56 protein-coding genes and 1 tRNA gene (2 of these 57 running past the window's edge) are annotated in these 57671 nt (G+C 70.4%); 28 read left to right on the top strand and 29 right to left on the bottom strand.

The features are described from left to right. A protein-coding gene (locus tag CLV30_RS15055) for an N-acetylmuramic acid 6-phosphate etherase (RefSeq protein ID WP_106538024.1) crosses the window boundary here: on the bottom strand, positions 1-495 show its 5' portion. 408 nt of this gene lie to the left of the window's left edge; only the first 495 of its 903 coding nucleotides appear in the window; the start codon lies at positions 493-495; its stop codon lies beyond the left edge, outside the window. Next, positions 492-1211 carry a GntR family transcriptional regulator gene (locus CLV30_RS15050; RefSeq protein WP_106538023.1) on the bottom strand — a complete coding sequence of 240 codons (720 nt, stop codon included), beginning with the start codon at positions 1209-1211 and terminating at the stop codon, positions 492-494. The genes CLV30_RS15055 and CLV30_RS15050 overlap by 4 nt, the downstream gene beginning before the upstream one ends. A 202-nt stretch (positions 1212-1413) precedes the next feature. Here CLV30_RS15050 and CLV30_RS15045 point away from each other — a divergent pair, with 202 nt between their 5' ends. The 6 genes from CLV30_RS15045 to CLV30_RS15020 all read left to right on the top strand — a co-directional run bounded on the left by CLV30_RS15045 (position 1414) and on the right by CLV30_RS15020 (position 8400). Then, positions 1414-3030, top strand: coding sequence for a family 10 glycosylhydrolase (locus tag CLV30_RS15045; RefSeq protein ID WP_205740913.1), 1617 nt, complete (start codon positions 1414-1416; stop codon positions 3028-3030). An 84-nt stretch (positions 3031-3114) separates the two neighbouring features. Further along, entirely contained in the window at positions 3115-4464 is a 1350-nt protein-coding gene (locus tag CLV30_RS15040) for a DUF2252 domain-containing protein (RefSeq protein ID WP_106538022.1), read from the top strand. Positions 4465-4538: 74 nt separating this feature from the next. After that, on the top strand, positions 4539-5087 hold the full coding sequence (locus tag CLV30_RS15035; RefSeq protein WP_106538021.1) for a class I SAM-dependent methyltransferase: 549 nt from the start codon (positions 4539-4541) through the stop codon (positions 5085-5087). 79 nt (positions 5088-5166) lie between these two features. After that, positions 5167-5571: a hypothetical protein gene (locus CLV30_RS26510; RefSeq protein WP_165358660.1), complete on the top strand. Its 405-nt coding sequence runs from the start codon at positions 5167-5169 to the stop codon at positions 5569-5571. A gap of 89 nt (positions 5572-5660) precedes the next feature. Next, the gene (secD, locus tag CLV30_RS15025; RefSeq protein ID WP_165358661.1) at positions 5661-8276 is read left to right on the top strand and encodes a protein translocase subunit SecD; all 2616 of its coding nucleotides are present in this window, start codon (positions 5661-5663) and stop codon (positions 8274-8276) included. Positions 8277-8326: 50 nt separating this feature from the next. Then, a tRNA-Thr gene (locus tag CLV30_RS15020) sits at positions 8327-8400 on the top strand. Here the strand turns inward: CLV30_RS15020 and CLV30_RS15015 are convergent. Together CLV30_RS15015 and CLV30_RS15010 are read right to left on the bottom strand one after the other, a co-directional pair. Then, positions 8401-9663, bottom strand: a complete 1263-nt coding sequence (locus CLV30_RS15015; RefSeq protein ID WP_106538018.1) for a tyrosine-type recombinase/integrase — start codon at positions 9661-9663, stop codon at positions 8401-8403. Then, complete coding sequence (locus CLV30_RS15010; protein WP_106538017.1) at positions 9650-10261, bottom strand: helix-turn-helix domain-containing protein; 612 nt, start codon at positions 10259-10261, stop codon at positions 9650-9652. The genes CLV30_RS15015 and CLV30_RS15010 overlap by 14 nt, the downstream gene beginning before the upstream one ends. Positions 10262-10386: 125 nt before the next feature. Here CLV30_RS15010 and CLV30_RS15005 point away from each other — a divergent pair, with 125 nt between their 5' ends. From CLV30_RS15005 to CLV30_RS14960, 11 genes are all read left to right on the top strand, one after another. Beyond that, positions 10387-10596, top strand: coding sequence for a helix-turn-helix transcriptional regulator (locus CLV30_RS15005; protein ID WP_106538016.1), 210 nt, complete (start codon positions 10387-10389; stop codon positions 10594-10596). A 107-nt stretch (positions 10597-10703) separates the two neighbouring features. Then, positions 10704-11105, top strand: coding sequence for a hypothetical protein (locus CLV30_RS15000; RefSeq protein ID WP_129711046.1), 402 nt, complete (start codon positions 10704-10706; stop codon positions 11103-11105). Between the two features lie 29 nt (positions 11106-11134). Further along, positions 11135-11302, top strand: coding sequence for a hypothetical protein (locus CLV30_RS26505; protein ID WP_165358662.1), 168 nt, complete (start codon positions 11135-11137; stop codon positions 11300-11302). Further along, the gene (locus CLV30_RS14990; protein WP_205740914.1) at positions 11299-12459 is read left to right on the top strand and encodes a tyrosine-type recombinase/integrase; all 1161 of its coding nucleotides are present in this window, start codon (positions 11299-11301) and stop codon (positions 12457-12459) included. The genes CLV30_RS26505 and CLV30_RS14990 overlap by 4 nt, the downstream gene beginning before the upstream one ends. A 4-nt stretch (positions 12460-12463) precedes the next feature. Next, complete coding sequence (locus CLV30_RS26500; protein ID WP_106538013.1) at positions 12464-13243, top strand: helix-turn-helix domain-containing protein; 780 nt, start codon at positions 12464-12466, stop codon at positions 13241-13243. Beyond that, complete coding sequence (locus tag CLV30_RS14980) at positions 13240-13464, top strand: hypothetical protein (RefSeq protein ID WP_106538012.1); 225 nt, start codon at positions 13240-13242, stop codon at positions 13462-13464. Before CLV30_RS26500 ends, CLV30_RS14980 begins: the two co-directional genes overlap by 4 nt. Then, positions 13365-13673 carry a zinc finger domain-containing protein gene (locus tag CLV30_RS27885; protein ID WP_425323597.1) on the top strand — a complete coding sequence of 103 codons (309 nt, stop codon included), beginning with the start codon at positions 13365-13367 and terminating at the stop codon, positions 13671-13673. The genes CLV30_RS14980 and CLV30_RS27885 overlap by 100 nt, the downstream gene beginning before the upstream one ends. After that, the gene (locus tag CLV30_RS14975; RefSeq protein ID WP_106538011.1) at positions 13657-14031 is read left to right on the top strand and encodes an excisionase family DNA-binding protein; all 375 of its coding nucleotides are present in this window, start codon (positions 13657-13659) and stop codon (positions 14029-14031) included. The genes CLV30_RS27885 and CLV30_RS14975 overlap by 17 nt, the downstream gene beginning before the upstream one ends. Further along, positions 14028-15119 carry a hypothetical protein gene (locus tag CLV30_RS14970; protein ID WP_106538010.1) on the top strand — a complete coding sequence of 364 codons (1092 nt, stop codon included), beginning with the start codon at positions 14028-14030 and terminating at the stop codon, positions 15117-15119. The genes CLV30_RS14975 and CLV30_RS14970 overlap by 4 nt, the downstream gene beginning before the upstream one ends. Before the next feature lie 17 nt (positions 15120-15136). Further along, positions 15137-15679 (top strand): hypothetical protein, encoded by a 543-nt coding sequence (locus CLV30_RS14965; RefSeq protein ID WP_106538009.1) that lies wholly within the window; start codon positions 15137-15139, stop codon positions 15677-15679. 1337 nt (positions 15680-17016) lie between these two features. Then, positions 17017-17325, top strand: coding sequence for a terminase small subunit (locus CLV30_RS14960; RefSeq protein ID WP_106538008.1), 309 nt, complete (start codon positions 17017-17019; stop codon positions 17323-17325). A gap of 274 nt (positions 17326-17599) precedes the next feature. On the opposite strand, the gene CLV30_RS26985 is transcribed toward CLV30_RS14960, so the two are convergent. The 3 genes from CLV30_RS26985 to CLV30_RS14935 all read right to left on the bottom strand — a co-directional run bounded on the left by CLV30_RS26985 (position 17600) and on the right by CLV30_RS14935 (position 22884). Then, positions 17600-20533: a glycosyl hydrolase family 18 protein gene (locus CLV30_RS26985; RefSeq protein ID WP_211300064.1), complete on the bottom strand. Its 2934-nt coding sequence runs from the start codon at positions 20531-20533 to the stop codon at positions 17600-17602. 262 nt (positions 20534-20795) lie between these two features. Next, positions 20796-22091: an MFS transporter gene (locus CLV30_RS14940; protein ID WP_205740916.1), complete on the bottom strand. Its 1296-nt coding sequence runs from the start codon at positions 22089-22091 to the stop codon at positions 20796-20798. A 355-nt stretch (positions 22092-22446) separates the two neighbouring features. Next, positions 22447-22884, bottom strand: a complete 438-nt coding sequence (locus CLV30_RS14935) for a CBS domain-containing protein (protein WP_106538007.1) — start codon at positions 22882-22884, stop codon at positions 22447-22449. Between the two features lie 335 nt (positions 22885-23219). Between CLV30_RS14935 and CLV30_RS14930 the strand changes: the two genes are divergently transcribed. After that, complete coding sequence (locus tag CLV30_RS14930; RefSeq protein WP_106538006.1) at positions 23220-24341, top strand: ABC transporter ATP-binding protein; 1122 nt, start codon at positions 23220-23222, stop codon at positions 24339-24341. A gap of 140 nt (positions 24342-24481) precedes the next feature. Then, positions 24482-25750 carry a DUF4032 domain-containing protein gene (locus CLV30_RS14925; RefSeq protein ID WP_106538065.1) on the top strand — a complete coding sequence of 423 codons (1269 nt, stop codon included), beginning with the start codon at positions 24482-24484 and terminating at the stop codon, positions 25748-25750. Positions 25751-25822: 72 nt separating this feature from the next. Here the strand turns inward: CLV30_RS14925 and CLV30_RS14920 are convergent, their stop codons facing one another. Beyond that, positions 25823-26983, bottom strand: a complete 1161-nt coding sequence (locus tag CLV30_RS14920) for a glycoside hydrolase family 183 protein (protein WP_205740917.1) — start codon at positions 26981-26983, stop codon at positions 25823-25825. A 242-nt stretch (positions 26984-27225) separates the two neighbouring features. Here CLV30_RS14920 and CLV30_RS14915 point away from each other — a divergent pair, with 242 nt between their 5' ends. The 3 genes from CLV30_RS14915 (at position 27226) to CLV30_RS26495 (ending at position 30782) form a co-directional block, all read left to right on the top strand. After that, positions 27226-28662 carry a glycoside hydrolase family protein gene (locus tag CLV30_RS14915; RefSeq protein WP_165358663.1) on the top strand — a complete coding sequence of 479 codons (1437 nt, stop codon included), beginning with the start codon at positions 27226-27228 and terminating at the stop codon, positions 28660-28662. Between the two features lie 211 nt (positions 28663-28873). Further along, positions 28874-30496, top strand: coding sequence for an MFS transporter (locus CLV30_RS14910; RefSeq protein ID WP_240723321.1), 1623 nt, complete (start codon positions 28874-28876; stop codon positions 30494-30496). A 115-nt stretch (positions 30497-30611) separates the two neighbouring features. Further along, positions 30612-30782 (top strand): hypothetical protein, encoded by a 171-nt coding sequence (locus tag CLV30_RS26495; RefSeq protein WP_165358664.1) that lies wholly within the window; start codon positions 30612-30614, stop codon positions 30780-30782. Between the two features lie 52 nt (positions 30783-30834). Here the strand turns inward: CLV30_RS26495 and CLV30_RS14905 are convergent, their stop codons facing one another. The 3 genes from CLV30_RS14905 to cysS all read right to left on the bottom strand — a co-directional run bounded on the left by CLV30_RS14905 (position 30835) and on the right by cysS (position 34567). Further along, positions 30835-31986, bottom strand: a complete 1152-nt coding sequence (locus tag CLV30_RS14905; RefSeq protein WP_106538004.1) for an acyl-CoA dehydrogenase family protein — start codon at positions 31984-31986, stop codon at positions 30835-30837. 128 nt (positions 31987-32114) lie between these two features. Further along, positions 32115-33125 carry a 23S rRNA (guanosine(2251)-2'-O)-methyltransferase RlmB gene (rlmB, locus tag CLV30_RS14900; RefSeq protein ID WP_106538003.1) on the bottom strand — a complete coding sequence of 337 codons (1011 nt, stop codon included), beginning with the start codon at positions 33123-33125 and terminating at the stop codon, positions 32115-32117. Continuing rightward, the gene (gene cysS / locus CLV30_RS14895; protein ID WP_106538002.1) at positions 33125-34567 is read right to left on the bottom strand and encodes a cysteine--tRNA ligase; all 1443 of its coding nucleotides are present in this window, start codon (positions 34565-34567) and stop codon (positions 33125-33127) included. The genes rlmB and cysS overlap by 1 nt, the downstream gene beginning before the upstream one ends. A 134-nt stretch (positions 34568-34701) precedes the next feature. Here cysS and CLV30_RS14890 point away from each other — a divergent pair, with 134 nt between their 5' ends. After that, on the top strand, positions 34702-35451 hold the full coding sequence (locus tag CLV30_RS14890) for a phosphatase PAP2 family protein (RefSeq protein WP_165358665.1): 750 nt from the start codon (positions 34702-34704) through the stop codon (positions 35449-35451). A gap of 83 nt (positions 35452-35534) precedes the next feature. Here CLV30_RS14890 and CLV30_RS14885 read toward each other — a convergent pair whose 3' ends face one another. From CLV30_RS14885 to CLV30_RS14870, 4 genes are all read right to left on the bottom strand, one after another. Continuing rightward, the gene (locus CLV30_RS14885; RefSeq protein WP_106538000.1) at positions 35535-36833 is read right to left on the bottom strand and encodes an enolase C-terminal domain-like protein; all 1299 of its coding nucleotides are present in this window, start codon (positions 36831-36833) and stop codon (positions 35535-35537) included. Positions 36834-36943: 110 nt separating this feature from the next. Further along, the gene (gene ispF, locus CLV30_RS14880) at positions 36944-37411 is read right to left on the bottom strand and encodes a 2-C-methyl-D-erythritol 2,4-cyclodiphosphate synthase (protein WP_106537999.1); all 468 of its coding nucleotides are present in this window, start codon (positions 37409-37411) and stop codon (positions 36944-36946) included. Beyond that, positions 37408-38142 carry a 2-C-methyl-D-erythritol 4-phosphate cytidylyltransferase gene (gene ispD, locus CLV30_RS14875; RefSeq protein ID WP_205740918.1) on the bottom strand — a complete coding sequence of 245 codons (735 nt, stop codon included), beginning with the start codon at positions 38140-38142 and terminating at the stop codon, positions 37408-37410. The genes ispF and ispD overlap by 4 nt, the downstream gene beginning before the upstream one ends. 86 nt (positions 38143-38228) lie before the next feature. Beyond that, positions 38229-38711: a CarD family transcriptional regulator gene (locus CLV30_RS14870; RefSeq protein WP_106537997.1), complete on the bottom strand. Its 483-nt coding sequence runs from the start codon at positions 38709-38711 to the stop codon at positions 38229-38231. A gap of 326 nt (positions 38712-39037) precedes the next feature. On the opposite strand from CLV30_RS14870, the gene CLV30_RS14865 reads away from it, so the two are divergent. Continuing rightward, complete coding sequence (locus CLV30_RS14865; protein ID WP_106537996.1) at positions 39038-39619, top strand: hypothetical protein; 582 nt, start codon at positions 39038-39040, stop codon at positions 39617-39619. A gap of 172 nt (positions 39620-39791) precedes the next feature. Here the strand turns inward: CLV30_RS14865 and CLV30_RS14860 are convergent, their stop codons facing one another. Beyond that, on the bottom strand, positions 39792-40475 hold the full coding sequence (locus tag CLV30_RS14860; protein ID WP_106537995.1) for a response regulator transcription factor: 684 nt from the start codon (positions 40473-40475) through the stop codon (positions 39792-39794). Next, positions 40472-41653 (bottom strand): sensor histidine kinase, encoded by a 1182-nt coding sequence (locus CLV30_RS14855; protein ID WP_106537994.1) that lies wholly within the window; start codon positions 41651-41653, stop codon positions 40472-40474. Before CLV30_RS14855 ends, CLV30_RS14860 begins: the two co-directional genes overlap by 4 nt. Positions 41654-41839: 186 nt before the next feature. Between CLV30_RS14855 and phoU the strand changes: the two genes are divergently transcribed. Next, entirely contained in the window at positions 41840-42505 is a 666-nt protein-coding gene (phoU, locus tag CLV30_RS14850; RefSeq protein ID WP_106537993.1) for a phosphate signaling complex protein PhoU, read from the top strand. 108 nt (positions 42506-42613) lie between these two features. Here the strand turns inward: phoU and CLV30_RS14845 are convergent, their stop codons facing one another. The 3 genes from CLV30_RS14845 to mshA all read right to left on the bottom strand — a co-directional run bounded on the left by CLV30_RS14845 (position 42614) and on the right by mshA (position 45256). Beyond that, a complete protein-coding gene (locus CLV30_RS14845; RefSeq protein WP_106537992.1) occupies positions 42614-43360 on the bottom strand; it encodes a phosphoglyceromutase in 747 nt (248 codons plus the stop codon). A gap of 79 nt (positions 43361-43439) precedes the next feature. Beyond that, entirely contained in the window at positions 43440-43952 is a 513-nt protein-coding gene (locus CLV30_RS14840) for a type III secretion system chaperone family protein (RefSeq protein ID WP_106537991.1), read from the bottom strand. Continuing rightward, on the bottom strand, positions 43949-45256 hold the full coding sequence (mshA, locus tag CLV30_RS14835) for a D-inositol-3-phosphate glycosyltransferase (RefSeq protein WP_106537990.1): 1308 nt from the start codon (positions 45254-45256) through the stop codon (positions 43949-43951). The genes CLV30_RS14840 and mshA overlap by 4 nt, the downstream gene beginning before the upstream one ends. A gap of 664 nt (positions 45257-45920) precedes the next feature. Here mshA and CLV30_RS14830 point away from each other — a divergent pair. After that, the gene (locus CLV30_RS14830; protein WP_205740919.1) at positions 45921-47054 is read left to right on the top strand and encodes a L,D-transpeptidase family protein; all 1134 of its coding nucleotides are present in this window, start codon (positions 45921-45923) and stop codon (positions 47052-47054) included. A 20-nt stretch (positions 47055-47074) separates the two neighbouring features. Here the strand turns inward: CLV30_RS14830 and CLV30_RS14825 are convergent, their stop codons facing one another. The 9 genes from CLV30_RS14825 to CLV30_RS14785 all read right to left on the bottom strand — a co-directional run bounded on the left by CLV30_RS14825 (position 47075) and on the right by CLV30_RS14785 (position 54685). Further along, entirely contained in the window at positions 47075-47554 is a 480-nt protein-coding gene (locus tag CLV30_RS14825) for an SRPBCC family protein (RefSeq protein ID WP_106537988.1), read from the bottom strand. 197 nt (positions 47555-47751) lie between these two features. Then, entirely contained in the window at positions 47752-48252 is a 501-nt protein-coding gene (locus CLV30_RS14820; RefSeq protein WP_106537987.1) for a hypothetical protein, read from the bottom strand. Positions 48253-48298: 46 nt separating this feature from the next. Next, positions 48299-49009 carry a hypothetical protein gene (locus CLV30_RS14815; RefSeq protein ID WP_205740920.1) on the bottom strand — a complete coding sequence of 237 codons (711 nt, stop codon included), beginning with the start codon at positions 49007-49009 and terminating at the stop codon, positions 48299-48301. 166 nt (positions 49010-49175) lie between these two features. Beyond that, a complete protein-coding gene (locus CLV30_RS14810; RefSeq protein WP_106538062.1) occupies positions 49176-49877 on the bottom strand; it encodes a class F sortase in 702 nt (233 codons plus the stop codon). A gap of 77 nt (positions 49878-49954) precedes the next feature. Next, entirely contained in the window at positions 49955-50767 is an 813-nt protein-coding gene (locus CLV30_RS14805) for a CHRD domain-containing protein (protein WP_106537986.1), read from the bottom strand. 95 nt (positions 50768-50862) lie between these two features. Continuing rightward, positions 50863-51627 (bottom strand): anti-sigma factor, encoded by a 765-nt coding sequence (locus CLV30_RS14800; RefSeq protein ID WP_106537985.1) that lies wholly within the window; start codon positions 51625-51627, stop codon positions 50863-50865. After that, complete coding sequence (gene sigK, locus CLV30_RS14795) at positions 51624-52214, bottom strand: ECF RNA polymerase sigma factor SigK (RefSeq protein ID WP_106537984.1); 591 nt, start codon at positions 52212-52214, stop codon at positions 51624-51626. The genes CLV30_RS14800 and sigK overlap by 4 nt, the downstream gene beginning before the upstream one ends. A gap of 159 nt (positions 52215-52373) precedes the next feature. Beyond that, a complete protein-coding gene (locus tag CLV30_RS14790) occupies positions 52374-53063 on the bottom strand; it encodes a fasciclin domain-containing protein (RefSeq protein ID WP_106538061.1) in 690 nt (229 codons plus the stop codon). A 59-nt stretch (positions 53064-53122) separates the two neighbouring features. Beyond that, on the bottom strand, positions 53123-54685 hold the full coding sequence (locus tag CLV30_RS14785; RefSeq protein WP_106537983.1) for a molybdopterin-dependent oxidoreductase: 1563 nt from the start codon (positions 54683-54685) through the stop codon (positions 53123-53125). A 133-nt stretch (positions 54686-54818) separates the two neighbouring features. Between CLV30_RS14785 and CLV30_RS14780 the strand changes: the two genes are divergently transcribed. Both CLV30_RS14780 and CLV30_RS14775 read left to right on the top strand, forming a co-directional pair. Continuing rightward, entirely contained in the window at positions 54819-55637 is an 819-nt protein-coding gene (locus tag CLV30_RS14780; RefSeq protein WP_106538060.1) for an SAM-dependent methyltransferase, read from the top strand. A gap of 348 nt (positions 55638-55985) precedes the next feature. Then, positions 55986-57671 carry the 5' end (the start) of an ABC transporter ATP-binding protein gene (locus tag CLV30_RS14775; RefSeq protein ID WP_106537982.1) on the top strand. It continues 2052 nt past the right edge of the window, so the window shows 1686 of its 3738 coding nt (coding positions 1-1686); its start codon is at positions 55986-55988; its stop codon lies off the right edge, out of view.

Raw genomic sequence — 57671 nt, 5'->3', positions numbered from 1 at the left:
CCCCACCGTGAGCGCGCCGGCCTCGCTCGCCACCTTCACCGCGCCGAGGACGTATGGTGTGCGGCCCGACGCGCTGACCGCCACGACGACGTCGTCCGGGCCCGGCTCGCGCGCCAGCAGATCGTCGCGACCGCCCTGGTGCGAGTCCTCGTCGCTCTCGGCCGCCGAGCGCACGGCGCCGGATCCGCCGGCCATGACGGCCATGACCCGGCTGTCGTCGACACCGAACGTGGGCCCGCACTCGGCGACGTCCAGGACGGCGAGCCGTCCCGGTGTTCCGGCGCCGACCTCGATCAGGCGCCCGCCTCGGCGCATCCGCGCCACAGCGGCCTCGATGGCCGGGACGATCCGGTCGCCCGCGGCGGCGACGGCGTCCACCGCGACCTGGTTCTGCCGGGCCATCAGCGCGACCTGCTCGCGCACCGGCAGCAGGTCGAGCCGTTGCGCTCCGGGCAGCCGCCCCTCGGTGGGCAGCGCGTCGAGCTCGGCGTTCACTGGACCGCCTTGGCCGGGCGCGTGGGCTGCAGGTCGACGCGGAACTGGTAACGATCGCCCCGGTAGACCGACCGGACGAACTCGACCACGCGGCCGTCGCCGTCGCGGGAGATCCGCTCGAACAGGAACGCCGGAGAGTGCAGCGGCACCTCCAGCGCGTCGGACTCGACCTCGTCGGTGACCGTCGCCTCGATAGTCTGCACCCCGGATGCGATCGCCACGCCGTAGACGTCCTGGAGCAGCTCGTAGAACGAGCCGTCGGCGAGCATCTCGCCGTCGAGCCCGGGTGCGATGCTGCGGGGCACGTGCAGCGTCTCGACCGCCATCGGGGCGTCGTCGGCGAGCCGCAGCCGGACGACGCGCAGCACCTCCTCGCCGGGCGAGATCTCGAGCCTGCGCCCGAGCGGCGCACCGGCGAGCACGTCGTCGATGTCCAGGGTCCGGCTGGACGGGACCGCGCCGCGGTGGCGCATGTCCTCGGAGAACGACGAGACCGCCAGGCCCTGCGCGATCTTCGGCCCGGCGACGAACGTGCCGGCGCCCTGGCGTCGCACCAGGCGGCCTTCCCGCACCAGCTCCTCGACGGCGCGTCGCAGCGTCATGCGGGACACGCCGAACCGGGGCGCCAGGGCGCGCTCGGGGGGCAACGCGTCACCGACGCCGAGCTCGGCCACGAGGTCGAGGATCTCGTCACGGATCGAGTGGTATTTCGCCACGCCCGCTCCCCCTAGTGCTCGACAGCCAGTGGTCTAGCCTGGTCTAGGCCATGCTCCGGTTGCCCATCTTCCCGCATCGGCCGGTGTCGTAGGACAGTAGGCGCTCCGGGCAGGATTGAAAAGCGCGATGGTCTAGACGAAAGCGACGAACTTCTCCACACTTACGTGCACATTGGTCTAGTCCAGCGAGGAGGAACCCACTGTGACACGATCACGTCGCACACCCCGCACGTCCGTCGTTCTCGGCACCGCGCTCGCCGGCCTGATCGCCGCGACCGCCGGCGCCGCCCCCTCCACCGCAACCACACCGGACACCGACGCCGCCGCCTCGGACACCCCCGAGCAGTGGCGCAGCTACTGGGCGGACGCCTTCAACGAAGGCATCTACACGCCCGAACAGGTCGACGAGCTGGTCGACGCCGCGCTCGACATCAACGCCAACGCCCTGATCGTCCAGGTGGGGCGCCGCTACGACTGCTTCTGCAACGACGCGCTCTACCCGCGCACCGACGCCGCGATCGACCCGGCCCCCTACGACCCGCTCGCCGAGGTGATCGACGAGGCGCACGCCGCGGGACTCGAGGTCCACGCGTGGGTCAACGTCGGCACCATGTGGAATTCAGCGACACCACCCACGTCACCTGATCATGTCTTCAACGCGCACGGCCCTTCCGCCACCGGCGCGGACCGCTGGCTGAACAAGCGCCACGACGGCACCGAACTGGTCGGCAACAACGCGTTCATCGACCCCGCCAACCCGGCGGCCGTCGAGTACATCGTGGACGGAATCCAGAGCATCGTCCGCGAGTACGACGTCGACGGCATCAACCTCGACTACATCCGCTATCCCGACTACAACTCGTCCTCGGAGTACAGCGACTGGGGGTACAGCGAGACCTCGATCGCCCGGTTCCAGCAGGCGACGGGGCGCACCGACGTGCCCGAGCCGTCGGACCAGCAGTTCTCGGACTGGCGCCGTGACCAGATCACGAACCTGGTTCGCAAGATCTACCTCGGCATGTTCGAGGTGGACCCGACGGCGCGGCTGAGCAACGACGCCATCACCTACGGCTTCGGCCCGCAGAGCGTCGGCGGCTGGGAGGAGACCCGCACCTACGCCCAGGTCCTGCAGGACTGGAAGGGCTGGCTCGAGGAGGGCATCCTCGACACCGCCGTCGCGATGAACTACAAGCGCGAATGGCTGCCCGACCAGGCGCGGATGTTCGACGAGTGGAACGAGGTCCTCGCCGACTGGCAGGGCGACCGCCAGGCGGTGTCCGGGCCGGCGTTGTACCTCAACGAGATCGAACACAGCGTGCAGCAGGCCCGCGACCTGCTGGTCCCCACCGACGCCGGCAACACCGTCGCGGGCTGGAGCGGGTACTCCTACGCCAACCCGAGCCGGACGGCCACCGGCGGCGACGCCGAGCTGAAGGATGCCGAACGCGAAGCGCTCGCCGCCGCCATGACCGAGGGGCCGAACGCGCCGTTCGCCGAGGAAGCGACGGTTCCGGACATGCCGTGGAAGGAGAACCCGACCACGGGCAACGTCGACGGCACCCTGACGCTGCGGGACGGGTCGGCGCTGACCGGCGCAGACGTCACGCTGCGCCCGGTCGGACGGTCCGGTGACGCGCAGACCAGGACCGTCGACGGTTCCGGCTGGTTCGGCTTCGTCGGCGTCGAGCCGGGCGTCTACCTCGTCGAGGTCGAGCTGCCCGACGGTGTCGCGGGCCGGCCGGTCACCGCCGTCCGTGTCCGGGCCGGCGAGCTCGCCGACGCGTCCATCGGGCGCTACGTCCAGCTGTCCGGGCACTGATCGTTCGCGCGCCGGTCGCCGGTGGGCACCCGCTTCCGGGCGGCCGAGCCACACCGGCGACCGGCCGTGTACCACGATGGGGCCATGTCCGTAGCTGAGAGCCTGCACACCACCGACGACGACGCGCGCCGGCGGATGATCGTCGCGACACTCGCCGACGCGTTCGCCGAGCTGATGACCGCCGCCCCCGAGGCGTTCCGGATCAAGTTCCGCAAGATGGCCGCCGACCCGTTCGCCTTCTACCGGGGCAGTGCGGCGCTGTTCTACGCCGACGTCAGCCGCCTGCACGACCCCTGGGTCGACGAGCGGACCAGCCGCGTGTGGATCCAGGGCGACCTGCACGCCGAGAACTTCGGCACCTACATGGACGGCGAAGGCATGCTGATCTTCGACGTCAACGACTTCGACGAGTCCTACGTGGGCCACTACACGTGGGACGTGCAGCGCCTGGCCGCGAGCATCGCGCTGATGTGCTGGCGCAAGGCGATCGCCGACAGCGAGATCGACCGCCTGGTCGCCCGCTACGCCCGGGCATACCTCGACCAGGTGCACCGGTTCACTCGCACCGGCGCGGACCACGAGTTCGCGCTGCGCCTGGACAACACCGACGGCCCCATCCACGAGGTGCTGCTCGACTCCCGGCTGTCCAGCCGGGTGGCGCTGCTGGACGGCGTGACCGAGACCGAGGGCTACGAGCGAATCTTCCGGGCCGGGCACGGCGTACGCCGGCTGGACGAGAACGAGCGCGCCCGCGTCTACGCCGCCTTCGAGAAGTACCTCGACACCATCCCCGCGGACAAGCGCCTGCCCGACACCGCCTTCGCGGTGAAGGACGTCGTCGGCCGCAGCGGGTTCGGCATCGGCAGCGCCGGCCTGCCCGCCTACAACGTGCTCGTCGAGGGCGTGAACCAGGCCCTCGACAACGACATCGTGATCTCGATGAAGCAGGGCAACGTCGCGGCGCCGTCCAGAGTGGTCACCGACCCGGAGATCGCGTCCTACTTCCGCCACCACGGGCACCGCACGGCGGTGTCCCAGCGCGCGCTGCAGGCCCACGCCGACCGCCTGCTGGGCTCCACCGACATCGACGGCGTGGGATACGTGGTCAGCGAGCTGTCCCCGTACGTGCGCGACTTGGAGTGGGACGCGATCAGCGAGCCGGCCGACATCGCTCCCGTCCTCGAGTACCTGGGCCGCGCCACGGCGAAAATCCACTGCGTCGCCGACGCCGACAGCGACCAGAACCTGGTGGCCTTCCAGACCGAGGAGGCGATCGAGCACTGCATCCAGGGACGCGACGACGAGTTCGTCGAATGGCTGTGCACCTTCGCCCGCGAGTACGCCGACGTCGTCCGGGACGACCACCGGCGGTTCGTCGACGCCTTCCGGCACGACGAGATTCCGGGCGTGCGCGCCACCGCACGCAGCGCGTGACGTCGGCGGACCCCGGCCGCCGGTGCCCCGGCGGCCGGGGTCCGTCTGTCGTGGGGGGTCGGTAGCGTACGGCCATGAGCCAGTTCGGCGCGCTGACGGCGCGACTCTACGGATGGGTCTACGGCCGGTCCAAGGTCGACGACATGGTGGTCGAGCTGGCAGGGCTGTCCCCGCGCGACCGCGTGCTCGAGGTCGGCTGCGGTCCCGGCACCGCCGTGGCACGCGCGGCCGAGCGTATCGGCGCGAGCCGGGTGGCTGCGGTGGATCCGTCGGCGACGTTCGTCCGGATGGCCCGCAACCGCGTCCCGGACGCCGACGTCCGCGTCGCCGGCGCCGAGAGCCTGCCGTTCACCGACCGATCGTTCGACGCGATCTGGTCGATCGCGTCCATGCACCACTGGGCCGACCGCGACGCCGGGCTGCGCGAGCTCACCGCGAAGCTGGCGCCGTCGGGCCGCCTGCTGGTGGCCGAGCGGCTGCTCTCGAAGACGGGGCACGGCATCACCATCGACCAGGCCGCCGAGGTGACGGCGCTGCTGACCGAGCTCGGCCACACGGACGTGCGCACCGAGGAGCGTCGCAGCGGCCGGATCACCATGATGATCATCAGGTCGGCGAAGTGACGGTTCGCCCGAGATGGCGGCAGCCGTGACGGGCCGCGTATGGTTAGGTGCGCCGTCGGACATCAGGGGAGGTCAGCTAGTGCCCGGTCGCCGCGCCCATCGCCGGCTACCCCGGACGCTCTGGGGGCTCCCCGCCATCCTGCTGTCCGGCGTTTTCATGCTGCTCACCGTAGCCACGCCGGCCACGGCAGCGTCCGCGGCACCCGCGGCCTCCGCTGCCGACCGCGTCGTCGGCGCCGACGCCGACGACGTGCACGTCTCCGTGGTCGCCGGAGCGCGCGAGCTGCGCGACGCCGTCGCCGGCCCCGGGCTTCCCGGCAACGACACCGACGCGCCCGCGCCGCCGTCGTCCTTCGTGGACGTCGAGCCGCTCGACCGCGCCGTCGCACACCCTCCGGTCACCCGCGCCGACGCGCGCGCCAGTGCACCCGTGGGCTCCACCACCGACCCGGACCGAGGCCCGCCGCCCGCCGCGCGGCGCTAGGCACGCCGCGTTCTCCCCTTCCGGCTCGTCTCGCTCGACCCGCTCCGGCCACCTGATCACCAGCCGGACGCGCACCTCGGAGGATCACTGTGGACAGCACGACCGCGCTCTACCTCGTCGGCGGTGTCGCCGCCGCCTGTCTGGTTCTCATCACCGTGCTGCGCATACGCCGCCGCCGGCGCGCCGCTTCCGGCACCGGTTCCGAAGCCGTCCGGACGCTGCGCGCCGTCGTGGCCGTGCTCGTCCTCGGGGGCTCGACGTACGCCACCATGACCGCCGACCCGAACCTCGGCCTCGACCTGCGCGGCGGCGTCCAGATCGTGCTCGAGACGCAGAGCACCGAGGCCGTGGAGGCCAACTCGGAGTCCACGGACCGCGCCGTGCAGGTGCTGCGCCGCCGGGTCGACGCCCTCGGCGTCTCCGAGCCCTCGCTCAGCCGCTCCGGCGACCGCCGCATCATCGTCGAGCTCCCCGGGCTCGAAGACCCCCGCGAGGCGTCCGACGCGCTCGGCCAGACCGCCCAGCTGACGTTCCATCCGGTGCTCGGGTACGCGACACCCGACCAGGCACCCACACCGTCGGCGACGCCGTCACCCACCGGGCCGCAGGGCGAGGGCCAGGGTCAGGGGCAGGGCGCCGGCCAAGGCGGCGGGAACGAGACCTCCGGCGAGCAGGCACCGAACTCGCAGGAGACCCAGGGTGGCACCGCCGGCGGCGCCGTCGGCGGCGCCACCGAGCCGACGCCGTCCGACAACGACACCGGCACCGACGCACCCAGCCCGGACCCGTCCGGGCAGGCCGGCCAACAGGTCCTGCCCGACGAGTCCGGGCAGCCCCTGCGCCTCGGCGAGGCGACGATGACCGGCGAGGACGTCGACAGCGCCAGCGGCTCGTACGCGGTACAGCAGGGCGGCTGGCTGGTCTCCATCGACTTCGGCGGCGGTGGCGGTCAGACCTGGGCCAGCATGACCGCCGACGCCGCCTGCCAGCCGCAGGGTGACCCGCGGCGCCGCGTCGCGATCGTCCTGGACGGCGAGATCATCTCCTCGCCCAACGTGCAGAGCTCGGTGCAGTGCGGTGTCGGCATCCGCGGCGGGCAGACCACGATCACCGGCGACTTCTCGGAGACCGAGGCGAAGGACCTCGCCGCGCTGATCGAGGGTGGCGCCCTGCCGGTGCCGGTCGAGGTCATCGAGCAGCGGGTCATCGGACCGACCCTCGGCGACGAGGCCATCGAGGCCAGCGCCTGGGCGGCGATCATCGGCATGGCGCTGACCACCATCTTCATCAGCATCGCCTACCGGCTGGTCGGGGTGATGGCGGTCCTTGCGCTGATCGGCTACGGAGTGATCTCGTTCGCCGCGCTGACCACGCTGGGCGCGACCCTGACGCTGCCCGGGCTGGCCGGGTTCGTGCTCGCCATCGGCATGGCCGTCGACGCCAACGTGCTGATCTTCGAGCGAGCACGCGAGGACTATGTCGACGGCCGCACCAAGAGCCTGCGCGGAGCCGTGCAGAGCGGGTTCAAGAACGCGCTGTCGGCGATCGCCGACTCGAACGTCACCACCCTCCTCTCCGCGGCGCTGCTGTTCTACCTGGCGTCCGGACCGGTCCGCGGCTTCGGTGTGACACTGACCATCGGTGTCCTCGCGTCGCTGCTGTCGGCGCTGGTCGTCAGCCGCGTGCTCGTCGAGTGGCTGGCCGACCGCCGATGGGTCCAGAACCATCCCGCGGCCAGCGGGCTGTCGCGGCACGGACGGGTGCGGACCTGGCTGCGCACCAAGAACGTGAACCTGATGCGCTACTCGCGGCGCTGGCTCACGGTCTCCGTCATCGCGGTGGCGATCGGCGTCGCCGGGATCGTGATCCGGGGACTGGACTTCGGCATCGAGTTCACCGGCGGGCGGCTCGTGGAGGTGTCGACGACGGAACAGGTCGGCGCCGACGAGGCCCGTGCCGCCGTCGCCGACGCCGGTTTCCCCACCGCCATCGTGCAGGAGTCCGGCGAGGACGACATCAGCGTCCGGGCCAACGAGATGACCGACGACGAGTCGGCCGCCATCGTCGAGGCCCTGGGCGAGATCGGCGGCGGCGCCGACGTCGTCCGCGACGACCTGATCGGGCCGAGTCTTGGCGACGAACTGCAGCGCAACGCACTCATCGCGCTGGCCGTCGCGCTGGCCGCACAGCTGGTCTACCTGGCCATCCGGTTCCGGTGGACGTTCGGCACCGGAGCGGTCCTGGCGCTGTTCCAGAACGTCATCGTCACCGTCGGGATCTTCGCCTGGCTCGGGAAACCGATCGACGGGATCTTCCTCGCGGCGATCCTCACCATCATCGGGTACACGGTGAACGACTCCGTCGTCGTGTTCGACCGGATACGTGAGCTATGGACCCGCAAACCCGGCGAGGACTTCAGCCAGGTCGCCAACTCGGCGGTGCTCAACACCCTGCCGCGCTCGGTGAACACCGGCGTCAGCACGTTGTTCGTGCTGCTCGCGCTGCTGTTCCTCGGCGGCGACTCGTTGTCGGACTTCGCGCTGGCGCTGACGCTCGGTATTCTCATCGGCACGTACTCGTCGAACTTCACGGCGACGCCGGTGGCCGTCGAGCTGGAGCGGCGCAAGCCCGCGCCCGAGCCGCCGAAACCGAAGAAGTCCGACTCGCGCGACCGGGAGGACCCCAACTACGGCGCGGTCGTCTGACCGCCGCCAAGTGGAGTGAACGGTGCCCGCTCGGGTACCGTTCACTCCCTGCCCGAATAGCTCAGCTGGTCAGAGCAATCGCCTTGTAAGCGATAGGTCGTCGGTTCGAATCCGACTTCGGGCTCTACTCAGAACCACCCTTGACCTGCACCGGAGCCAGCTGGGGCCGATTCTCACTCTCACCCGACCCTCTCCGTGCCCACATTTTGCCCACACTCTGCCGAGACTGACCGGCGTCCAGCGTGACCGTACGAGCCTTCGCGGCGATCTCGTCGAGCCGGTCGGCCACCGCCTCGAGGTCGTCGTCGAACAGGTCCGCGTACACGTCCAGCGTCATCGCCGCCGACTTGTGCCCGAGCATCCGCTGTACTGACTTCACGTTGGCGCCGGCCGACACCGCCAGCGACGCCGACGTGTGCCGTAGCTCGTGCGGAGTCAGACCCGCCGGCAGGCCCGCCGCGACAACGGCGCGGTCGAACCACCGCACCCGAGCGCCGCGGTTACGCATCACGGCACCGCGCGGTGTCGGGAACAGCAGATCATCCGGCGCCCGGCCCTCGACCACGCCGGCGAGCTCGTCGACGAGGAACCGCGGGATCGGGACCGTGCGCCGCTCGTGCGTCTTCGGCGTCGTCCACTCCAGCCGCCCGCCGTCGACCTCGACGACGTTACGGTCGATGCTCACCCGCCGCCGCAGGAAGTCGACGTCGCACACCCGTAACGCGGCCATCTCACCCCACCGCGGCCCGCAGTAGGCGAGGAACAGCGCGCACGCGCGGCGGGTCAGCCGTGCCGCAGGGTCGGGCGTCTCGCCGGCGTCGTGCGCCGCCTGGGCGAGTTTCTCGACCTGCCCGGCGTTCAGGTACCGGCGCGGCTTCCCGGCCGTCCTGGGCGCTTCCACGCCCTCACACGGGTTCCGGGACAGCCGGCCGTCCCGCACGGCGAGCTTCAACGCCTGCGACAGCACCCGCAACGCCTTACCGGCCTGCGACACCATCGCCGTGCCGTCGTCGCGTGTGCGCGCCGCCGCGACCTTCGCCACCCACGCCACGACGTCCGCGTGCGTCACGTCCCCGATCGGCACCGTCCGCCACGTCGGCAACACGTGCAGATCCAACAGACCGCGGTACCGCTCACGCGTCGTCGCCTTCAACCGCGTCTTGCCCGCATACCAGGTCTCGCACCACTCCCCGACCGTCACCCGCGCCAGACCCGGCGCCACATACTCGCCCCGCAGCTTCGACACCTCGACCGTCGCCGCGAACGCCTCCGCATCCCGCTTCGTCCGAAAGCCCCGCTTGTCCGTCTGACTACGGTCCGGCGTGCGATACCTGACCCGGTACCGCTTCTCACCCGCCCTCGTCGTGTACGCCTCAATCGTCGCCACGGTCTGGCTCCTGATCCTCGTCAACGAACAGGTCTCCGGCCGCGAAGTACGACACCCGTGGAGGACGACCGACGACTTCCCCGTCCGACGTCACGTAGACCGTGATCTCTGCGCGCATCGCCGCGGCTGGCGCGAGCTGGTCATTCCCCGTGATCAGTGTCCGCGTCGCCTCATCAACCCGGCTTCCCTCGTACGGACGGTTCTGCCGCCGGAACTCTGCAACCTCGGAACTCAGTTGATAGAGCAGCTGGCCAGGCTCGATCAACGGCTGCTCACCCGTTGCCCACCGCCACGCCGCTTGCGTGCTGGCTGACCGCGACGGAGTCAGCTCGACACCGTCGCCCGTCGACTCAGACGGCATGAGCAACGCGGGCGGACTCACTCCGAGCGCGATCGCCAACGCGACCAAGTCGTCTACGTCCACACGACGCTTGGTCTCCTCAACACGCCGTACAGCAAGCGGCGTGATCGGCCTGCCCGCGTCCCCCATGGCGTCGGAGAGCTGCACATAGTTCCATCCCCGTGAGTTACGGAGCCGGCGAACGTTCGCTGCCACGTTCGTCGCTGTCGGTCCTGCCTCAATCTCCTTGCCAGCCATGACGTACAAGTCTGCCACCAAAAGATGAAGGTTGATAGTGAACTCTTGCGCGTTGTCAGGCGACGTGATCTCATGAAGCTGTACCTACAAGATATGTAGGTGCAGATGAGATTCATGGAGGCGTGATGCATGACGATCCGCTCATGGACCCGCCGGCCACGGCCGACTACCTCGGCACATCGGTGCCGGCGTTGGCGCAGATGCGGTATCGGGGCGACGGTCCACCGTTCATCCGGATGACGGCGCGCAAGATCCGTTACCGGCGGTCCGACGTGGACGGGTGGCTTTCGAGCCGTACCCGTACCCGGACCGATGACCGCACGCCGGCCGCGTGATCGGCGGCCGTGCCATGACGTACCGCAGCCAGACAGAGCACGACCCCGGCGCCACGCCAGCAGCTGCCGGGGTCGTCGACGAGCCCACCTTGAGAGGACAGACCGCCATGACCAGCGTACTACCCGACCCCGACCCCGACCCCGACCCCGACCCCGACGCCGTGCCGTCGTGCCCTTCGTGGTGCATGTCCGGCCGGCGTGGCCACGGATACGACAGCGTCACCACCGACGAGCTCGTCATGATGCGCACACACGAGCTGTACGTCGATCCGCCGTTGTCGACGGGCGTCGACGTGTCGATCTCGATCGTGGCCACCGAGGCGCGCATGCTCGGCATGTCCGTTCTCGGCCGGCCGGCCATCGTGATCTACGCCGACGACGTCGCCGACGGCCTCGACGCCGACTCGGCGCGCCGGGTGGCCGACGCGTTGCACGATGCGGCGGATCTGCTCGCCCAGATCAACGCCGGCGTGACCGTCGAGCCCGAGCCGCGTGGGGGTGCGTTGTGACGGCGCCGGCGACGACCGCGGACGTGATCGTGAGGTACGACCCCGACCAGGTGAACGAGTGCGTCATCACCGGCGAGGACGGCAAGACCGTCGTCACGTTCGGGCCCAACCTGCCGACCGGGCATGAGCACGGCGAGACGATGCTGATGCACATCTTGCGCGTGCTCGTGGCCCCTGACTGGGGTGACGACGAGTGACGCACGCCGACTGGGAAGCCGTGGTCGTGTCGTGGCAACGGTCGATGCGTTCGGCCGGCCGCGCCGACTCGACGACGCGTAAGCGTGGCTGGCAGGTCCGGCGCCTGGCCGCCGACGTGGCGCCGCTGGGCCCGTTCGACGTGACCCACGACGACCTCGTCGAGTGGATGGCCGGCAAGTCGTGGGAGGCGTCGACGCGCTATCCGTACCGGTCGGCCGTGCGGGCGTTCTACCGGTGGGCCGTCGAGGTCGGTCACATCGACGAGAGCCCGGCCGAACGGCTCCCACGGGAGAACCTCGTCGTGCTCAGCGTGCCCGGCGCCTGGGAGGCACCAGTCCGGGCATGGGTGCGGTCGATGCGGGTCGAGGGCAAGCCCGAGACGACAGTGAACGTCCGCGTTCAGCAGCTGCGTCGTGTCGCGGCCGGGCTGAGCCCGCTGGGCCCGTTCGACGTGACGCTCGACGACCTCGTCGAGTGGATGGCCGGCAAGTCGTGGTTGAACGAGACCAGGCGCTCGCACCGCTCGTCTCTGCGGAGCTTCTACCGGTGGGCGGTCAAGGCCGGCCACATCGACGAGAGCCCCGCCGAGGACCTGCCGAAGGTGCGCGCGTCGTCGCCGCGGCCGCACCCGGCTCCGGAGGACGCGTACCGGTTCGCCGTGCTCACCGCCGAGCCACGCGAGCGGCTCATGCTGCGCCTGGCCGCGGAGATGGGGCTACGCCGCGGCGAGGTCGCGAAGGTCCACACACGTGACCTCGTACAGCGTGACGGTGGCTGGTCGTTGATCGTGCACGGCAAGGGCAACCGGGACCGCGTGATCCCGCTGCCGGACGGGATCCTGTCCGAGCTGCGCTCACTCCCACCCGGCTACGCATTCGGAAGCCCGGCCGGCGGGCATCTCGGCGCCGAGTACGTCGGCAAGCTCGTCGCCCAGCTGCTCCCGGCCGGGTGGGCCATGCACGCGCTACGGCACCGCTTCGCCACCCTCGCCTACTCCATCGATCACGACCTCGCCGCCGTGCAAGAACTGCTCGGCCACTCATCGCCGGCCATCACCCGCCGCTACGTCGACGTCCCCGACACCGACATGCGCCGCCTCGTCGACCTCGTCGGCAAGACCAACAACCAGCCCACACGAGCCACGACGGGAGGATGACATCTTGGGCGCCCGCACCGGCCACGCGCGCTTCGACTGGGAACGGGGCATCCGAGGATCGACGCTGCCAGCGTCGGCCCGGCTTGTGGCGCTAACCGTGGCCACGTACACATCACCAGACGGTGTGACGCCGGCTGGTCGCGCGCCGTCCCTGACTGACATCGCCGCGGCCACTGGCCTGGACCGCTCGACGGTGCGCCGGCACCTGAACCGACTCGAAGTCGGAGGATGGGTCAACCGTCGCCGGCCCACGGTCGACGATGCCCGCAAGAAGGCCGCCCGCACGGCGTACGAGCTCGCGACACCTGGGGGCACGGTGCCCCTAGGCCTAGGGGCAGAGAACACCGGACCTGGGGGCACGGTGCCCCCAGACCTAGGGGCAGAGAACACCGGACCTAGGGGCACGGTGCCCCTCAAGTCAGAACATGAACACATGCATGCACGCGCGGGCGCGCGTGAGGCCGACGTCGTGCTCGCCGCGTTGCCCGATCGCCTCGCGGGCAAGGTCACTAGATCGACGCTCGAAGATGTGTGTGCCGACCTGGGGCCGTCATGGACGCCTGACGCGCTCCGCCGAGCTGCCGGCGAGGCCGACTGGACGTCGGCACGTGGTGGCGGCGCCGTCATCGCGTGGTTGAAGGATCGTTCCCGCCGTGACCCGCCGGCCGCTCGCGAACCATCGAAGGCCACCGGCAACAAGACGTGCAGCAACGGCAAGGTGGTCGCCGCCGATGGGTCGTGCTGCCACGAGCACGACGCACAACAAGCCGGCGATGCCGCATGAGCCGGCGCGACGGTCTGGTCCGGGATCGTGACGGTGACCTCGTCGACGAGCCCGTCGAGCACGTGTGCGTGAACGGGTGGGCCGGCGAGGACCACGCCGGCCGGCCCATCGCCTGCCACGTATGCCGCCCGCACCTACAGCGCCGGCGCCTGGCCGGCGACGGGCCCGAGATCACGACCGCACGACCCGACCCGCACGAGCACAGAACGTCGACCACATGACCGGTCCAGACCCGACCAACGGAGGAGTGCCGATGCTGTCCCCGATCCCCGACAACGTCCGAGACGTGGTGTGTCCGCGGTGTCACGCGCCCGTGGGCAGCCCGTGTGACTGGGCACCGTTCCGATCATGGATGCCGCACCCGGAACGCATCGACCACGCCAACGACGCGGACCAGTCCGGCTCGTCACCCGATGGCCGTCGACAGTGACGCGCTGACCGCGTTCGTGGCCGGCCTCGAGCCGGCCGAGGGTGTCGAGCTGGCTTCGACGCTCCGCGTCGGGATCAACGCGCTACAGGCCGCCCGGACACGCAACGGCGCACGGTACGACCCGACCCCGGCGCGCACCGTGCTCGCGGCCGTCTCCGACGCCGGCAGTGGCCAACGTTGGCCACTTTCTGGACGCCACGGCCAGCAGTGGGCGAGCGTTGCCGAGATGGCAGGTCGAACGGGCGTACCCGGCCGGACGCTGCGCAGGTGGGCAGCGTCCGGCCGGATACGAGCCGAACGAATCGGCCGGACCTGGTGGCTGTACGTGCCCGACGTGGAAAAGGAGATCCAGAAGTGATCATCGAGCAGCCGCAGATCGTGCAACATCTGCGATCCCTGGTCATGTCGGTCACCGAACCCGACCTCGACGAGCCGGTGCGGGCCAGCCGATCCCGCACGGTCGCCGAGACCGTGACCGACCTGCGCGACGTGGCCGCGCTCGCACCGATGATCGGTGGATCGCAAGCCGTCGACACGCTGCGCATGTCCGAAGAGCAACCGCCGTTCGACGATCTCGACCCCAGCGGACGCAAACGCCAAGCCGCCTACGAACGGTTCAGCGCCCGACGCGTGGCCGACGAGATCCGCGCGGCCAGCCTCACCACAGACACGCCCGGACTGCTGCCCCGACCCCTCGACACCGGCACCGGCACAACCGGCATCGGCGACGGGCTCCCGCTGATCCGTACCCACGCGCTACCCCGCGACTTCACCGCCGGCGGCACCGCACCAGTCACCCCCGGAGTCGTGGCCGGCGACATCGACGGCCAGATCGTCACCGAAGGCACCCCCGCCCCCACCGGCGACCCGATCACCATCGCCAACGTCGGCGCCGACCGGGCCCGACAGCTCGCAGCGTGCTTCGTCGAACTCGCCCGGCAGGTGCGCGACTGGACCGACGACGCCGGCAACGCGATGCTCGACCAAGCGCTACTCGACATCGCCGACCGGGCCGCAGAGAGCTACATCGGCACCCAGCTGATCTCAGCCGCCGGCGGCACCCGCACCGCCGGCACCGACCTGCCCGCCGCGCTCGACGACGCCGAAAGCGCCGCCGGCGCCGCCCTCAACAGTGCCGTGACGACCGGCACCAACCCCGGCGTGCTGGTCATCAACCCCGTCGACTGGCCAGCCGTGCGCCGCGCCATCGGCACCAGCTGGCTCCCCGACCTCCCGCACCCCGAGCCAGCGATCTCGATCGGCGCAACCGCCGGCACCGCGATCATGGTCGGACCCGCCGCGCTGCACCTGTTCGCCGGCCAACCCGAGTTCATGCCCGCCCCCAAGCCCGCCACCATCGGCGAGCAGATCTCCGCGCTACGCCCGTTCTACCTCGCCGTCCGCGCAACCGCCGGCGTACAGACCGTCACGGGAATCGGAGCATGAACGGACAGCCCAGGGTCATGACGACCCGGAACTGGCTCGTGTACCCGAGCCTGCCAGCCGCCGAGTACGGCAACGTCTCCCGCACCCGGTCGGTACGCCCGACCGCCGATCCCAGCGCCATCAACCGGAGGATGCTCGACGATGTCGAGCGCAACCACTACCGATCCGGGCTCGGGCATTCCACCCGGCGCGCACCTTCGGGACCGCCGGCGGCACGAACCGATACCAGCCGCCGAACGATCCCAGCGTCGGTGATCGCCGACGCCGGCCGGCACGTCGACGAGCTCGCCCGCGATCTCGGTAACCCGCTCGTCACCACCGCGATCACCGGCAACAGTCGCGACGTACGCGACGCCTGCGACCTCGTCCGGGCCGGCATCGAACGGTACGGCCCACACGCCGCGCCCGCGCACCTGCACAACCTCGCGGCCGGGCTCTACGAGCTGCGCAGTGCCCTCGCGTTGAACCTCGCCCGCGCCGCCGGATGCATCGACCCAGACCGGCTCAGCGAGCAGCTACGCCACGCCCACCGGCCACACCGGCGCCGGCGCACTCGCTGAACCAACAGCCCCCACGTCCCCGCGCGATTGGAGACCACAACCGTGCTCGCCCGGCCGGCGCGCCCCCGCACCCGATCGAGCCGACCCGACGGCACCCAGCCGCCGGCGACCGGATCTCGGAACGCGCGAGCCGCCGCGCCGGCACGCTGACCCCGCCCCCCGGTCAAGAAAGCAGAGCCGACCCGACGGCACCCAGCCGCCGGCGACCGGATCCCGGGACGGGCGACCAGCGCACAGCACCACAGCACACACACCGAACCGGACACGAACACGCCAGCCGCGCGGTCAACGCGGCAACCATCCGCCCGGATCTGCAGATTTCAGCGGATCGCCTGCCTGAGGAATCCGGATCTGCCGGGACGGGACGGGTCGGGACGGTCGGCGCTCACCATGCGCCCCGCATCAGCGAACCGAGCAGGAACGACCCAGCACCAATAGTCCCTGCGCACCCGCTGTAGCCGATCCCGGACCCACCACACTACTGAGAGGAGTTCTCAACAGGGCACACCCTACTCGCCAACGACACCGCACCCGCGCCTGTCCAGCGATCCGCCGCGGACACCGCACCCGCCGCTGTGCGATCCGGCAGCCAGCCGGACACCGCACGCCGCGATGTGCGACCCACGCCGGACATCGCTCCTCAGCGTGGTGTGCGACCCGAGGCGCCACAGCACGACACCAACCGCCCGGACTCACCGACCACCGGGCGGTCACAGTCGCGCCCTCAACGAGGGTCCGGCGATGGGTGGACACCAGGGTAGGGACGGGCCGGGCCCGACCTGGCGACCTGGCTGAGGGTACGGAAGTCAACTTTCCCGGGACGGGTCGGGACGGGTCGGGTAGGTCCGGGACGGGTCGGGTCGGCGGCCTGGCCGCGCTGCCGCTCGGGGATCCGAGCGTTGCGGACACCCGACCCGCTGTCGGCGGAGGTGCATCACGTCGTCGGGCGGGCGCTGTCGGGCGACGACCCGCGGCACCTGGTCGCCGCGCACCGTCGGTGCAACCTCGAGGCGGGCGACCCGACGCGGTCCGATCCGCCGCCGGCTGGACAGACACGGTGCTAAGCTCGTGACCTGCGGTTTTTCATGGGGCGTGGGGGGCCTGGGAGATCGCCGTCTCTTCGTTCTCTCTCCCCGCATCGCCGCAGGTCAGGATGCGTTTCGGTGTGGACGGGAGCGGCTATGGCGGAGCTGACATGCCAGCAGTGCGGCACCGGCTTCACGGGCAAGTCTCACGCGAAATACTGCACGGGGTCGTGTCGATCGGCTGCAAGCAAGGCAGCGCGCCAGAACCGCACTCAAGCGCACTCACGGGGCACGGGGCGCCGGTCCACGGCGATGACCAGCGCGTTCACGAAGGCATCGAAGGCGGCGCACCGTAAGCCGGTCGACGGCGCGGCGGTCGCGCTCGCTCGGGTGTACGCGCGGCAGATCGACGACGACCCGTCGCGGGTCGACAAGCTCGGCCCGCAGATGCTCGCGGTGTTGACGCAGCTCGGGATGACACCGAAGGCGCGCGGCGGTCAGGCCGAGCCGCAGGCAGGGGGTGACCGTGTCGACCGCGTCGACGAGCTACGCGACCGGCGTGCATCTCGGGCGGACCGAGCCGCGGCCGTGGACTCCCCCGACACCCCAGCAACCACGTAAGGACCGGGACGGGAAGGACACGGGCCGTACCGATCGGACCGCCGTTGCCCACATTTTGCCCACACTTTGAAGCGAAACGCCGTGATTCCGAGTCATCCGGTGAGATTGTCTGTGCAGGTCAGAGCCGTTATCGGTCCGTCGACCTGGTGCCCGGATGCGTCTTGTAAGCGATAGGTCGTCGGTTCGAATCCGACTTCGGGCTCTCGTCAGCGAACGATGGTGGTGCGTTGACCAGCGCTATGGCACCGGTAAACGCACCACCATCACCTCTTCGTCAGCCGGTGCCGAGGTACGAACCGACGGTGTCGGCGAACTCGTACCCGTTGGTCGCGTCCCAGTTGACCGACCACGTCATCGCACCGCCGATCGGCCCCCACGGCTCGGACGGCACGAACCCGGCGCACCGGGTGGCCGTGGCCAGACAGTCCAGAGCCGCGGTCACGTTCGCCGCGGGCTGGTAACCGCCACCGGCCGCGGACGGGACCGCCGGCAACCCCAGACCGACCTGATCCGGGTCGAGACCCGCCTCGAGCTGGATACAGGCCTGCGCGGTGAGGAAGTCGATCGTCCCCTGCGCATACACCTGATCGTCGCAGCCCATCATGGTGCCGGAGTTGTAGTACTGCATGTTGACGATCGTCAGGATGTCCTGGATGCCCAGGGCCAGCTGGTAGTAGTCGTACGAAGGCGCCTGGAAGTCGATGGTCTGCGGCGCCATCGTGATGATCAAGCCGGGTCCGGCCAGGTCACGGAGCTGACGCAGCGCCTGCTCCATGTACGTCGCGTTGATGCCGTGCTCGAGGTCGATGTCGACCCCGTCGAACCCGTACTCCTGCATCAGCGCGTAGGTGCTCTGGGCGAAGTTGGTCGCCTCGGCGGCGTTCGTGACGTCAACGTGCCCGTTCTGGCCACCGACGGAGATCACCACCTTCCCGCCGGCAGCTTGCCGGTCGGCGACGTCGGCTTTGAACTCGTCGACGGTGTACCCGCCCAGACCGGCGCTGTCCAGATTGAACGTGATACTGCCGGGCTCACCCGCGACACTCTCGGCGAACGCGATGGCGAGCAGGTTGTAAGCGGCCGGCACCTCGGACACCTCGAGGACGGTCGAGCCGTTGTCGAAGTTGTGCCAGTACCCGGTGAGCCACTGGTCGCCGTCGCCTCCGCCGTCACCGCCGCCGTCCTCGGTCCCGGTCTCTGAACCCGTCTCCGTGCCGGTGTCGGAACCCGTCTCGGTCCCCGAGTCGCCGCCGGCCTCGGTGCCGGTGTCCGACCCGGTGTCGGTTCCCGTCTCCGTACCCGTCTCCGTGCCCGAGCCGCACGGGCCGTCGTCCCGCCACGGCCCCCACTCACTCGGCGCAGGCGTGTCCCCACGCGTCCAATGCCGCGCCGTCCACAGATGACCGTCATAACTCACCCGATCCCCGCCGACATACGCCGTCGACGCATCCCACGCAGGCGCCGAACACGTCCCCGGATCACCACCGGTCTCGGTACCGGAGTCGCCGCCGGTCTCGGTGCCGGTGTCCGACCCGGTGTCGGTCCCCGTCTCCGTGCCCGAGCCGCACGGGCCGTCGTCCCGCCACGGCCCCCACTCACTCGGCGCAGGCGTGTCCCCACGCGTCCAATGCCGCGCCGTCCACAGATGACCGTCATAACTCACCCGATCCCCGCCGACATACGCCGTCGACGCATCCCACGCAGGCGCCGAACACGTCCCCGGATCACCACCGGTCTCGGTACCGGAATCGCCCCCGGTCTCGGTGCCGCCGCCTCCGCCGCCCGTCGACAGCCGCTCGCCCATCAGACCGACGAGCTCGTTCTGGTGGTCGCCGGCCAGGTCCCACCACATGGCGCCGCCGAAGCCGTTCGCCGTGATGTAGTCGGCCTTCTTGTCCACCAGCCACGGGTCGTCGAACGACCAGAACTCGTTACCGTCGTACGACCACGACGCGAGCACGTCCTCGTCATGGAAGATGATGCCGTCGCGCAGGTTGCGGTACCGGTCGGTTCCCGCCTCCTCCGGGAACTCCCCGGGTGCCGCTCCGTCGGCCGATTGCCACGCACCGTCGGTGCCGCCGTCCTCCACGCCGGTCCAGCCGCGTCCGTACAGCGGCAGACCCATGGTCAGTTTCGACGGCGGAACTCCCCGATCCGTGTAGTAGGTCATCGCCTGAGCGACACTGAACTGCTCCGCCTCGGGGAGCGGGTTCGCGGGGTCGTCGTGCAGGTTCGCCTGGTGTCCCGCGACGTCCGGGTTCCACGCCCCGTGCAGGTCGTAGCCCTGGACGTTGGCGAAGTCGAGATAGTCGAACAGCTGCGTCACGTCCCAGCCGGCCTCGATCAGAACCGGGTTCGCCGGGAGGAACGCACTGAGTTCGTAGTCCTCGCCGGTCTGCTCGCTCAGCGCGTCCAGCTGGGTGCGGAACTCGGCGAGCAGCGCGATCAGGTTCTGCTTGTCCTGGTCCGATCGGTGATTGCCCGGATGCTGCATGTCGGCGGGGGCGCCGGGCCACTCCCAGTCGATGTCGATGCCGTCGAACACGCCGGCGGCGGCGCCCTGGCCGCCGCGCCCGTCGATCACCGGGAGGTTCCCCTTGATGAACATGTCGATGCACGACGACACGAACCGCTCGCGTGACTCGGGCGTCGCCGCTGCCCGGGAGAAGTGCCGGGACCATGTCCAGCCACCGATCGAGACCATCGCCTTGAGATGCGGGTGCTCGGCCTTCAGCTCTTTGATCTGGTTGAAGTTGCCGGCGAGTGGCTGGTCCCACGCGTCGGCGACGCCGTCGACGGACTCGGCGGCGGAGAAGCCCTTGCCGTAGTCGGCCCAGGCGTCTCCCGCGTAGTCGCCCTCGTCGGGCGAGCCCTTCGGCCCGTTCGGCTGGTTGGCCTCGAAACAGGTCAGCGAATCCGGGTGGATGTTCGCGAAGGCGTAGTTGATGTGTGTCAGGTCGTCAGCGGCTCCGCTGGTCGCCAGGTCCTTGACCAGGAAGTCGCGGCCGTAGATACCCCACTGGGTGAAGTAGCCGACGTTGCGGTAGCCGTTGTCGGCGGCCGCCACCGCGGTCGACGGGGCCGCAGCCGCTGCGGAGCCGGCTCCGGTCGTGGTGGGTGGGGTTGCGGCCGCGAACGCGGCGACCCCGGAAGTGAGCAGGGCCGTCGCGGCCCCGTACGCGACTGTCGTGCGCCATCGGGTTCTCACGGTGACTCCTCATGTCGTCGTGCGGCGGTCCCGGCGCGGTCGTACGCGCCGTCGTACCCGGTCACCACCTCCTTCGCCGGCGTCGAGCAGGCGGAGGGGACGTCGGATGAGGTCATGACTTCATGAGTGACTGCATGCGCGAGGACCACGAGACTCGCGCGGTTCGATTCCCGAGAAAAGACACAATTCCGAACTGGAAAGAAAGTTAGCAGAAGCGTCGCCGCCTGCCAAGGGGGTCCACGACCATCACGCTGAAGCGACGTCAGCGCCGGCGGCGGGCGATCACGTCACGCATGCGCGGCACGACGACGCCGCCCTCGGCCATCCGCCGCCGCACCAGACGCCGCGTACGCACGATGCCCACCACGCCCACCAGCCAGACCACGTACTGCACGCACAGCGCCACCCGGAAGTCGGCGAGCTCGTAGTCGCTGGAACCGCCGGTGCGGGCGTCGATCACCAGGCCGACCGCCAGGATCGTCAGCAGAGATGCCAGGAACCCGCCGACGTTGACGATGCCGGTGGCGGTACCGAGACGGTTGGGCGGATTGAAGGTGCGGGCGAAGTCGAAGCCGATCATCGACCCCGGGCCGCCGACCGACAATGCGGTGACCAGCACCACCAGCAGCCACAACGGCGCCTGTCCCGGCAGTACCAGCACCGACGTCCACGCGCCGACGTTCACCGCGACCACGCCCAGGACCAGCCAGGACCGGCGCAGCGGGTGCCGCTGCACCATGACCCCGATCATCGGCCCCGCGACCACTCCGACCACGACCAGCACGGTCAGCAGGCCACCCGCTGTCGCCCTGGACAGCCCCTGCCCGGACACCAGGAACGGGAACCCCCACAGCAGCGCGAACACCGTCGCCGGGAACTGCGTGGAGAAGTGCGTCCACAGACCCAGCCGGGTACCCGGATGCCGCCAGGCGGTGACCAGGTCGTGCCCGACATGCCGGATGGACGTCTGCGCCATCGGGACTGCCTGACCCTCCGGCGAGTTGCGCAGCACGGCGAACGCCACGACGGCGACGAACACGCCCGTTCCGGCCGCCGACAGGAACGCCGGGCTCCAGCCGAACCGGTCCAGGACCGCCACGAACGGCACCGCCGACAGCACCTGCCCGACCTGGCCGACCAGACCGGTGAGCTGCGTCATCACCGGAACACGTCCGGGAGCGAACCAGGCGGCGACGATCCGGAGCACGCTCACGAAGGTCAACGCGTCGCCGGCGCCGACCAGCACCCGGCCGGCCACGGCCAGCGGAACCGACGCCGCCAGCGCCAGCACCACCTGCCCGGCCGCCATCAGACAGGCACCCGTCACCACCAGGCGACGCGCACCGACGCGGTCGAGCAACAACCCCACCGGGACCTGCAGTCCCGCGTACACCAGCAGCTGCACGACGACGAACGTGGCCAGCACGCTGGCCGACACACCGAGACGGTCCACCGCCTCGAGACCGGCCACGCCGAACGTCGTGCGATGCATCACCGCCACGACGTAGGAAGCGACGCCGACGACCCACACGATCAGGGCTCTGTTCGAAGTCGGCATCGACATCATTGTCCGTCACCGTCGCCGTGCGGATGGACCGAGGCCGAGGAGCCCGACGCTCGATGACAGACGCCGAGCCCCCCGGGTGTCGGTCACGAGGGCATGTGACCGCCGTCGGGACCCGCGAGTGGTGCTGAGGCGGTCTCGCCGATCCCGCCGCTGCAGCGTGGCAGAACCACCGACGCGGCACTCGTCGTTCGGCTCACATCCACCCGCCCGGACCACCGGGGCACCGCGAACGTCGGGAAACGGATCGGCCGACAGGCCGAGTCCGGCCGGTGGACAACACGGCGCGCGACCGCGCGCTCCGGTCCGGTGCGGCGGCGCCCGCCGGTACGGGCAGGTGAGACGACCGTCAGGTCGACGCCGTGCGGATGTAGGACGACAGCGAGTCGCGCTCGACCTCGAGCTCGGTGATACGGCTCTTCACGACGTCGCCGATGCTGACGATGCCGGTCAGCTTGCCGTCCTCGACGACCGGCATGTGCCGGAACCGGCCCTCGGTCATGGCGCGGGCCAGCTCGTCGATGTGCGAATCGGGCACGCAGGTCTGCACGTCGGCGGTCATGATGACCTCGACCGACTCGGACAGGACGGCGGCGCCACGCTCACCCAGGGCACGAACGACGTCGCGCTCGGAGGCGATGCCGTGCACCGACGAACCGTCCGCGGAGACGACCACGGCACCGATGCGGTACTCGGCGAGCGTACTGAGCAGGCTTCGCACGGTCGTGTCCGGCGACACGGTGACCACGGAGCGGCCCTTGCCCCGGACGATGTCGGCGATGCGCATCGGGTCCCCCTTGCCGGCACGGAGTACACCTGATGCCATTGAACCGTACGGCTTCATGGCCGATCAGGAAAGGCATCCGCGCAGATCGGTCCGGTTCCGTCCGCGGAACCGGCGATCATCGGGTCCGGTGGTGACGGCGGCCGGCCGCCAGCCGGTCCGGGCTGCCGCCCACGTGAGGTGCGTCACGTGCTCGTGACGCGCGTCACCGGACGGTGTACTCTCCTGGCAACCTGCCGGGAATCCGCAACACACCGGTTACCTGCGGGACAACTGAACACCACGTCCACTTCACAACGGATCGTCCGGCACGTACCTGCCGGTGGAGGGAAGTACCGATGGCTACGGTCACCTATGACAAGGCAAGCCGGATCTACCCGGGCCAAGACAATCCGGCGGTCGACAGTCTCGACCTCACCATCGAGGACGGGGAGTTCCTGGTTCTCGTCGGTCCCTCCGGTTGCGGAAAGTCCACGAGCCTGCGGATGCTCGCGGGTCTCGAGGAAGTCGACCAGGGCTCCATCCGCATCGGCGAGCGCGACGTCACGCACATGCCGCCCAAGGACCGCGACATCGCGATGGTCTTCCAGAACTACGCGCTGTACCCGCACATGTCGGTGTCCGACAACATGGGCTTCGCTCTCAAGATCGCCGGCACGCCGAAGGACGAGATCCGCCGCCGCGTCGCCGACGCCGCCAAGCTGCTCGACCTCGAGGAGTACCTCGACCGCAAGCCGAAGGCCCTCTCCGGTGGTCAGCGTCAGCGTGTGGCCATGGGCCGCGCCATCGTCCGTGAGCCGCAGGTCTTCCTCATGGACGAGCCGCTGTCCAACCTCGACGCCAAGCTGCGTGTGTCCACCCGTACCCAGATCGCCTCGCTGCAGCGCCGGCTGGGCATCACCACCGTCTACGTCACCCACGACCAGATCGAGGCCATGACGATGGGCGACCGGGTCGCGGTGCTCAAGGACGGTCTGCTGCAGCAGGTCGACACGCCGCTCGGGCTGTTCGACAAGCCGCAGAACGTCTTCGTCGCGGGCTTCATCGGCTCGCCGGCCATGAACATCGCCACCTTCGACCTGGTCGACGGCAACGCCACGCTCGGCGAGTCCAGCGTCCCGGTCCCGCCGGCCGTCAGCGCGGCGGTGAAGGAGGAGGGCTCCGACACGGTGACCCTGGGCTTCCGTCCCGAGGCGCTCGAGCCGGTGTCGAGCGAGAGCGAGGGTGGCATCCCGATCGTCGTCGACGTCATCGAGGAGCTCGGGGCCGACGCGTTCGTCTACGGCCAGCCGGCCGGGCCGACGTCGGAGCTGCAGAGCGACCGGATGCGCAGCGAGACCGTCATCGCCCGTGTCGAGCCGCGCAACGTGCCCGCCAAGGGCGCGAAGGTGAACTTCCGGGTGCGGCCCGGCAACGAGCACTTCTTCTCCGTCAAGACCGGCGCGCGTATCGAGGCCTGAGCCGCACCGCCGAACCAGCAAGAACGGCGCCCTTCCGCCCGACCGGGCCGGGAGGGCGCCGTTGCGCGTCCGCGCCGGCACCGTCTCAGCACGCGCACGTTCCGCGTCACGGGCGGGCGTGACGCGGGACAATGGGCCGCATGGAGCTACGGATCCTGGCGGCGCCGCGCGAACAGCAGGCGTTGCTCGACCTCCCCTGGGACATGTCCCTGGAGCAGTGGCCGGAGTGGTACCTGGTGGCGCTGCCCCGCGGGATCTCGCGGCACGTGGTGCGGTTCACCAGGCTGAACGGTCAGGTCTACGCGCTGAAAGAGATCGTGCAGTCCTACGCCGACCGCGAGTACCAGATGCTGCGCGACCTGTCCCGTCTCGACGTCCCGTCCGTGCAGGCCGTCGGCGTCGTCAGCGGACGCGAGGCGCCCGACGGCACCGCACTGGACGCGATTCTCGTCACCCGGCACCTGCAGTTCTCGCTGCCGTACCGCGCGTTGTTCGCGCGGATGATGCGCCGCGAGACGGTCGACCGGCTCATCGACGCCCTCGTCGTGCTCATCGCCCGCCTGCATCTCAGCGGCTTCTTCTGGGGCGACTGCTCACTGTCCAACACGTTGTTCCGCCGCGACGCCGGCGCCTTCGCCGCGTACCTGGTGGACGCCGAGACCGGCGAGCTGCACGACGCGCTCAGCAACGGCCAGCGCGCCCACGACCTGGACACGGCCCGGACGAACATCGCGGGCGAGATGATGGACCTGCTCGCCGCCGGTCAGCTGGACGAGAGCGTCGACCCCGTCGCGACGAGCAATCAGGTCGTCAAGAGGTACGAGGCACTGTGGAGCGAGCTCACCGAGTGGGAGGCCTTCGACGTCACCGAACGCTGGCGGATCGCCCGCCGCGTCGAGCGGCTCAACGAGCTCGGCTTCGACGTGGACGAGCTCGACATCGTCACCGACATCGGCGGGCGCACCATCCGGGTGCAGCCCAAGGTCGTCGACCCCGGGCACCACTCCCGCCGGCTGCTCCGGCTGACCGGCATCGACGCACAGGAGAACCAGGCCAGGCGGCTGCTCAACGACCTCGACACCTACGCCGCCGTGACCGACCAGCAGGGCGAGGACGAGGAGATCGTCGCCAACGCGTGGGTCATGGACTGCTTCGAGCCGGTCATCCGCAACATCCCGCGCGAGCTGCGCGGCAAGCTCGAGGCTCCGGAGATCTACCACGAGGTGCTCGAGCACCGCTGGTACGACTCCGAGCGGCTCGGCCACGACGTGGGGCTGGCCGAGGCGGCGCGCGACTACGCCGAGACCGTCCTCCGGCACAAGCCCGACGAGCTCGCCATCCTGGGCGGCACCGCAGCCGACCCGGCGGAGACCCAGCCGTTCCGGATCTCGTGGACGGATCTGCAGTAGCCCCGCACCCCATGATCATCGGCACTTACCCGCCACATGGCCGGGTAAGTGCCGATGATCATGGGAAGGGTGTCAGGGGTAGAAGCCGCGGATGCGGTGCTGCATGACCCGGTAGGGCCAGTCGTGCTCGGTGTTCCACTGACTCACCGACAGGTGCAGCTCACCCAGCGTCGACCCGGGGATGACGTAGCCGCCGTAGAGCTGCGCCACGTGTGAGTCGTCCTCCTCGCCCCAGGCGGCGCCCCAGATCAGGGTGCGGCGGTGCGCGTTGTACAGGTTCGACGTCGGGTAGTCCATGACGATGCCGTCGATGCGGTAGTCGCCCTCGTTGAACCAGGTCAGCACCCACTTTCCGCCCAGCGGGCGCAGGCACAGCTCGCCGAACCTGCCTTCCAGGATCGGCGTCGGCGGATGGCCCCACGCCCAGTGGCCGTCGCGGTAGCCCCACGGCTCGTACGCGCCCAGATCGGTGAGCCGGTCCTGCGGCACCCGGTGCATGATGATCGGCTTGTCGCGCTGGAACCCGGTCGAGTACACGTACACGTAGCCGTCGTTGCCCAGGCCCCAGGTCAGCAGCTGGAACATGCCACCGTGCAGGTCCGGCGGGAACTTCGCGCCGGTGTGCTGCCAGCTCGCCCCGGAGTCGTCGGAACGCCAGATCTCGGTCCAGACGACGTTGCCGAGTCCCTTGTTCACCATGACGTGCAGGTACATCGTCCCGCCGATGGTGATGACGTCGGACGGCAGCACCGTGGAGAACTCGGGGTTGTTGTGCTCGTAGTACCAGAGCTGCTCGGCCGCGTCACCGCCGACTGCGCCGGACCAGGTCACCCCGGTGTTCAGGTTGGTGGTCGTCGACCACAGGGCGACGGGTGAGCGCCACCAGCCGTCGCCGACCCGGGCGTTCTCGAACGTGTCACCGAACACGAACAGCAGCCGCCCGTCCGGTGTACGTGCGGGCACGCCGAGGTCGGTCGCCTCCATCCGGAACCGTGTCGTGATTCCGGGGCCGGTCAGGTTGGCGATCTTGGTGACCTGCTGCTGTCGCCGCGCCAGACCGGGCTCGGCCGGTTCGGGCGGCCGGCCCCTGCCGGTGGCGTGGGCTGTCGAGCCGAGCAGGGAGCCGCCCGCGACGGCACCCAACGCTCCTTTCAGGAAGGTGGATCTGTTCAGCTGCGAGCGGTCGTGGGCCGGACGAGACGGGCCGTCGTTGCTCTCGTCATCGACGTGCATGGAACACCCCAATGCTGGAGAAATCGATTGCTGGGATTATTCAGCACGTTCGGGACATACGTCAACAGTCAGTAGTGACCGCCCGTCACGGGACATCGAACGCCCGGCTCCTCCACGCCCCTGCCGCAGTCCGTCACCCGGCGTTCGCCACACGTGGTGACTTGGACCGGGACGGTCCGGAACCGCCCCGACGCGGGTGTTAAGGTGCTCCGCGCGGGCACATGAACCATGGGGATCATCAATTGAAACAACATCCAGGACGAGCTCGCCGCCGGCGAGCCTCGCTGGCGGGAAGCGCGGCTGCCGGCGCCGCGCTCCTGCTGACTTCGGCGCTGCCGGCAGCAGCTCAGGAAGATCTCGCCACCGACAACTACCGGCCGCCGTCCGCGCCGCTCACCGGCGGTAACGCCGCCTACGAGTACGCGCCGGCAGTGCTGAACGAGGGCGGCCTGTACCGCATGTGGTACTGCGCCCAGGACCCCGAAGGCGCCGTCCCCGGTGACGACATCCTCTACGCGGAGTCCACCAACCCGAACGGGCCGTTCACCGCTCCCGACGGCGGCGACCCGTGGATCGTCTTCGAAGGCACCGGAGGCGGCGGATTCGACGGCCAGCACACGTGCGACCCGTCGGTCGTCAAGGTCGACGGCACGTACTACATGTACTACGGCGCCGCGGTGAACGACGGCGAGACGAGCATCGGCGTCGCGCGCAGCGCTGACGGCATCACCTGGGAGCGCTTCCACGACGGCCCGATCATCGTGCCGTCGCACCAGCAGGACACCGGCAACACCTATGGTGCGGGTCAGCCCAGCGTCGTCCACCGCGACGGCATGTTCTACATGATCTTCACCGACACCACCGGCGCGGGCGCACTGCCGGAGAACGGTGCCGGCCAGTTCGCCTGGCGCGCGCCGAACCCGACGTTCGACAACACCGAGGTGTTCACCGCCGACGGCTGGCAGCCGTACACCCCCGAGAACTCGCGTAGCTTCTCGGTGGCGAACGCGTTCTCCGCCGACTGGCAGTACTCCGACGAGCTCGAGTCGTTCATCATCGCGCACAACAACGAGCCGGGCTCCACGAAGCTGACCTTCCTCGGCGCCGACAACCTCGCCGAGCACCCGTACAACCAGGTGCAGATCGACGGCGCGTTCGTCGAGGGGCCCGGCATCGTCTCCACGCCGGACAAGCACGCCGTCGACGACCCGAACGCCGAGTGCGGGCGGGTGCCGGTCGACGTCATGCACGCCAGTAGCGGACCGTCGGAAGGACTCCCGCCGCAGGACCTGGTCCACAAGGGCATCGACGTGATCGCATCCATGGACTGCACTCCGGACCCGACACCCACGGAGACGCCGACACCCACGGAGACGCCGACGTCGACTCCCACGGCAACGCCGACGGCCACTCCGACGGCGACGCCGACGGAAACACCCACCGAGACGCCGACGGAAACGCCCACGGAGACCCCGACGCCGACCGAGACTCCCTCGGCGACGCCCACGGAATCCCCCTCGGAGACGCCGGCGCCGACCGAGTCGACCCCACCCGACGACGACGAGAACCTGCCGGACACCGGCGTGGGCTCCGGCCCGGTCGCCGGGCTCGGGCTGGCCCTGATCGCCGCCGCGGCCGGGGCGTTCGCGCTCAACCGCAGGGCACGCAACACCGCATAACCGCTGGCCCCGCATCGAACGGGGTGGGCCGCCTCCGGGCAGCCCACCCCGTTCGACGTTCCCGCCGACCGCCGACCACCCACCGCCGACGCCGACTGTGAGCCAAATCACATCGACGGCCGACGCGCCTGCGTCGAGATCGGCCGATCCGCTGCGACGTCCCCAGTGACACCACAGTCACCACACGACGCACGCGAGAGAGGACGATCCCGTGACGACCACGATTCCCACCGAGTCCGAACCCCGGGCCGGGCGCCGCGAATGGATCGGGTTGGCCGTACTGGCCCTGCCCACCCTGTTGCTCTCGCTCGACATGAGCGTGCTCTACCTGGCACTGCCGCACCTGGCGGCCGACCTGCAGCCCAGCAGCAGCCAACTGCTCTGGATCACCGACATCTACGGCTTCATGATCGCCGGGTTCCTCATCACCATGGGCACCCTCGGCGACCGGATCGGCCGGCGCAAGCTGCTCATGATCGGCGCGGCGGCCTTCGGCGTCGCCTCGGTGCTCGCCGCCTACTCGACCAGCGCGGAGATGCTGATCGCGACCCGGACACTGCTCGGCATCGCCGGCGCCACGCTCATGCCGTCGACACTCGGCCTGATCAGCAACATGTTCACCGACCCCAAGCAGCGCGGAGTCGCCATCTCGGTGTGGATCAGCTGCTTCATGGGCGGCACGGCCATCGGCCCCGTCGTCGGCGGACTTCTGTTGCAGTGGTTCTGGTGGGGCTCGGCGTTCCTGCTGGGCGTCCCGGTGATGATCGTCCTGCTGACCACTGCCCCGACGTTGCTTCCGGAACACCGTGACGACACCGCCGGACGTCTCGACCTGGCGAGCGTCGGCCTGTCGCTGGCGACGATCCTGCCGATCATCTACGGGCTCAAGGACCTGGCCAAGGACGGAGCGTCCATGGGCGCTACCGCCAGCGTCGCCGTGGGTGCCGCGGTCGGCGTCGTATTCGTCCGCCGGCAGTTGCGGCTGAGCAGCCCGTTGCTCGACCTGCGCCTGTTCGCGAACCGGACGTTCAGCACCGCGCTCGGCGTCATGATGCTCGGCGCCGTCGCCATGGGCGGGATGTTCCTGTTCGTCAGCCAGTATCTGCAGCTGGTCGAGGGCCTGACGCCGCTGCGCGCCGGCCTGTGGTTGGTGCCGCCGGCACTCGGCATGATCACCGGCACGCTGCTGGCGCCGCAGCTGGCGCAGCGAATCGGCGCCGGCACCGTCATCGGCGGCGGCATGATCGTCACTGCCGTGGGCTTCGTCCTGCTCACCCAGGCCGACGCGGTCGGCGGCCTGGTCACCGCCGTGATCGGGCTCGCGATCGCGATGGTCGGGCTCGGCCCGGGCGCCGCGCTGGTGACCGACATCGTCGTCGGCTCGGCGCCACCGGAGAAGGCCGGTTCGGCGGCCGCCATGTCCGAGACCAGCGGCGAGTTCGGCATCGCGATGGGAATCGCCGGCCTGGGCAGCCTCGGATCGGTGATCTACCGGGACACCCTGACGGTTCCCGCGGGCACGCCGCCGGAGGCCGCCGCCGCCAGCCACGACACGCTGGCCGGAGCCGTCGCCGCCGCCGAGCAGCTCCCTGCCGAACTGGCCGGGCCCCTGCTGACGGCCGCGCGTGGCGCCTTCACCGACGGCCTGCACGTCGTGGCCGGATTCGGCGCCGTGGTCATGGTCGTCGTGGGCACGGTCACGCTGATGCTGCTGCGCAAGCAGGACGCCCCGGCGCAGCCCTCGGAGGCGGCGCAGCCCTCGGAGACGGCGGAGCCCGTGGCCGCCGTGACCGGCTCCGAACCCACGCCGGTCGCCGTCGTCGAGCAGGCGTGATCGCGCCGGCCGGGTCATCAGCTCCGTCGAGGAGCAGGTCGCCGCCGTCGCCGCCGAGCACCCGGCGCTCGAGAGCCGGACGTTCGCACTGGCCCAGTACATCGTGGGCGATGCGATGTACATCGTCGCGGACGACCTGGCCGACATCCCCGGATTCGACCGGCTGCCCGGCACCGTGACCGTCCTCGACTACCCCGCCATCGTCGGCCTGAACACCCCGTCGCCACTGTCCGTGCCGTACGCCCTGGACCGTCTCCGTCCCCACCTGAAAACAGCCACCACCTGAGGGGTGGCCGGGAAATGATCACGTTCCGCATGGAATTCCATGCGGAACGTGATCATTCCCCGAAGCGTTCGAGGTCGCGAGCGATCACGAGACGCTGGATCTGGTTGGTGCCCTCGAAGATCTGCATGACCTTGGCTTCGCGGAAATAGCGCTCGACCGGGAAATCACGGGTGTAGCCGACACCGCCGAGCACCTGGACGGCGTCGGTGGTCACCTTCATGGCGTTGTCGGTGGCGACGAGCTTGGCGACGGCGGCCTGCTGGCGATAACCCAGACCACGGTCGCGGCGCTGGGCAGCGGCCAGGTAGAGGGCGCGGGCGGCCTGGACCGACGCGGCCATGTCGGCGAGCGTGAAGCCCACACCCTGGTGCCCGATGACGGGCCGGCCGAACTGTTCACGCTGACGCGCATAGGCCGCGGCCTCGTCCAGTGCCGCCTGCGCCAGCCCGGTGGCGACGGCCGCCACCCCGACGCGCCCGGCGTCCAGCGCGTGCAGGGCGATACCGAACCCGGCGCCCTCGTCACCGATGCGCCGTTCGGCCGCCACCCGCACGCCGTCGAGGTTCACGATCGTCGTCGGCGAAGCGGTGAGCCCCATCTTGTGCTCCGCCGCACCGAACGTCAGACCGTCCGCGTCGGCCGGGACGAGGAAGCACGAGATGCCGCGGGCTCCGTCGTCGGACGTGCGGGCGAACACGCTGTAGAAGTCGGCGATCCCGCCGTGGGTGATCCACGCCTTGGTGCCGTCGAGCACGTAACTGTCGCCGTCGCGGACCGCGCGGGTCGACATCGCCGCGGCATCGGAGCCGGCGTGCGGTTCGGACAGGCAGTACGCACCGAGCTGCTCTCCGCCGATCATGTCCGGCAGCCAGCGCTTACGCTGCTCGGCGCTGCCGTAATTGGCCAGCGGCCAGCACGACAGACCGTGCACGCTGACGCTGAGCGCGACCGTCGCCCAGCGCGCCGCCAGCTCCTCGAGCACCTGCAGGTAGACGTCGTACGGCTGGGCGCCGCCGCCGAACTCCTCGTCGTAGGGCAGGCCCAGCAGCCCGGTCCGGCCGAGCATCCGGACCAGCTCGCGCGGATACCGCGCCGCCTCCTCGGCGGCCGCGGCAGCCGGCGCCAGGTCGCGATCGGCGATCTTGCCGACCAGGTCGATCAGGTCACGGGCTTCGGGCGTGGGAACCACGCGTTCCACAGGCACGTCGTCGTACCTCCACGGCTCGCGCCGGACGAGGATCGCCCTCCGGCGTTGGTCGTCACAGGCTGCGCCGGACCACGTGACATGCGCAAAGGTGGTGACCCGTGTCACACGGACCGGCGTGGTTCAGCCTATCGCGAGCCGTCGGACGCCCGCGCCCGGGTGATTTCGTACATCGCAACCCCGGCGGCGACGCCCGCGTTCAGGGACTCGGTGCCGCGGGCCATCGGGATCCGTGCCACCAGGTCGCACGTCTCGGAGACGATGCGCGACATCCCGGTGTCCTCGGAGCCGACCACCAGGCACACCGGCTGGTCGAGCGCCTCGACGTCGGGCAGGTCGACCGTGCCGGCACCGTCCAGGCCGATCACGAACAGCCCGGCGTCGCGGTACACCCGCAGCGCCCGCGCCAGGTTGGTCGCCTGCGCGACCGGTGTGCGCGCGGCCGCTCCGGCCGACGTCTTCCACGCGCCCGCGGTCATGCCCGCGCTGCGCCGTTCGGGCACGACGACGCCGTGGGCGCCGAACGCCGCGGCCGATCGCACGACGGCGCCGAGGTTGCGCGGGTCGGTGACTCCGTCGAGGGCCACCACCAGCGGCGGCTCACCGGCATCGTGAGCGGCGGTGATCAGGTCGTCCGGGTGTGCGTAGGTGTAGGCCGGCAACGCGAGCGCCACACCCTGGTGAACGGAGCCGCCGGTCACCCGGTCGAGCTCGGTCCTCGCCACCTCGAGCAGATGAACGTTGCGCGCGACGGCGAGGTCCAGTGCTTCGCGTACCCGGTCGTCGGCGTCGATGCGTTCCGCGACGTACAACGTGGTGGCGGGCACCTCGGCACGCAGCGCCTCGACCACCGAGTTCCGGCCCGCCACGACCTCGGGGCCGCGGCGGCCGCGACCGCCGCCGCCGGACCGGGACGTACCGCCGGAACGCCCGGCACCGGCGCGACCGCCGCTCTCGTCACCCCGCCGCTGCTGCGCAGCCGACCGGCGTGCCTTCGGGTGCCCAGTGCGTTCCGTCGCCGCCGGCGTCGGCCCCTTGCCCTTGAGCCCGCGGCGGCGCTGGCCGCCGGAGCCGACGACCATGCCCTTCTTCGTGCCGCTCTTGCGCATAGCGCCACGGCGCTGCGAGTTGCCCGCCATCAGTTTCTCCGTACGTCGTCAGGCTCGGTCAGATCCCAGCGCGCGCCGTCGTGCCTGTCCTCGACGGTGATGCCGGCGGCCTTCAGCCGGTCGCGTAGCGCGTCGGCGGTGGCGAAGTCCTTGTTCTCTCGAGCAGCCTGGCGCTGCTCGAGCAGTGCGTGCACCAGCGCGTCGACGACGCCACGCAGCCGGTCGCCGGAGCTGCCGACGGAGTCCAGCCCGACCCACGGCTCGGCCAACGGATCCATGCCGAACACGCCGAGCATCGCCCGCACCGAGGCCAGCGTCTCACGGAGCCCGGCCGACTCGCCCGCCGAGAGCATCCGGTTGCCCTCGCGGACCGATTCGAAGACCACCGCCATCGCCTGTGGTACGGCGAGGTCGTCGTCCATCGCCCGGCGGAACGTCTCGGGAACGTCCACGTCCGGGTCGACGTCGGCCACCGCCTCCGAAGCGCGCAGGACGAACCCTTCGAGGCGCCGGTACGCGGCCGCGGCCTCGGCCAGCGCCTCCTCGGAGAACTCGGCGTGACTGCGGTAGTGCGGCGCGACGAGATAGTAGCGCAGCTCGACCGGCCGCACCCGGCGCACCACCTCGGAGACCAGCAGCGAGTTGCCCAGCGACTTGCTCATCTTCTCGCCGGACGTGGTCACGAGGGCGTTGTGCATCCAGTACCGCGCGAACGGTTGCCCCGCGGCGCGAGACTGCGCGAGCTCGTTCTCGTGGTGCGGGAACCGCAGGTCGATGCCGCCGCCGTGGATGTCGAACTCCGAGCCCAGATACTTCGCGGCCATCGCCGAGCACTCCAGGTGCCAGCCCGGCCGGCCGCGGCCGTACGTCGTCGGCCAGGACGCGGTCCGCGGCTCCTCCGGCTTGAACCCCTTCCACAGGGCGAAGTCGCGCGGATCGCGCTTGCCGCGCGGGTCGGCGTCGGCGGCCGGTTCCATCTCGTCGATCTTCTGCCCGGACAGCTCGCCGTAGGACGGCCACGACCGCACGTCGAAGTACACGTCGCCCGAACCGTCGCCGGCGACGTAGGCGTGACCACGCTCGATGAGCATGTCGATCAGTTCGACCATCTCGGGGACGTGCCCGGTGGCGCGCGGCTGGTAGGTCGCCGGCAGGCAGCCCAGAACCTCGTAGGCGGCGTCGAGCGCGCGCTCGTTCTCATAGGCCCACGCCCACCACGGGCGGCCGGCTTCCGCGGATTTGGCGAGGATCTTGTCCTCGATGTCGGTGACGTTCGCGACGATGGTGACCTCGTAGCCGGAATGCTCCAGCCAGCGCCGCAGCACGTCGAACACGACCTCCTTGCGGATGTGTCCCACGTGCGGCGGGCCCTGAACCGTCAGGCCACAGTGGTAGATCCCGACCTTGCCCGGGACGACCGGGACGAAGTCGCGAACCTCACTGGCGGCGGTGTCGTACAGGCGAAAACTCACCGGACAAGGGTAACGATTTCCGTGCCGGCAACCACCCGGATCACGGCGCGGACTCCGGAGCGCGGGCGCGTGATCCCGGCGACGAACCGGGATGGGGGACAATGAGACGACCAGCGGCCCCGACACCGACGTCCATGGAGCAGCCTTTCGTGTTCGAGCCACATCGCTCGACGGACGAGCAGCGCCGGCCGTGGTGGCTCCCGTCGGTGGCCACCGGCCTGATCGCGGCCGCCCTCCTCGCGCTGATGACCTGGCAGGTCGTGGCGCGAGGACCGTTCATCGCCTGGGACTGGCCGCTGCACGTCTACGTCGACGCGCGCCACCCGGACGGATGGGTGAAGCTGGTCCTCGACTCCATCGCCAGCCTCGGCGGGCAACGCCTCTACACGCTGCCCATCATCGTCGGGGTGGGCGCGTGGGTCTCGTACCGGCAGCGGCGGATCCGGCCGCTGGTCGCCATCGGGGCAGGGCTGGCGACGGTGTTCTTCGTGGGGTACTGGATCAAGTTCGATCTCGCCCGGACACCGCCGGCCAGCGAGCAGGACATCCTGCACGGCGTCGGCCAGGCCTTCCCCTCCGGGCACACCGCGAACGCGACCCTGACCTGGTGTCTCATCGTCATCGTGCTGCTGGGCGCCCAGGGGCTGCGGCCCGACCCGGTCCGGTTCCGGCGGTGGCTCGCGGTGGCACTGGTGATCGTGTTCGTCTCGGGCGCGCTCATGACCCTGCTCGACTACCACTGGCTCAGTGACATTCCCGGCGGCTGGATGCTCGGACTGCTGGCGCTCATGGTCTCGGTGACCGTGCTGCGCGCGCCGCGGCTGCCGTGGCCGCGGTGGCTGCCCGGGCACGCCCTGCTGGCACGGCTGGACGGGGCCGGTTGAGAGCCCGACCCGGCTCGCCATGACGCCGGACGGCCCGGCTGACCGACGGTCGGCCGAGCCGCCACGTCGAGCTGAACGCCGGCCTATCCGGCCGCCCATGCGGCGCCGCCCGGATAGGCGTGCTCGCGCATCGAGGTCTGCAGCATCTGCGCACCCGAGCCGGGCTTCGTCGGCGCGACGTAGCGCCCGCGGTCGATGCGCACCGGATCAGAGAAGTGCTCGTGCAGGTGATCGACGTACTCGATCATCCGGCCGTCGGCCGTCCCGCTCACCGCCACGTAGTCGAACATGGCCAGATGCTGCACGATCTCGCACAGGCCCACGCCACCGGCATGGGGACACACCGGCACGCCGAACTTCGCCGCGAGCAGCAGCACCGCGACGTTCTCGTTGACGCCGGCGAGCCTGCATGCGTCGATCTGCACCACCTGCGCGCCGCGGGCCTGGAGGAGTTGCTTGAACATGACCCGGTTGGCGGTGTGCTCCCCGGTCGCCACCGGGATCGGGGCGATCCGCTCGGCGATGCTCGCGTGCCCCAGGACGTCGTCCGGGCTGGTCGGTTCCTCCACCCAGGCCAGGTCGTAGGCGGCCAGCTCCTTGATCCAGCGCACCGCCTCGTCGACGTCCCACCGCTGGTTCGCGTCGACGGCGATCCGCACGTCCGGGCCGCACGTCTCCCGGGCGATCGCCAGCCGTCGCCGATCGTCGTCCAGGTCGGCGCCCACTTTGAGCTTGATCTGGCCGAATCCCGCGGCCACCGCCTCGCCCGACAGGCGTGCCAGCTTGGCGTCGTCGTACCCCAGCCAGCCCGGTGTCGTCGTGTAGGCGGGGTAGCCCTGCGCGACCAGCCGTTGCGCACGGTCCTGTCTGCCGTCCCGGGCGGACTCGAGCAGCTGCAGCGCTTCGGAGCGGTCCAGCACGTCGGTCAGGTAGCGGAAGTCCACCAGGTCGACGATCTCGTCGGGCGTCAGGTCCGCGAGCACCCGCCACAGCGGCAGGCCGGCACGTTTGGCGCGCATGTCCCACAACGCGTTCACCACGGCGCCCACTGCCATGTGCATGGCGCCTTTCTCCGGACCCAGCCAGCGCAGCTGCGAGTCGTGCACCAGCCGACGCCAGGTGCCACCCATGTCGGCGAGCAGCGGTTCGACCTCGTGTCCCAGCAGGAATGAACGCAGCGTGTCGATCGCGGCGACCTGCACGTCGTTCCCGCGGCCGATCGTGAAGACGAACCCGTGCCCGTCGGGGCCGTCGTCGTCCGTGCGGACCACGACGTAGGCGGTCGAGTAGTCGGGGTCGGGGTTCATCGCGTCCGACCCGTCGAGAAGGCGTGACGTCGGGAACCGGAGGTCGAACGTGTCGACCGCCACGATGGTGCTCATGGGTACCTCTCTGGTTGCACGAGAATGATCACGTTCCGCATGGAATTCCCTGCGTCACCACCCTTGCAAGCATGGTGACGCGGAGGAAAGCCTGGTGATGGCTCGCCGCTCTACTCGGACACCAACGCCGTCGCGATGGCCGCCAGCCCCTCGCCACGCCCGGTCAGCCCCAACCCGTCCGTCGTGGTCCCGCTGACGCTCACCGGCGCCCCCACCGCCGCCGCCAGCACGTCCTGCGCCTCGGCACGGCGACGACCGACCCGCGGCCGGGCACCGACGACCTGCACGGCGACGTTACCGATCTCGAGCGACGCCGCCCGCACGATGCGTGCGACCTCGGCCAGCAACGTGACGCCGGACGCGCCGTCCCACTCCGGTCGCCCGGTTCCGAACACCGACCCGAGATCACCCTGCCCGGACGCCGACAACAGCGCGTCGCACATGGCGTGCGCGGCGACGTCCCCGTCGGAGTGCCCCGAACAGCCGGCGGGTTCGTCCGGCCACAGCAACCCGGCAACCCAGCACGCACGTCCGGGCTCGAACGGGTGCACGTCCACACCGATGCCGACCCGGGTCATGGGGCCGGCGCCGCGCTCGCCCGTGCACGCGCCAGAACGGTTTCGGCGACGGCCAGGTCGTGGCCGGTGGTGATCTTGAACGCCTCTTGATGGCCGGCGACCAGGTGCACCGGGAGCCCCGTCCGTTCGACCAGCGACGCGTCGTCGGGGGCGTCGGTGTCGCCGCGGGCTTCGGCGTCGCTGTGCGCACGGGTCAGTACTGCGCGGCGGAACCCCTGCGGTGTCTGGACGGCCCGCAGGTCGGAGCGGGGCGGGGTGTCGATGACGCGGGACCGCTCGTCGATCCGCTTGAGCGTGTCGACCACCGGCAGGCCGGGGACGACAGCGTCCTGCCCGTGCGCGACAGCGCGGACGACGGCGTCGAGGAGCCCGGACGGCGCCAGGCACCGGGCGGCGTCGTGCACGAGGACGATGTCGGCGTCTGCCGGCACCGCCGACAGCCCGAGCGCGACCGACCGCTGCCGGTTCTCGCCGCCGGAGACGACGCGCGAGGTCCCACTGAGCCGCCCGGCGACGGCGTCGTCGACAAGTTCGTCCGCCTGCCGCTCGTACCCGGCAGGAACGACGGCCACGAGGTGCGACACCAGGTCGGCGCCGGCGATCGCGCGCAGCGCATGCCAGATCAGCGGGCGGCCGCCGACCCGGACGAACGCCTTGGGGCCGCCTTCGCCCAGACGCTCACCCCGGCCCGCCGCGACCAGGACGCAGGCCGCCTTGCCCTCGGTACTCACGCCCCCGATCCTTTCAGATCGGAGACCGCGGACGCGTAGGCCCGCGCGTGGACGTGTACCGGTGGCCGCACCGACGTCGAACCGGATCAGCCGGTGAGGACCTCGTCCAGCAGCGTCTCGGCCTTGTCCTCGTTGGTGTTCTCAGCCAGCGCCAGCTCGGACACCAGGACCTGGCGTGCCTTGGCCAGCATCCGCTTCTCACCGGCGCTGAGCCCGCGGTCGCGCTCACGGCGCCACAGGTCGCGCACGACCTCGGCCACCTTGATGACGTCGCCAGAGGCGAGCTTCTCGAGGTTGGCCTTGTACCGCCGTGACCAGTTCGTCGGTTCCTCGGTGTGCGGCGTTCGCAACACCTCGAAGACGCGGTCGAGGCCCTCTTGGTTGACCACGTCGCGGACGCCGACGAGATCGACGTTGTCCGCGGGAACGCGCACGGTCAGATCGCCTTGAGTGACTCTCAGGACGAGGTACTGACGCTCCTCGCCTTTGATGACACGGGACTCGATGGCTTCGATGAGCGCAGCCCCGTGATGGGGGTAGACAACCGTCTCGCCGACCTTAAAAGTCATGTGTTTCTGTCCCCTTTCCCCTGCAGAGGATAGCACGGATTCACCGCTGCGGACGAGCATTTATGCTGGTCAGGCCGGAACGTGGGGGTTGACAAATCGGCATTGCCCATGCTTGCGACACACGTCACACGTCCGAAACCTTGCGCCACCGGCCACGACGCCACAGCCGGAGGCCCTCCGTCGCTCACGTCGCGGCAGGTGAACAGGGTGGCATCGAGCCGTGAGGCTGATCCACGCACTCCCGCTTCTCGTGCCCGCGGACGAGCACCGACAGCGCCGCCGGTACCCTGGAGGTGGTCTGTCGCGAACCGCTTCAAGGAGTACCCGTGAAGTCTGCTGCCCTGCGCCGAGCTCTCGTCGCTGTCCCGCTCATCGCCCTGAGCGTCGCGGGATGCAGCATCCATGAGCAGACGCAGGGCTGGTACGCGCCCGCCAACGGCGTCAACGCCGACGCCGGGCAGGTCGGGCTGCGCAACGTTCTCGTGGTCGCGGGCAGCGGAGGCCGGGCCACCGTGCTGGCGGCGTTGTCCAACGAGGGCACCACCGCCGACGCCCTCGTCGGCGTGTCCGTCGGGGACACACAGGCCGAGCTCGAAGGTGGCGCCATCGAGATCCCGTCGAACGGTCACGCCACGGTCGGACCCAGCGCCCACCGCGCCGACGTCCAGAGCGTCGACGCGGTGCCTGGCCGGATGATCGAGGTCGAGTTCCGTTTCGAGCGTGCGCCCCGGGTCACGGTCGACGCGCTCGTCGAAACCGCCGAGGGAATGTACGCCGACGCGTTGCCCGGCGGGTCGACACCCACCGGCGTCGAAGACGGCGAGATGGCCGGCACCGAAGAGCCGACCGCCGAGCCGAACGAGGACGAGCCCGCCGACGACGAGCCCATCGGCGAGGCGCCCGGCTGACACGGCGGCCGCACCCTGAACCTGTCACGACGACGGTCGCGCCGCCATGTCACGACGGCGCGACCGAAGGTGCGACCACTAGGCGAGTGCACGCGTCACGAGGCCTGCAAGGGTGGTGACGCATGGAATTCCATCCATGCTTCAACAACGTGGATCATTCACGACCCGGACGTCAGGCTTCGAGCTTGTAGCCGAGGCCGCGGACGGTCAGCAGGTACGACGGCGCCGTCGGGTCCGGCTCGATCTTCGCCCGCAGCCGCTTCACGTGCACGTCCAGCGTCTTGGTGTCGCCGACGTAGTCCGCGCCCCAGATCCGGTCGATCAACTGCGCCCGCGTCAGCACCCGCCCGGCGTTGCGCAACAACAGCTCCAGCAGCTCGAACTCCTTCAACGGCAGCCGCACCGAACTGCCGTCGACGGTCACCGTGTGCCGCTCGACGTCCATGCGCACGGGTCCGGCTCCCAGGACCGCCGGGCTGCTCGCCTCGGTCGCCTCGGTACCGCGCCGCAGCACGGCACGGATGCGCGCGACCAGCTCACGCGACGAGAACGGCTTCGTCACGTAATCGTCCGCCCCGAGCTCGAGGCCCACGACCTTGTCGACCTCCGAGTCCTTGGCCGTGAGCATGACCACCGGGACGTTCGACCGCTGCCGGATCTGCCGGCAGACTTCGGTCCCCGGCAGCCCGGGCAGCATCAGGTCCAGCAGGACGAGATCCGCTCCGCCCTTGTCGAACTCTTCGAGAGCCTCGTCTCCCGTCGCCGAGACGGCGACGTCGAAGCCTTCCTTGCGAAGCATGTACGACAGGGCGTCGCTGAACGAATCCTCGTCCTCGACCACGAGCACGCGGGTCACGGCGTCTCCTTACCAACTGACGTGTCGAGCGCGGGCGGTTGCCCGGCTCGCGGGAGGTGCAGCGGCAGCCGCAGGGTGAAGGTCGACCCCGCACCCTGCACGCTCCACACCCCTACCTCGCCGCCGTGGCTGGCGGCGATGTGCTTGACGATGGACAGCCCGAGGCCGGTGCCTCCGGTGGCCCTGGACCGGGCGGGGTCGACGCGGTAGAACCGCTCGAAGATCCGCTCGATGTCGCCCTCGGCTATCCCGAACCCCTGGTCGGTGACGCTGATCTCGACCAGGTCGTCGCGTCGGCGCACCCCTACGGCCACCCGGGTGTTGGGCGGGCTGTAGGTCACGGCGTTCTCGACCAGGTTGCCCAGCGCGATGACCAGCTGTCCCTCATTGCCGAGCACCTCGAGCCCGGCCGCGCCGCCCGCGGCCAGCCGGACCTCGCGGTTCTCGGCGTCCACGCGGCTGCGGTCCAACGCCGCCGCCACGACGTCGTCGATGGCGACCGGCTCCGGAGAATCGACCGGATCGTCGTACTGCAGCCGGGAAAGGTCGATGATCTCTTGCACCAGCCGCGTCAGCCGGGAGCCCTCACGCTGCATCCGCTCGGCGAAGCGGCCCACCGCCTCCGGGTCGTCGTTCGCGTCCGCGACCGCCTCCGCCAGCAGCGTGAGCGCGCCGACCGGCGTCTTCAGCTCGTGCGACACGTTCGCGACGAAGTCGCGGCGCACCTCGTCGAGCCGGATGGCCTGGGTGCGGTCCTCGACCAGGGCGAGCAGCAGCCGGCGGTTCAACGGCGCGACCCGGGCCGAGACGTACAGCGTCTGGGTGGTGTCGCGCGAGCGCGGGATCTCCAGCTGCACCTCGCGGATCTGCCCGTCGCGGTGCACCTTCTCGGTCAACTCCATCAGCTCTGCCACGGCCAGCCGGTCGTGGCGGACCAGCCCGAAGGCGTGTGCCGACGGGCTCGCCTTCACGACCTGGAGTTCGCTGTCGAGCACGATGGCACTGGAGCGCAGCACCGACAGCACCTCGTCGACGCCCTCCGGCACCCGGAACGTGCGTTCGGGCTGCGGCGGATGCTGGGCGCGCTCACTGGCCCGGAACGCCAGCCCGGCGGCGAGACCGACCGCCGCGCCGACGCACGACGCCAGCGCTCCGACGGTCACAGCATCCACATTCACCGATGGTAAGCGGCCGTGACCGGCTGTTCTCAACTTCGAGACACTTCACGGGGCATTTCCGGACGCGAGTTCACCGATTCTTCGTGGGGCATTCACCCTGGGCCGCCGGCCGTCCACCCGAAGCGCCTAACCTGGTACGAACACCCCGGCTGCCCCATACCCCCGGACGACAGGACGACGACAGCCATGCGCGAGGCGTACCACGAACAGCTCGACGAGGTCACCGGCCGCCTGGTCGGCATGATCCGCAAGGCCGGAGACCAGATCCGGCAGGCGACCGCCGCGCTGCTCGACGCGGACCTGGAGCAGGCCGAACAGGTCCTGACGTCCGACACCAGCATCAACCGCGACCAGTTGCACGTCGACGAGCAGGTGCTCCAGCTCATGGCCACCCAGGGGCCGGTCGCCACCGAACTGCGCGAGGTGACCGCCGCGCTGCGCACCACCTCCGACGCCGAGCGGATGGGCGACCTCGCGGTGCACATCGCCAAGGTCGCCCGCATGCGCTACCCGGAGCACGCGGTCCCCGAGGACATGCGCGAGACGTTCGCAGCCATGGGCCGTGCCGCGGAGGAGATGGCGACCAAGGCCGGAGCCGTGCTGCGCAGCCGGGACGTCGACGCGGCGGCCGAACTCGAACAGGACGACAACCAGGTCGACCAGCTGCACCGGTCGCTGTTCCGCACGCTCTTCGACGACGAGTGGGACCGCGGCGTCGAATCCGCCGTCGACATCGCCCTGCTCGGCCGCTACTACGAGCGCTTCGCCGACCACGCGGTGGAGATCGCCACCAACGTGCGCTACCTCGTCACCGGCGACATCGAGTGGGCGGACACCGCACCCGGCCACTGACGGACGGCACCGGCGCCGGCCCGGAGGCGCGTCGCCCGGTGACGCGTCACCCCGGAGTGGCGCGGAGCCACCCCGGGGGCGCGCCGAGCCGGCGCGACGCCGTTCGCGTCAGCGTCCCTGCTTCTTGACCGCCTCGATGGCGGCCGCGGCCGCGTCCGGGTCGAGGTACTCGCCGCCGCGGCTCACCGGGCGCATCGACTCGTCCAGCTCGTAGAACAGCGGCACGCCGGTCGGGATGTTCAGGCCGGGGATGTCGTCGTCGGAGATGTCGTCGAGATGCTTGACCAGCGCGCGCAGCGAGTTCCCGTGCGCGACGACGGCCACCGTGCCGCCCGCGCGCAGGTCCGGCACGATGGCGTCGTACCAGTAGGGCAGGAACCGGTGCAGGACGTCCTTGAGGCACTCGGTGGCCGGCAGCAGCTCCGGCGGCAGGTCGGCGTAGCGAGGGTCGCCGGTCTGCGCGAACTCGTGAGCCGGGTCGATGGGCGGCGGGGGGACGTCGTACGAGCGGCGCCAGGTCATGAACTGCTCTTCGCCGAACTGCTCCAGCGTCTGCTTCTTGTCCTTGCCCTGCAGCGCGCCGTAGTGACGCTCGTTCAGCCGCCACGACCGCCGCACCGGCACCCAGTGCCGCTCCGCGACGTCGAGGGTGAGGTTGGCGGTGCGGATGGCGCGCCGCAGCACGCTCGTGTGCACCACGTCGGGCAGCACGCCGCGTGCGGTCAACAGCTCGCCCCCACGTGTGGCCTCGGCCTCGCCGGCCGCCGTGAGATCGACGTCCACCCATCCGGTGAAGAGGTTCTTCGCATTCCATTCGCTCTCGCCGTGACGGAGCAGGAGCAGCCGGTAAGTCATGGACACGAGCCTACCCAGGGTCTCGCGCGCGCCCGCGTGCAGGCTCGGCCCCCACCGGTGCCACCGGAACGCCGTGCGGTCAGCCGTCGTCGCCGGGTCGCAGGTGCTCGAACGCCGCCAGGTTGCGCGTCGACTCGCCGCGAGAGAGCCGCCAGCGCCACTCCCGGCGGATGGACGTCGCGAACCCCAGCTCGAGGATCGTGTTGAACGACGAGTCGGCGGCCTCGAGCACCACGCCGAGCATCCGGTCGATCTCGGGGTCGGTGACCGCGTGCAGGGGAAGCCGACCGACCAGGTAGATGTCGCCGGAGGAGTCGACCGAGAACGCGACGCCCGACAGCCGCGCGTTGCGCTCGAGCAGCCACCGGTGCACACCCGCGTGGTTCTCGTCCGGGCACCGCGCGACGAACGCGTTGACCACCAGGCTGTGCTCGCGCACGGCCATGCTGCACGACGTGGTGAGCTTGCGCTCACCCGGCAGTTCCACCGAGAACACGCCGGGCGCCGGTTCGTCCCAGGGCTGCCCGGCATCGTTCAGGTAGTCGCGGACGACCGCCGCCGCCCCGTCCGTCGTGCTGCTCCACGCCGTCATACACACATCCGGATCGCCGTGCCGAAGGCCTCCGCCCGGCGCCGGTCGCACGCCCGGGCGTAAACCTCGAGCATACGTGCGGCGGTCACGTCCCAGCCGAATGTCGCCGCATGCGCGACGGCCCCCTCCGCCAACCTGCGCCGTCGCGTCGGATCGCCGACGAGTCCGCGCAGCGCCGACGCCCACTCGGCAGGGTCGTGCCCCTCGACCAGGACGCCCGACACCGCGTCGGCCACGGCCGTACGCAGCCCGCCGACCGCCGCGGCCACCACCGGGGTCCCGCACGCCTGCGACTCGAGCGCCACCAGCCCGAACGACTCGTTGTACGACGGCACCGCGGTGAGGTCGGCGGCACGGAACCACTGCACCAGTTCGTCGCGCGTGACCGGGGGCTCGAACCGGACCAGATCCGCGACGCCGGCCTCGGCGGCCAGCGTCGCCAGCCCGTGCGGCTCGTCGAGCCCGCTGCCCGACGGGCCGCCGACCACCGGGACGACCAGCCGCTCGCGCAGCTGCGGATCGTCGCGGACCAGCTGCGAAACGGCCCGGATCAGCACGTCCGGCGCCTTCAGCGGCTGCACCCGGCCGGCGAAGAGCAGCACCGTCGCGCCGGCGGGCAACCCCAGCCGGGCCCGCGCGGCTGCTGACGATCCGGGGGTGAAGCGTTCGAGATCGACACCGGGCCACACGGTCGCCACCCGGTCCGGCTCGGCGCCGTAGAGGTCGACGAGCCGGCCCGCCTCGTCGTCGGTGTTCGCCACGACGACGTCGGAGGCCGCCACGACCTGCTCTTCGCCCAGTTCCCTGGCCCGCGGCTCGGGACGGTCGCCGTCGGCCAGCGCGCGGTTCTTCACCTTCGACATCGTGTGCATGGAGTGGATCAGCGGAACGCCCCAGCGCTCGGACGCGAGCCAGCCCACCTGACCGGAGAGCCAGTAGTGCGAGTGCACGAGGTCGTAGCGGCCGGGCGGATGCGCCGCCTCGGCGCGCAGCACACCGGAGGTGAACGCGCACAGCTGGGCGGCCAGCTCCTCCTTGGGCAGCACCTCGTACGGCCCCGCCATCACGTGCCGCACCGTCACCCCGGGTTCGGCCTCGACCCGCGGCGGCAGGTCCGACGACGTCGCCCGGGTGAACACGTCCACCTCGGTGCCCTGCCGGGCCAGCCGCCGAGCCAGCTCGACGACGTAGACGTTCAGCCCGCCCGCGTCGCCGGTGCCCGGCTGGTCGAGAGGAGACGTGTGCACGCTGAGCATCGCGACGCGGCGCGGCCGGGACGGATCACTGCGTGGTCCCATGATCATCGGCACTTTTCGTACGCGGACCCCGGAACGTGCCGATGATCAGCGAGTGGAGCGCTGCGGCGTCGCATCCGGTGCTCCTCTGTGTGTCATGTGCCGTCCCCACCCAGAACGGTGAGCCGGTATCCGCGGATTCCCGCGCGCGTGCTCGCCGGGCGCGCCGGACTCGTCGGGCGCGCCGGGTTCGTCGGGATACATCTCAGCGCTGGATAGACAACTGAGCGTCGAATACGAGGCGTTCCGGGCCCGCGTCCGTCGCTGAGTTGTCTATCCAGCGCTGAGATGTCTATGGAACTCGGGTAGTCCCCACGGGCCATGGGGCTACGCGGCGACTCCGCCGGGCCGCTCACCTGCGACGCAGCCGCCCAATCCGGCGAAACCAGGCGAAAGCGTCCGAATGATCGGTTACGCTCGTCTCTGCACATCTGAGATGACCTTCGTGAAATAGACCGACATCAAGACTCTTCTGCTACAAGTGGGGCGCTCACGCGGCTGCTCCGGGCCGCTGCGCAGGAACGTCGCGATCGAGATCAAGTCGTGACCCAAATACCCGCGGCCACCGGGCAACCTGGTGCGCCCCCCATGAGTCTTCCTGGGTGGGAGCGGCGTCGACGAGACGCCGTTGGGAAGAAAGGAACCTATCGTGACGCAACGCAGGAAGGTTGGCTTGAGCGTCCTCATGGCGCTGTTCGCCGCCGCAGCGGTGGTCGCCGGCATCGTCGGCCTCGACCGGTTCGGCTCCGACGAGCCCGCGGCGGCGTCGCCGGCGCTCGACAACCAAAGCGGCACAGGTCGGGTCGAGCAGACACCGTCCGACACCCCGACTCCGGCCGGTCCGCCGACCACGACGGCCTCGCCGACGCCGACTCCCACCAAGACGCCCACACCGACCCCGACGCCCACAGCGCTGATCCCGGCCGGGTCGTCCGGCGACGACGTGCGTGAGCTGCAGGCCCGCCTGAAGCAGATCCAGTGGTACGAGCCCGACATCACCGGTCAGTACGACGAGGTCACCGTCGAGGCCGTCGAGGGGTTCCAGGCCAAGCGCGGCCTCCCGGAGACCGGTGATGTCGACGAGGAGACCTGGGACCGGCTGCTCGACATGACCCGTGAGCCCACCGACGACGAGAAGCACAACCGGCTGACCCCCGGCCCGACCATCATCGGCCCCGGCGACAGCGGCGACGACGTCCGTGAGCTGCAGGCACGGCTGCGTCAGATCGGCTGGTTCAGCGGCGACATCACGCCGAACTACGGCGACGTCACCCGCGACTCGGTGGCAGGCTTCCAGACCAAGCGCGGTTTCCCGTCCACCGGCAAGGTCGACCAGCGCACATGGGACCGGCTCGTCGAGATGACCCGTGAGCCCACCGACGACGAGCTGCACAACCGCGAGCCCGAGGCGGACGACGACGAGTCCGCTGCGGCACTCGACCCACGCTGCACCACCGGACGCGTCCTGTGCATCGACAAGTCCACGCAGTCGCTGCGCTGGGTCGTCGACGGCGAGGTCCAGATGACCATGGACGTCCGCTTCGGCGCCGAGATGACACCGACCCGCGAAGGCGCGTTCCAGGTGAACTTCAAGTCCCGCGACCACGTCTCGTCGCTGTACGACACCGCGATGCCGTACGCGATGTTCTTCAGCGGCGGTCAGGCCGTGCACTACTCACCTGACTTCGCCGCGAACGGCTACAACGGCGCGTCGCACGGCTGCGTCAACGTGCGGGACAAGTCCGCGATCATCTCGCTGTTCGACCAGGTGAACGCTGGCGACAAGGTCATCGTCTACTGGTCCTGACTCCATGACGGCGCCGAGGCCTACGAGGTCGCATCGGCCTCGGCGGCGTCACGGAGTCGCGGCAGGGTTGCCGCGATGCCGCGGCGGTTCTTCTCCGGGAATCCCCACAGCCGCACGATCGCCGTCGCCACCGGGCCGAGCCGCGAGTAGTCGAACGTCTCCGTCACCCTGGTCGACTCCTCGCCCACCGGGTCGAGCTGGTAGCGCCAGCGATGCCCGGCGAAATGACGCCAGGCGATCAACCTGTCCGGCTCGAACTCGACGACACGGTTCGAAATCCGATAGCCGACACCGAACATCCGCATCCGGACACCGAAGGTCGCGCCCCGATCAAGCTCGGCCGGACCCTCGATCACACCGCGGACGGTGCCGGACCCGTCGATTCGTGGATGTTGACGCGGGTCGGTGAGGATCGCAAAGATCACCCGCTCGGGCGCCGCAACCACGATCGACGCCGACACCCGGCGGCTGCTCCCTGTGTCGGCCGGAGTCACCGTCATCACCGTCTTTCTCCACGTGGGCGAGTCGCCGCCGGTGCCGCGGTCGGGGCACTCGAGCTGTGTTCACTCGGCGCCCTTCCGCCTGTCTCGGTTCGGCCCCGACGTGAGTGCTGGTCGACAAAGGCCCCCGGCGCCACCGCTGCAGGGCGCCGGGGGCCGTCTTGTGGCCGGAGTCGTGGTGCGGGCTCCGGATCAACTCACAGGTGCAGGTCCAGCAGGACGAGCAGGCCGCCCTCGACCTGGACATCGGTGTGCAGCTGCGCCTCGCCGTCCTCGTCGATCTCCAGGTCCGCGTCGACGTCGAGGTCGGCACCGAGGCTGAGGAACAGGAACAGGTCGAGCAGGTCGTCGAGCTCCGCCTCGAGGATGACGATCAGCTCCGCCTCGAGGTCCGCTTCCAGGTCGGACTCGATGTCCCGCTCGGTCTGTGCGTCGATCTCACCGTCGACCTGCCCCTCGAGGTCGACGTCCAGCGTGATGTCGCCGTCGATCTGGACGTCGACGACGGCGTCGAGGTCGAGTCCGTCCTCGCTGAGTCGGTTCTCGATCGTGGACTGCAGGCCGGCCTCGAGTTCGACCTCCAGCTGCTCGTCACTCGGAGTGGACGGGGCGGCAGTGGCCGCTGTGGAACCAGCGAGCATCAGGCCGACTGCGGTCAGCGGCGCCACGACAGTCGCGGCGATGGTACGGATCTTCATGATGAAACGCCTTTCGTTGAGTGGATAGAGGCGGCTTCGCGCCGATTCAGCTCCGGCCGAAGCCGAGGTCGATGCCGATGCCAAGGCCGAGACCGAGGCCGAGGCCCGAACCGCCGCCGACGACGACCGTCTGGTCGCCGCATGCCGCGGGGGCGGTGGCCTCCAGCGGGAGCGAGGGGTCGAGCGAGCTGGGGGCGTCCCCGTCGTAGCTACCGCTGCCGTTCGGGTCGATGCCGTGCACGACCAGCACGGCGTTGCCGGACCGCAGTTCGTCCGCAGCATCGTCGCTCAGCGTCAGGGTCCGGTCGTACCGGACCATCCCGTGGTCTGCCGTCGGGAACCTGTCCACAGCGAGCGCACTGGCCGGGCTTGTGTCTCCGGTCGTCGTCAACGAGGTGCCGACAGCGCCGTAGGCAGGGATGCCCTCGGCCGTGCTGATGATTCCGTCACCGTCCGCATCGTCGTCACCGGTCGGGCACTGCCCGGCGCCGCCGATGTGAAAGTGCTGTGCGTGCGGCTGGTCCTCGAGAACACCGAACGCGTAGACACGGACCTCGGCCTCGTTCCCCTCGAGCTTGACCACCCCGACACCATGGGCGCCGGAGTCGTTCAGTTCGTCCAGGTTGAACACGGTGATCGTCCGCCCGTGGCCCTCGTGGCGCGTGGTTTCGTCTGCGTTCGCGGCCGCGGCACCGGTCATCGTCAGTCCCGCCACGGCTGCCAGGCCCAGCGCCGTTCTGAGCGCCTGCTTGTGCATGGTCGACCTCCTCGGAGTTCGGATCCGGCGCGGTGACGACCGAGCATTCGGGCCCGGCGGCACACCACGTCGACGTGACAGCGGTCACGTGTCCTCGGTTCGGCGCCGTGCAGGGCGCGGATTGGTCGCTGACACCACTGATTCGTCCGGTGACGACATTCCGCCCTCAGGGCGCGACCGATCGGGCGTAGACGACGACGTTGTCGCTGTAGTCGTTGGCTTCGGGGTCGTAGTCGCCGGCACACGTGATGAGCCGCAGTTCCGGACCGGGCGTGTTGCCGTAGACGCGCGCGGTGGGGAACTCGTCCTTGCCGTACTGCTCGACACCGGTGACAGCGAACCGCGCGGTCGATCCGTCCGCGCGCGTGACGACGATCTCGTCGCGCTCGGCGAGATCGTCGAGGTGCCGGAACACCCCGGCCGTGCCGTTCCACGTCACGTGCCCGGCCAGCACCGCAGGACCCCTCTCACCCGGCGTCGGGCTCCGGTCGTACCAGCCCACCGGGTCCGGGCCCTGTGGCACCTCCATGACGCCCTCGTCGGTCAGCCCGAGCGGGATGATCTCTTCCCGCACGTCCAGCGCCCCGATCGCGACCTCGACCGGCTCACTCGCTGCCAGTACCGCGGCTGTCTCCGGGTCGGGCTCCGGCGGTTCGGGCTCCGGCGCTGCCGACGACGGCGGTGCGGATACGGGGGGTGCTTTCGCGTCGGCGGTACCGTTCTGCGCGGGCGGTGGTTCCGCGGGCACCCCTCCTGAAGGCGACTCCGGCGTCGACACACTCGGCGCCGCCCGGCCACCGTCGTCACCGGTCTCACCGGCGCCGCACCCGGTCAGCGTGAGCGCGAACCCAGCTACCACGGCCGGCACGGCCGCAACCGCCCGGCGTGACCGGTGCGAGGCGGCCGGGTCACGACCACCACGCACCGGGGTCACCAGGCTCTGTCTCACTGTTGGGCGGCCAGACGACGACGGTACAGACCGACGCCGGCTGCGCCGGCCAGGCCCGCGCCGGCGGCGATCGAGACGGCTGTCAGCGCGACATTTCCATCGGAGCCGGACTCCGCCATCGGACCGGCGCCGGTGTCCACGCCGCCGTCGGGCATGTCACTGACCGACGAGCCCTCGATGATCCCGCACGCCGCGGGCGCGGTCGCCTCGAGTGGCAGGCTCTTGTCCAGCGGCGACGCCCCGGCGTCGGTGTCGTACTCACCGTTGCCGTTCGGGTCGATGCCGTGCTGCACCACGTGCAGGTTGCGCACCGCGGCCGCCGTGCCCTCCGGCAGCTCGTCGGAGCTGAAGGTGCGCTCGTAGTTCACGTTGCCTTCGGCGTCGGCCACCGGCATCCGGTCCACGGCCAGCGCGGAGTCCGCGGTGGAGTCGCCCTTCGTCGTCAGCGAGATGTGGATGTCACCGTACGAAGGGATGCCCTCCGCCGTGTCGACGATGCCGTTGCCGTCGGCGTCAGCCTCGGGCGTCGGGCAGACGAAGTCCTGGCTCTGGTCGGTGTTGCCATGGATGTGCTGCGCATGCGGCTGGTTCGGTACCAGGCCGGACGCCTCCACCTTGACGGTCAGGTCGCCGTTGTCCTCCAGCGTGATCACCGCCGAGCCGGAGGCCCCGCTTTCGTTGAGCTGATCCATGGTGATGCTGTAATCGCCGGGCTGACCCTCACTCGAATCGGCCATCGCCGGCGCCGCGCCGGCCGCCGTGAGTGCGAATGCGGCCGGAACCGCCAGGAGCGCACGAGTGTGTCGCATGAGTTGCGTCCTTTCTCGTCTCGTTGCCCGAAACCGGGCTGTCGAGACGAGTTCGGAGCGACCGCCGATACGGATTGGCCCGAGCTCGTCCGAACTCAGGCCGGCAGGTCGATCACCATGACCGGATCGGTCGTCGGCTGCTCCGACCCGCCGGCGGGTTCGACCGTGATGCCGAGCTGTCCGGCACCGCCGACGCCCTGTGCGGTGAACGGTCCGACCTGTCCGTCGTCGGTCTCGCCCAACACGCCGGCGGACCGGATGCCGTCGTCGCCGATGAACCACAGCTGGTAGACGTGCTCGTCCGGCGCGGGTTCCATCCCGTCCGCGATCAGCACCGCGGTGTCCAGTGACCGCGACAGCAGCACCGTTCCCCGGCTGCCGTCGGCCTCGGCCCGCACCATCTCGAGGTCCGGCGCGTCCGCGAGCTGACGCATCTGCGCACCGATCTGCTGGGACCGGTCCAGCTCCTCCTGCACGTCGTCCAACCTGACCCCCAGCACGGCGATGCCGGCCGCCATCGCCGCGACCAGCCCGGTCGCCACCCGTGGCCACCAGCGTCGCAGCGCTCGCGCCCGGGCACTGCCGGTCTCGGCGTCCGCGTCCGACCGATCGCCGGCAGGCGGCAGCGGCCGCACCTCGCGGATGCGGGCCAGCACCTGCTCTTTGAGCTCCGGAGGCGGCTGTACCGCGGCCGAGACGCCGAGGCGCGCCGCCGTCTCCCGGATCTCGTCGACCTCCGCGCGGCAGGCGGCACACTCGCCGAGATGTGCCTCGAACGTCGTCGCCTCGTCCGGCGGCAGCGAATGCAGCGCATACGGAGCCGCGAGCGTGTGAATGTCGGCGTTCGTCGGCATCGTCATCGCCCCAACCCCATGCAGTCACGCAACCGGATCAGACCGTCGCGCAGCCGCGTCTTGACCGTGCCGAGAGGCGTCTGCAGCAACTGCGCCACCTCTCGGTAGGTGTATCCCTCGTAGTAGGCCAGCGCCACGGACTCACGTTGCAGGTCCGTCAGGTTGCCGAGACACCGCTGCACCTGTTCCCGCTCGAAGCTCGTCTCCACGGCATCGGCGACCTCGTCGTACGGTCGCGCGTCGTCGCGCCGGGCCACCTTCTCCGCGCGGTCACCGTCGGCCTGTGCTTGCCGGACCCGGTCGACGGCGCGCCGATGCGCGATGGTCATGATCCAGCCGATGGCGCTGCCGCGCTCGGGGACGTACCTCGACGCCGAGCGCCAGACCTCGACCAACACGTCCTGCGCGACCTCCTCGGCCTGCGCGCGGTTCCGGATGACGCGGATGGCCACACCGAGAACCGCACCAGCGACCTCGTCGTAGATACGTTCGAACGCGGCGACGTCACCCCGTGCGGATCGGTTGAGCAGCTGTCCCAGCGCATCTGCTCCCTCAGGAGGCTCGCCGGCGGGCACCGAACGTAACGCCGGCATCAGCGGCTCCCTCGTGCTCGTGTTTCCGCCATTGTCACCCCTCGGTCTACGGAGCGTGTGGTCTTTCGAAGCCGATCGTCGTTCCGGATCGATCTTGCGGCACAGCCGCCGGAGAACCGACCCGGAACGACGCCCGCCACGGGACGCACCCGCCGCGGATCACATCGGCGGCATCAGCACGCCGTCGACCAGGTAGACGGTGGCGTTCGCGGTCTGGACGCCGCCGCAGATGACGTTGGCGTCGTTCACGGTGAGCGACTCCGGCTCGCCCTCGACGGTGACCGGATCGCCCTGCACGGTCGTCTGCTCGCCGACGACCTCTTCCGGCGACAGCTGCCCCGGCACGACGTGGTAGGTGAGCACGCTGGTCAGCAGGTCGGCGTCGGTCTTGAGGGTGTCCAGGGTCGCCTGGTCCACCTGCGCGAACGCGTCGTCGACCGGGGCGAAGACGGTGAACTCGTCACCGTTGAGCGTGTCGACGAGGTTCACGTCCGGGTTCAGCTTCCCGGAGACGGCCTGGGTCAGGGTCTTCAGCAGCGGGTTGTTCGACGCGGCCACCGCGACCGGGTCGTCGGACATCCCCTGGACCGAGCCCTCACCTTCGGGGACCTGCGAGGCGTAGTCGGCGCAGCCCGGGCCGACCGGCCCGGCCATCTGCTCCGTGTCGCCGGCCGCGGTCTCCTCGTCCGTCATCTGCTCGTCAGATGTGGAGGCGTCCGCGGGCGCGGACTCGCCGCCGGCGGCGTCCGTGGTGGTCTCTTCGTCTCCTCCCCCGCAGGCCGCAGTGGTCAGGGCCAGAGCCGCGACCGCCGCGACGAGTGCCGGGGTCCGGCTGGTCAGGAGTTTCATGATGGTTCCTTTCATCGGTTTCGTTTCATGACGACGTGCGTGTGCGGTTCGGCGTGTGGTCAGTTCACGGTCACCACCACCGAGTGCCATCCGCTCGAGCCCTCCGGGAACGGCGGCGCCTGCTCGTCGGTCTGCAGCTCGCCGTCGCCGTCGGTGGCGCGTACCCGGAGCGTGTGATTGCCCGGCTCGTCGGCGTCCCACGGCCAGTACCACTGGCGCCACACGTCCACCGACGCCTCGGCCGCCAGCTCCGCCCGCTGCCACGGTCCGTCGTCGACCTGAACCTCGACGCGGCTGATGCCGCGGCGCTGTGCCCACGCCACGCCGGCGACGACGTTCCGGCCGGTCGGCAGCTTCGCGAACGAGCCGGGGACGTCGATGCGGGACGCGATCTTGATCGGGGCGCGCTCGGCCCAGCCGCGGTCGGTCCAGTAAGCCGTCGCCCGGTCGAATCTGGTGACCTCGAGATCGACGACCCACTTCGTGGCCGACACGTAGCCGTAGAGCCCGGGAACCACCAGCCGCGCCGGGAACCCGTGCTCCAGCGGCAGCGGCTCACCGTTCATCCCGACAGCCAGCAGCGCCCCGCGGCCGTCGGTCAGCGCCGTCAGCGGAGTGCTTATGGTGAAACCGTCGACGCTGGACGACAGCACCATGTCCGCGTCCGGCGACGGGCCGGCGCGTTCCAGTAGCGCCGCGGTGGGGTACCCGAGCCAGACGGCGTTGCCGGCGAGTTCGCCGCCGACCTCGTTCGACACGCAGGTCAGCGTGATCATCCGTTCGACCAGGCCGAGCGCCAGCACGTTGTCGAAGTCGAGCTCCACCTCGCGCTCGACCATGCCGTGGATGCGCAGCCGCCAATCGTCGGGACGGATCGCAGGCACGTCCAGCCGGGTGTCGACCCGGTAGAAGTCGGGGTTCGGCGTGCGGAACCCGGTGATGCCCTCGACGTCGAGTGTCACGCCGGACGGGACCCGTGCCTTCGGTTCGGTCGGCGCCGGGAAGCGGAGCCGCTCGCGAGCCGCGAGCACGTCATCCCGGGACCCGCCGAGGCGCCGCCCACCCACCGCTGCGACGACGGCCAGGCCGGCCGCAGCGGTGGTGAGCAGCAGGAACTGGCGACGGCGGCGCCGGAACTGCGTCGCGGACTCCCCCGTGTCCGCGACGCGCTCCGGCACACGAAGCCGGTCCACCAGCACCACGAGCATCGCTGCTCCGGCGGCGACGCCGGAGACCGTGGGAACCGCCCACGATGGCTCGGCGGTGGGCCGGTTCAGCGCGGCGACGGCAGCAACTGCACCCAGCGCCACGAGAGCCGCGACGCCGTACCACCGCCGCCACAGCTCCAGCATGCCGCCGATCAGCGAGAACAGCGCCAGCACGGCACCCATCCCGCCGAGTAGGACGAGTTTGTCGTCCTCGCCGAACGTCGAGACGGCCCAGCTCTTGAGCCATTCCGGGGTGAGGTCGACCGCGGCGTTACCTACGGCGAGGAACGGCGCGGCCGACCGATCGACGGCCCCGGCAGCCAGCTCGCCGACCCCGAGCGTCGCACCGCCGGCGACCAGCCCGGCCACGGCGGCTGTGGCCCGGCTGCGCCGGCGGTGCGACTGTCCCCTCATGACCGGTGTTCGCCGCCGAGCCCGCCGCGGATTGGTACTGCCGCCGTCCTGCGCCGCCCGCCGAGTCGGCGGGCCACCGGTCTAGAATGATCATGCGGGGTTGTCCGGGCAGCGGCGGCGGAAGGGTGTCACGATGACAGACGCGGACAAGACCGGCATCGACACGACCACGGCGAGCATCGCCCGCAGCTACGACGCGATGCTGGGCGGCAACGACAACTACGCCATCGACCGCGAGGTCCGCGACCAGCTGCTGGCGGTGGCGCCGGAACTGCGCATGCTGGCCTGGGACAACCGCGGGTTCCTGATCCGCGCGACCCGGTTCCTGGCCGGCGCCGCCGGCGTCGACCAGTTCCTCGACTGTGGTTCCGGGCTGCCGACCGTGGAGAACACACACGAGGCGGCCGGCCGCGTCAACCCCGACGCCCGCGTGGTCTACGTCGACCACGACCCCCTCGTCGCCGCGCACGGGCGCGCGCTGCTGGACGGCGACGAGAGCGCACGCTTCGTCGCCGCCGACCTGACCGACCCGGCCGGGCTTCTCGCGCACCCGACGGTCAACGAGACGCTCGAGCTCGACCGGCCGCTCGCGCTGTATCAACTCAGCACGTTCCACCACCTCGAGGACGACGCCGACCCCGTCGCGCTCATGCGCGCCTACGTCGACGCGTTGCCGTCCGGCTCGTACGTCGTGCTGAGCCACTTCCACAACCCCGGGGACGACCCGGAGCTGGCCGACCTCGCCGCCCGGCTGGAAGCCACGTTCCTGCACAGCCCGATGGGCACCGGCCGGTTCCGCACCCGCGACGAGATCGCCGCGTACTTCCCCGGCCTCGAGTTCGTCGAGCCGGGCCTGGTCTCGCTGACCGACTGGCGGCCGGACGGCCCGCCCCCGCAGGAAGTGGAGCCGGCACGCCGGCTGATGCTCGGAGGCGTCGCCCGCAAGCCCTGACAACCGTATCCTCAAGCCCGCGAAATACGTGGCCGCCGGGATCGAACACTTCTGGCGGGTCGAGGCCAGCCCGCACACCACGCTGACGGCCTATGCCCTGCACCCGGGCGCCACGGCGCACACCGAGCTGGAGACGTGGAAGGCCGGTGAGCTCGCTCGTTGGCGGGTTTCGCGGGGTGGGGGCGCGGTTGATGGTGCTATAGCCCCAGTAACCGCGCCCCCACCACGCTTCACGACACCACGGCCGGTAAACAGTTGAGGACGTCGGAGCGACAGGCGTAAAGTCTCTGTTCGGTCCGTTCGGACACGCCCCCACGCCCGCCCGAGTTCGTCACCTCGGAGATCTCTGTGCCAAGTCGCGCCACGTCCGCCCGCCCCTCACCGTCCACCACCACTCCGACGACCACCACCACGTCCGCGACAGCCGACACCGAGTCACCGGCGGCGTCCGCGGACCCCTCAGCGCCGGGCACGTTCCGGCGGCTCGCGCCGTACCTGCTGCGCCATCGCCGGACCCTCCTCCTCTCGATCGTCGCCGCCCTGTTCTGGGCCGTCGCCGTCGCCGCGGTACCCGTCACCCAGGGCCGGGTCGTGGACGACGCCATCGTCGCCGGCACCACTCCGCTGCTGCCGCTGATCCTGCTGCTGATCGGCGTCGCCGTCGCCCGGTTCCTGTTGTCCGGCGCGTGGCGCTACGTCGGCGGCAAGACCGCGTTCCGCATCCAGGACGACATGCGCCGTGACGTCTACGACACGTTGCAGCGCCTCGACTTCACCGGCCACGCCCAGCTGCAGAGCGGGCAGCTCGTCTCGCGCATCAGCAGCGACCTGCGCTACGTGCACATGCTGCTCAGCTGGATCCCGCAGGTCGCCGGGTCGCTGCTGTCGGCGCTGCTCGCCGTGGTCGTCATGGTCACGCTGTCGCCGATCGTCGCGGCCCTCGTCGTCTCGGTCATCGTGCTGGTGTTCGCGGTCACCAATCGCCAGCGCCGCCGCGTCTACGCCGCCGGCTGGGACGCGCAGGACCGCGAGGCCGAGATGACCTCCCGCGTCGAGGAAGCCGTCACCGGGGTGCGCGTCGTCCGAGCGTTCGGCCAGCAGCCGGCCGAGACCGACCGGCTGCACCGTTCGCTGCTGGACATGTTCGCCGCACGGGTCCGGGCGGTGCGGCTGCGCGCGCCGTTCATCGCGTCGCTGCAGGGCGCGCCGCTCGCCGGCCAGGTACTGGTGCTGCTGGTCGGCGGCCTCCTGGTGATGAACGGGCATCTCACCGTCGGCGCGTTCCTCGCCTGCACCGGGTATCTCGCCGAACTGGTGGGGGTCGCCAGGGTCGCCGGGATGGTCCTCACCAACGCGCCGCTGTGCCGGGCCGCGACCGAGCGTGTCGGCGAGCTGCTCGACCTGGAGGCCGAGATCACCGAGCCGCTGCGTCCCGTCGACGTTCCCGCCGGCGGTGGCGCCGTCTCCTTCCATCAGGTGCGCTTCGCCTACGCCGACGGCGATGGCCACCAGGTCCTGCGCGGGTTCAGCCTGGATGTCCGGCCCGGCGAGACGGTCGCCCTCGTGGGCCCGTCCGGGTGCGGAAAGTCCACCGCGATGACCATGCTGCCGCGGTTCTTCGACGCCGACGCCGGCACCGTCACCGTCGACGGGATCGACGTGCGCCGCTGGTCGCTGCCGCAGCTGCGCCGCCGCATCGGTGTCGTGTTCGAGAACAGCTTCCTGTTCTCCGACACCATCGCCGCGAACATCGCCTACGCCCGTCCGGACGCGGATCCGGAGGAGGTCCGGCGCGCGGCCCGGGCGGCCGCGGCGGACGAGTTCGTCGACGAGCTGCCCGACGGCTACGACACGGTGGTCGGCGAGCAGGGCATCACGCTCTCGGGCGGTCAACGCCAGCGTGTCGCCCTCGCCCGGGCGCTGCTCGCCGAGCCGGACGTCCTGCTGCTCGACGACGCCACCTCGTCGGTCGACATCGACGTGGAGGAGCGCATCCACGCCAACCTCGAGCCGTTCCTGGCCGAGCGGACCGTG

Source organism: Haloactinopolyspora alba, assembly GCF_003014555.1.
Taxonomy (GTDB): domain Bacteria; phylum Actinomycetota; class Actinomycetes; order Jiangellales; family Jiangellaceae; genus Haloactinopolyspora; species Haloactinopolyspora alba.
The sequence above is the reverse complement of the archived record's forward strand: the minus strand, read 5'-3'. Positions and strand labels throughout refer to the sequence as shown.

Coding starts and splice junctions, on each gene's coding strand:
- CLV30_RS15040 (WP_106538022.1), top strand. CDS start 3,115: ATGTCCGTAGCTGAGAGCCTGCACACCACCGACGACGACGCGCGCCGG.
- CLV30_RS15035 (WP_106538021.1), top strand. CDS start 4,539: ATGAGCCAGTTCGGCGCGCTGACGGCGCGACTCTACGGATGGGTCTAC.
- CLV30_RS15010 (WP_106538017.1), bottom strand. CDS start 10,261: ATGGCTGGCAAGGAGATTGAGGCAGGACCGACAGCGACGAACGTGGCA.
- CLV30_RS15005 (WP_106538016.1), top strand. CDS start 10,387: ATGCATGACGATCCGCTCATGGACCCGCCGGCCACGGCCGACTACCTC.
- CLV30_RS15000 (WP_129711046.1), top strand. CDS start 10,704: ATGACCAGCGTACTACCCGACCCCGACCCCGACCCCGACCCCGACCCC.
- CLV30_RS14980 (WP_106538012.1), top strand. CDS start 13,240: ATGAGCCGGCGCGACGGTCTGGTCCGGGATCGTGACGGTGACCTCGTC.
- CLV30_RS27885 (WP_425323597.1), top strand. CDS start 13,365: ATGCCGCCCGCACCTACAGCGCCGGCGCCTGGCCGGCGACGGGCCCGA.
- CLV30_RS14975 (WP_106538011.1), top strand. CDS start 13,657: ATGGCCGTCGACAGTGACGCGCTGACCGCGTTCGTGGCCGGCCTCGAG.
- CLV30_RS14965 (WP_106538009.1), top strand. CDS start 15,137: ATGACGACCCGGAACTGGCTCGTGTACCCGAGCCTGCCAGCCGCCGAG.
- CLV30_RS14960 (WP_106538008.1), top strand. CDS start 17,017: ATGACCAGCGCGTTCACGAAGGCATCGAAGGCGGCGCACCGTAAGCCG.
- CLV30_RS14940 (WP_205740916.1), bottom strand. CDS start 22,091: ATGCCGACTTCGAACAGAGCCCTGATCGTGTGGGTCGTCGGCGTCGCT.
- CLV30_RS14935 (WP_106538007.1), bottom strand. CDS start 22,884: ATGCGCATCGCCGACATCGTCCGGGGCAAGGGCCGCTCCGTGGTCACC.
- CLV30_RS14930 (WP_106538006.1), top strand. CDS start 23,220: ATGGCTACGGTCACCTATGACAAGGCAAGCCGGATCTACCCGGGCCAA.
- CLV30_RS14925 (WP_106538065.1), top strand. CDS start 24,482: ATGGAGCTACGGATCCTGGCGGCGCCGCGCGAACAGCAGGCGTTGCTC.
- CLV30_RS14920 (WP_205740917.1), bottom strand. CDS start 26,983: ATGCACGTCGATGACGAGAGCAACGACGGCCCGTCTCGTCCGGCCCAC.
- CLV30_RS26495 (WP_165358664.1), top strand. CDS start 30,612: ATGTACATCGTCGCGGACGACCTGGCCGACATCCCCGGATTCGACCGG.
- rlmB (WP_106538003.1), bottom strand. CDS start 33,125: ATGGCGGGCAACTCGCAGCGCCGTGGCGCTATGCGCAAGAGCGGCACG.
- CLV30_RS14890 (WP_165358665.1), top strand. CDS start 34,702: ATGGAGCAGCCTTTCGTGTTCGAGCCACATCGCTCGACGGACGAGCAG.
- CLV30_RS14885 (WP_106538000.1), bottom strand. CDS start 36,833: ATGAGCACCATCGTGGCGGTCGACACGTTCGACCTCCGGTTCCCGACG.
- ispF (WP_106537999.1), bottom strand. CDS start 37,411: ATGACCCGGGTCGGCATCGGTGTGGACGTGCACCCGTTCGAGCCCGGA.
- CLV30_RS14870 (WP_106537997.1), bottom strand. CDS start 38,711: ATGACTTTTAAGGTCGGCGAGACGGTTGTCTACCCCCATCACGGGGCT.
- phoU (WP_106537993.1), top strand. CDS start 41,840: ATGCGCGAGGCGTACCACGAACAGCTCGACGAGGTCACCGGCCGCCTG.
- CLV30_RS14845 (WP_106537992.1), bottom strand. CDS start 43,360: ATGACTTACCGGCTGCTCCTGCTCCGTCACGGCGAGAGCGAATGGAAT.
- CLV30_RS14840 (WP_106537991.1), bottom strand. CDS start 43,952: ATGACGGCGTGGAGCAGCACGACGGACGGGGCGGCGGCGGTCGTCCGC.
- mshA (WP_106537990.1), bottom strand. CDS start 45,256: ATGATCATGGGACCACGCAGTGATCCGTCCCGGCCGCGCCGCGTCGCG.
- CLV30_RS14825 (WP_106537988.1), bottom strand. CDS start 47,554: ATGACGGTGACTCCGGCCGACACAGGGAGCAGCCGCCGGGTGTCGGCG.
- CLV30_RS14820 (WP_106537987.1), bottom strand. CDS start 48,252: ATGAAGATCCGTACCATCGCCGCGACTGTCGTGGCGCCGCTGACCGCA.
- CLV30_RS14815 (WP_205740920.1), bottom strand. CDS start 49,009: ATGCACAAGCAGGCGCTCAGAACGGCGCTGGGCCTGGCAGCCGTGGCG.
- CLV30_RS14805 (WP_106537986.1), bottom strand. CDS start 50,767: ATGCGACACACTCGTGCGCTCCTGGCGGTTCCGGCCGCATTCGCACTC.
- CLV30_RS14800 (WP_106537985.1), bottom strand. CDS start 51,627: ATGACGATGCCGACGAACGCCGACATTCACACGCTCGCGGCTCCGTAT.
- sigK (WP_106537984.1), bottom strand. CDS start 52,214: ATGCCGGCGTTACGTTCGGTGCCCGCCGGCGAGCCTCCTGAGGGAGCA.
- CLV30_RS14790 (WP_106538061.1), bottom strand. CDS start 53,063: ATGAAACTCCTGACCAGCCGGACCCCGGCACTCGTCGCGGCGGTCGCG.
- CLV30_RS14785 (WP_106537983.1), bottom strand. CDS start 54,685: ATGAGGGGACAGTCGCACCGCCGGCGCAGCCGGGCCACAGCCGCCGTG.
- CLV30_RS14780 (WP_106538060.1), top strand. CDS start 54,819: ATGACAGACGCGGACAAGACCGGCATCGACACGACCACGGCGAGCATC.